Genomic DNA, 57,671 nt, shown 5'->3' with positions numbered 1-57,671 from the left:
AGCAGATTTGGTTGAGTATTCCGAGAGTTTCCTTGATGAACAATTGCGCCATTCACATTTCTCCGTGGAGGACATGCACGCTGCTCCTGGCCTGCTCGCCGAAATCCGGTTGTTGTTCGAGTTGCTCGAGCAACTGGCAACTGATGAGCAGGACTTGAACGATAGCAATACCAGTGAGGCATTGAATAATCTGATGCTGCAGTTGCAGAGCTATGCGCCACTGCGCACCTTGTTGGCTATGCAGGCGCATAACGTTGCGGACCAGCAAAGGCAGATCAGTCTGCTGGAGCAGCAGTTGCAGCAAGCCGTTAGCCATCACGCTAATGAGCTGGCGCAACAACATGCAATGCATGCGCAGCAATTCCAGGAGCAAGAGGAGCAGTTGCAACGGCAGGCCACTCAGCAAGAGGAGGCTATGCAGCGCCAGGCCGCTCAGCATGCGGAGCAAGCACAGCTGTCCGCACAGCAGAAAAAGCATCTGGAGCATCAGGTTGCAAGCCTGCAACAAGATCTGTTGAGTACTCACGCCAGCATGGCAGAAATACGCAGCTCGACATCCTGGCACCTGACCCGGCCGTTGCGCGCAGCCGGCAGCTTCGCCAAGCGCCTGGTCGGCTGGTCTCGGCGCTCGCTCAGGTCCATCGCTCGCGCGCTCTACTTTCGCTTGCCGCAAAGGTTCCGCGCACCTCTGCTTAATTGGGTGTTTAGCCGCTTGGGGTTTCTGTTCCGGAATTCGATTCACTATGAGAACTGGCAACGGCAGCAGCAGGTGAGTCGCGCCGAGGGTATCCAGGGGTTATATGGGCTGCTTTATGAGGCCGGTGCGGAGTCGCCATCCGCTGGTCGTTATGCGCTGGAGCAGTCCTCCGCTAGCCAATACTGCTACTTGCCACCGCGGCGTACGATCAGCATCGAGCAGGCATTATCCGGATTTGCTCGCCATCCCTTGATTTCAATTATCACGCCGGTATACGGCGTTGCCCCACGTTATCTGGAAAAACTTATCCAGTCCGTAGAGCAGCAGTGGTACTCCAATTGGGAGCTAATTCTGGTTGAAGATGCCGGGCCCAATGAAGAGACCCGACGCTTTATGCGAGGGCTTGATGACCCGCGGATCAAGGTCAGATTCCTTGAGCAGAACGGCGGTATATCCCATGCCAGCAATATTGCCCTAAGCATGGCCCAGGGCGAGTATGTCGCCTTTCTTGACCATGACGACGAGCTGACACTCGACGCATTGTACGAAGTTGTAAAGGTCATTAATGAGCATGATCCCGACCTCATTTATAGCGATGAGGACAAGATTGATGCGACGGGGAACTTCAGTGACCCCTTTTTCAAGCCGGGATGGTCGCCCGATGCGCTGATGAGCATCATGTATACCTGTCACCTGTGTTGCATTCGGTCACGTCTGGTCGAGGCGGTTGGCGGGTTGCGCCTTGGTTATGAGGGGGCTCAGGATTATGACCTTATCTTGCGAATTACCGAGCAGACACCACGCGTCGTGCATATTCCCAAGGTGCTTTATCACTGGCGCATACTGCCCTCATCAATCGCCTCAAGCATAGATGCCAAACCCTACGCCAGTGATGCAGTTCGCCGCGTCAAGGAAGACGCACTGCAGCGCCGAATGCTTTCTGGTTGCGTTGAGTCCGTGGTCCAAATGCCTGGACAGTTTCGCATCAACTACCGGCCCGTAGGCACCCCGCTGGTGTCGATCATTATTCCAACCCGTGACAACTACTCGATCGTGCGGCAATGCATAGAGTCCATTCTGGAGAAGACTCGCTACGGAAACTACGAAATCATTCTTATGGATAACCAGAGCGTCGACGAGGACGCTCTGGCGTATTACCACAGCCTGGACCTGCTTCCGCAGATACAACTGCAGCACTATCCTCACCCATTCAACTATTCAGCCATTAACAACTTGGCGAGTCGTTATGCGACGGGCGAGTTTCTGCTCTTCCTCAATGATGATACGCAGGTCCTAGAGGGCGATTGGCTGGAGCGATTGCTCGGTTTTGCACAGCTTGAGCATGTCGGCGCAGTGGGGGCCAAGCTGCTTTTCCCCGGTTCCGAGCGGATTCAGCATTGCGGCGTATTGAACCTTGCCGATGGCCCTGGCCATGCCTTCTACAACGCGCGCAATGATATGCCGTTGTACTTCGGGCGCAATATTCTCGATTGGAACTGGCTGGCGGTAACCGGTGCCTGCCTGATGGTGGCTCGCCATAAGTTCGAGTCTATCGGTGGTTTTGATGAAGCGCTGCCCATTGCCTATAACGATGTCGACCTGTGCCTGGGGCTGCATCGGGCTGGTTGGCACAATGTGGTGTGTTCTGCTGTAACGCTAGTGCATCACGAGTCAGTTTCCCGTGGGATTGACCACGAGGATGCCGGCAAGCTCAAGCGGCTTGGCCGCGAACGTCGCAAGCTGTTTCATAAGCATCCTGGCTATTTCATGCGTGACCCCTATTACAACAATAATCTTCACCAGAACAGCGTCGACTTTCTGGTGTTGAACTACTGACAAGAGAATCAGGTGCTATGGAACGCTATCAGCTATTGCTGGAAGAGTTTGACAGGATACTGCCCGCTGTCCGGGCTGTTTCATTTGATGTATTCGACACCCTGCTTGTCCGTGTTCTGCATGAGCCGGAAAATCTGTTTGATCTGATGGGGCATCAGTTGGCTGATCGAGGCTTTGCCGAGCAGCGTAAAATTGCCCAAGCGCATGGCTTTAAACAGATGGCTCGGGAGGGGCGCAAAGAGCTGACGCTGGCTGATATTTATGACAACTTGAGCCACGCGCAGCATGACTCCGCCGTATTAGCTGAGCTGGAGCAGAAGCTTGAGCATGCAGTGATACGGCTTAACCCCGAAGTCGTCGCGATGTTTGACGAAGCTCGGAATCAAGGCAAGGTCGTGGTGCTGACCTCGGATATGTACCTGCCGCAGACATTCTTCGAGCAATTGGCTGAGCGCCTCGAACTAAGCGTCGATCATCTTCTGGTCTCCAGCGCATGCGATTGCACCAAGCGAGATAAGGGCGAATTATTCGACCTGCTAAAGCAACGGCTCGGACTCGCTGGCGAGCAGATCCTGCATATCGGTGATAACCCGCTTGGCGATGTACAACGCGCCAAGGAAAAAGGACTGCACACCCTGCACTACCGTCCTCCAGCCTATGCTGCGCAGGTGCTCTTCGACGCCTTGCCGGCTGTTGCTACAAGCGCCTACCTCTGTGCCGGTCTTGCCCGTTATGCCTGCTACCAAGACTCCAAAAACCCCTGGTACCGCCTGGGGTGGCAGTATGGTGGCCCGTTGCTGCATGGGTTTCTTGACTGGATTCAGAATGAAGTTCGCGATGAAGGCATTGATCGTCTGCTCTTTATTTCCCGCGACGGCTTCCTCTTGCATCAGCTTCATCAGCAGCATTCGGTTGGAGCCGTGGAGGCTCGGTACATGCGCGGGTCGAGAGTTGCGTTCACTATGGCCGCGCTCTCCGAGCAGAATTTCCTTGAGTCGGTAACCTTTTTCCTTTCCGGTGCCGACAACATCACGCTGGAGGATCTTTTTACCCGTATCGGCGTTGAACTGCCTGACGCTAGCGTGCTGAATCCCCTGGGTTTAAGCGCGACTACACGCATTACTCCGTGCACCCGTAAGTCAGTCGGGCAGTTCCTGGTCGCCATGCGCCATAAAATTCTCCAAGTAGCCAGGGAGACGCGGCGCGGTCTATATCATCACCTGCTGGAGTTGGGGCTCACCGATGGCATGCGGGTGGCCTTTGTCGATGTTGGTTGGAGTGGTACCACGCAGAAAGCTTTTGAGCGTGCCTTGGAGGGGATGTTTGAACTCGATGTGCAGGGCTACTATCTGGGCCTTTCAGAACCGGCCGCGAGCCTCTCGCAGAAAACCGGTCTGCGCCTGAAAGCCATGAGCGAGACGCTCAGGCTGGACGACAGAAACCGTGCGCTGTTGTACGACAATCGAGCTGTAGCCGAGCTGTTTTTCTCTGCGCCCTATGGCACGACTATCGGGTACCGCCAGGATGCCGAGGGGCACTTATTCTTTGTCGAGGATTGTGAGCGCGGCATCGATTACGACATCGGCTTGCTCGTTGAGTCGATTAACCAGGGCATTAGCGACTATGTCGCGGACGCGGAGCAGCTGCTGCGAACATTGGCATTGCCAATCGAACGATATCTACCGATGCACAATCTCCTGCAGTTGCTGGGTCGACCTTCGGCTGAGCAAGCGGCTCTTATAGGTCGAATCTATAACTGGGATGCCTGGGCGAGTAGCGAAGGCTACCGCATCTACTTTGCCGCCCGGCCCGAAGAGTCGACAAGCCATTGCAAACCGGATTTATGGCCTGCGGGGTGGCAGGTTGTGCGTTCCTTGCCCCCGGAAGCATTGCTGCGCGTGGGCTGCTTGAGCGCCCCGCAAGATAATCAGCCGGTGCCGGTTGTCGAGGCTGCAGCAGTTCGGCGCGCTGTTGAGGTGTCCGCTCAATGAGCCAGTATGAAGATTGTCGTGAACGTTCTGCTGCTGCCCGGAAAGAGTCTCCGACGGTTGCGATTCTGCTGTCCACGCACAATGGTGCCCGCTATTTGGCACAGCAACTCGACTCAATCATCAATCAGTCATACCCACACTGGCAGCTTGCCGTGTCCGACGATGGTTCGTGCGACGGCACGCTGGATATTCTGCTTGAGTATCAACGCCGGCTTGGCCACGAGCGCCTGACGATCCAGCCAGGCCCCTGTCTGGGGTTTTATGCCAACTTCTTGTCTTTGGTACTGGACGGGACGATCACTGCAGACGCCTATGCATATTGTGACCAAGATGATCTCTGGCATCCCGACAGATTAGAACGGGGCCTGGAGTGGCTGGCAGGTGTGCCGGCTGGATTGCCGGCACTGTACTGCGGCCGCACGCGCTTGGTTGATGAGCGAGGCCAGTATTTGGGACAGTCACCCTTATTCGATCGCCCCCCGACCTTTATCAACTCCCTGGTACAGAGCCTGGCCGGTGGCAACACCATGCTGTTTAACCATGCCGCCCGCGGCCTGTTGATTGATGCAGGTCAGCTACCGATTGTTTCTCATGACTGGTGGACATACATGCTGGTCAGTGGGGCTGGCGGGCAGGTTTACTACGATAAGACGCCATCAATTGACTACCGCCAGCACGGGGGTAATTTGATCGGTGCCAATTCCAGCCTGAGCGATCGCCTTTACCGGCTGCGCCGGATGTTCGCAGGCCATTTCAAACAGTGGAACGACATCAACATTGAGTCGCTGCGGTGTTGCCAGCATTTGTTGACCGACCAGCACCGCGAAGTGCTGCTGACGTTCGCGATGGCGCGGAAAAAGTCTCTTCTGTTGCGATGCCGTGGAGTTTTGAGGTCTGGGGTATATCGCCAGACGTTGTTGGGTAATCTGGGCTTGGTAGCCGCTATCCTGCTCGGCAAAATTTAAAGAACTGGCACAAAGGATCACCTAAATGTCCCGCCTCCCTGAAGCGACAAACCTGGTCTGGCAGACTGCCGGCGTGACTCCGGAAGCCCGGGTGCAATTACTCCGGCAGCGCCCGGTCACCCTGTGGATGACCGGCCTGAGTGGCGCGGGTAAATCGACGCTGGCATTTGCCCTGGAAAAGCGCCTGATCGAGCTCGGGCATGCCTGCTTTGTGCTTGATGGTGACAATGTGCGCCACGGCCTGAACGCTGACTTGGGTTTTTCCCCTGAGGCTCGTGCAGAGAACATACGGCGCATCGCCGAGGTTGCCAAGTTGATGAATGCTGCCGGACTGATCGTCATCACCTCGTTTATCTCACCCTATTGCGAGGATCGACGCATGGCACGCACGCTGATCGGTGCTGACGGCTTTCGTGAGATCCATATCAGTACAACCCTCAAGAGCTGCGAGCAGCGCGACCCTAAGGGGCTTTATCAGAAGGCCAGGGCCGGGTTGATCAGCGAGTTCACTGGCATTTCGGCCCCCTATGAAGCCCCCGAGGAGCCCTGCTTGAGTCTTGATACCTCTGAATTGCAGGTGGAAGAGTGCCTGGAGCGCTTACTGGGGGTGCTTTGGCCTTTCATTGGCGAATCTGCGAGTCACCACAGTGCGAACTCGGCAGTTCTGGCGGATCAGGCGAGTAAAAGCTGAACAACAGGTCAGCGCATTCGGCTAATCAATTTGAAACTGTATCGGTATGGTTCAGCTGCAGATCGATTATATTTCAGTGATATATCCTGAATTTTTTGATTGCTCGTGCTGATTCGCTAATGGCAGGTACAGTTGCTGTTGGAATTTGCGTAACAGTTACAAAGCAACCTATCTATTAGCTCTGCAATTTAGTTCAGCTGTGACTATTGAGTGTTGTGCGGCTGGAGGAATATAGGCATCAAGTTACAGCAGCCCCCCAGAACCGCCACAAGCGGAAGGATGACCACCATGGAACGTACACTCAGTTCCGACCTGTTTTTCGATCACAGCCAAGCCAATAACGTAAGCGCCCTGCCGCTGCGTATGTTCAGCACCCTGATGTTATGGCAGCGCCGCGTTGTTAGCCGCCGCCAGCTTGCCCGCCTGGATGCCCGCCTGCTGGCCGATGCCGGTATCAGCGAAGCGCAGCGCCATGCCGAGCTGAGCAAGCCCTTCTGGCGTTGATTGTCGCCAGACACCGATTTCATGCTCCTCCCATTTTTTGGGACTTTTGAAAGCTCCATCGCCCTTGCGCGTTGGGGCTTTCTTTTTATGCCCAACCATCCTTGACGAACACCCTTCGGGCGGTCGCCGCGCGACGTCAGCATTGCTCCCGTCAATTGCTGATCTGTAACAGTCTGCAGGCGGGAGACCGGTACAGTTTGCCTAAGTAGTCGACTGCACCCTGACAATTTCCCAATGCTGTGTCTGCCGCTTGCTCCTGTAGCCGCGCACCATAGGTTGCCATTCCGGGTTTAAGACAAGGAAAGCACCATGGAGCGCCTACTCAAACGCCAACCCTCAGCACAGCGCCGGCCTGCTCACTCACTCTGGTTAAGGCTTTACGCCACCCTCTTGCACTGGCAGCGCAACATGCGCACGCGCCGCCAATTGGCGCGCCTGGATGCGCGGCAGTTGGCCGATGCAGGGATCAGCGAGGCGCAGCGCCAGCAGGAGTTGGCCAGGCCGTTCTGGCGTTAGGTGAATTAGCGCAACCAAGGGAGTTGGACAAGGTCTACACTGGAGTCCGACCGCCTGTCGGTGATTTTTTAGGAGCTCTAGCATGACTTTCGTACGCATTATCAGTCTTGGCGCGCTGCTGACCCTGGCCGGCGCCGCGTCGGCCAGCAGTTTTGTAGTAACCACCGACTCCCTGGTTTCGGGGCTGGCTGCTTCAGCGGAAGCCACTTCCGATATTTCCTCCTCGCTGCGCGATAGCAAGGTCGTGCTCGCTGCGCGTGACGATGCTGCCAGTTTCGTCGCCAGCCAGGGCAGCATTCGCGGCGTGCAATTGGAGGCGGCGCTGCAGCATATCCGCCAGCAAGCGCCACAGTTGCAAGCGGACGATCTGCAGTTGGCTCAGGCCATCCTCAGCCTCTGAGTCGGGTGCTTGTAGCCGTGACGTTAAAGCCCTCCGAGGGAGTTCTCTCTTTTTCCCTGTTGAGCCCGTGCGCCGTGCTGGCAAGTGGCCTTAATTTTTCAGGATGCTGGAACTGAGTCCATTCAGTTGCCGTCCAAACAACGTCCTACCTGCTGTTTTGCTTTTTCTAGGAGATTGCCATGCATCGTTCCCTGCTTAGTGCTGTAGCCGTTGTTGCCCTGTTCGCCGGCAGTGTCCAGGCGCAAACCCTGGTTGCCAGTAGCAACGTCGTTATCAACGCGGTAGCCCGCTCCTTCAACTTCACCTCGGATACCACCACCTCGATTCGCGATTCGAAAATCGTCCTGGCTGCCCGTGACGATGCTGCCAGCTTTGTCGCCAGCCAGGGTGCCATCCGTGGTGTGCAGCTGGAGGCCGCCCTCGGTGCCATCCGTAGCAGTGTGCCCGAAGCTCAGGGTGCCTCCGATCTGGTACTGGCCGAAGCCATCCTGGCGTTGTGAGTTTGCCGCGTGCCTGGCTGTTGATGCTGGCGTTATTGGTCAGCGTCGGCAGCCAGGCCGAACTACGCCTGGTACTTACCGCCAGCGACCTGAGTCCGGCCGAGCGCCGGGCCACTCAGGTGCTGCTCGACGAGGCCATGCAGGCCCTGCCGCCACGCTTCAAGCAGCAACTGGATCGACCGATAAAGCTGCGTTGGCGCGAACTGCCGCCTGAGGTTTATGGTCGTGCCGGGCGCTTTAGTGGTATCGAACTCAATGCTCTGCTGCTGCCGGCCCTCACCGATGGCAGCGCCGCCACTGCGCGCACCGCTCGCCCCCACGGCAGCGTGCGCCGCGAGCTGCTGGCCACGGTGCTGCATGAGCTGACCCACCTCTACGACCGCGCCCAACTCTGGTCGCCTGCGCAGAAAAGCCTGCTGCAGCATTGTCGTCAGCGCCTCAATAGCCACGGCCCGGTGGGCTTGCCCGAGAGTTGTCGCGGCCAGACCGCGCGGCGCTTTAGTCTTAGCGACGACCCTCAGCTGCTCGATCTGGCCGGCTGGCCGCAGCGGGTTGGCAGCCGTGGCCAGCGTGAAGCGAATAATGGCCAGCTGGCGCGCAGCCCCGACAGCTACGAACTGAGCAACCCGCGGGAGTTTGTCGCGGTGAATATGGAGTACTTCCTCCTCGACCCCGACTATGTCTGCCGCCGCCCTTCCCTGGCGCGCTATCTGGCGAGGCACTTCGCCTGGACGCCGCCCGATCAGGCGCAGTGCGATAAAGGCTATGCCTACCTGAATGCCGGCCGCGATTTTGCCCGTCAGCCCCTGGGCAAGCTGGAGCCGGCGCGGGTCTACGCCGTCGACTACCTGCTGGCCGAGGCCAACGATGCCTGGGCCAGCCGCTGGGGCCATAGCATGCTGCGTCTGGTGATCTGCGCGCCCGGCCGGCCCCTCGGCGAAGATTGCCGGTTGGACCTGGACCAGCATCTGGTGTTGTCCTACCGCGCCTTTGTCGGTGACGTGCAACTGTCCAGCTGGGATGGCCTGACCGGTGCCTACCCCTCGCGGTTGTTCGTGCTGCCGCTGGAGCAGGTGGTCGAGGAATACACCAAGATCGAGCTGCGCAGCCTGGCCTCGATACCGCTGCAGCTGACCCGTAAGCAGCTGGAAGGCCTGGTGACCCGCGCCGCCGAACAGCACTGGAGCTATGACGGCGACTACTACTTCATCTCCAACAACTGCGCGGTGGAAACCCTCAAGCTGCTGCGCAGCGGCAGTCAGCATCCGCGTTTGCAGGCGCTCGACAGCATTATGCCCAATGGTCTGCTCGATAGCCTGCTGGCCCGCGGCCTGGCCGACGGCAGCGTGCTGGATGACCCGCAAGAGGCCCTGCGCCTGGGCTATCGCTTCGACTCCTTCCGCGAGCGTTACCAGGCCATGTTCGCGGTGCTGCAGCAGCGTCTGCCGATTGAGCAGGTCCGGGTGGAGGACTGGCTGGAGCAACCCGCCACGGCGCGCCAGCCCTGGTTTGCCAAGGCCGACCTGCGCGCCAGCGCCGCGCTGCTGCTGCTCGAGCAGGCGGCCTTGCGCCGTCAGTTACTGCTGGCCCAGGAGGAACTCAAGCAGCGCTACCTCAGTGGTCGCGCCGGTCAGGAGGCGAGCCTGGACAAGGCGGGTGGCGCGCTGGAGCAGATCCTGGCCAATAGCGGCTTTCTCAGTCGCCCGGCGGAGCTGCTCGAGGGCGGCTATGGCCTGCCGCAAAGCAGCGAATGGCAGCGCCTGGAGGCCGAAAGCCGCAGCCGTCAACAGCACTTGCGCCGGCTTAGCGACGACCTCGATCAGGAGGTGCGCAGCCTACTGGAGCCCCAGCGCCTGGCCGAACTGGAAGCCAGCGAAAACAACCTTGCGCAGCTCGGCGCGCACCTGCGCGGGCTGCACAAGGCCAGTGGCGGCTTGATCCTGCCGTAAGAATGAAGAGGGGCTGCCGCGGGAATAGATCCGCTCGCGACCTGGGCAGCGACTCCAGGGCAATGCGCCAGGCCTTATTCGTAGTCTGGATAAGCCTTGGCGCAATCCGGGAAACATACAAAAGCCAAGGCTGCGCAACGGCCTGTCGCGAGCACCTGTTCAAGCAGCTTACGTCCCCGGACTGCGCTGCGCTTGTCCGGGCTACCCCCGTTATCGGGCCGCTGCTACAGGGTTCTTTTCGGCAGATGTGGCGGCAGGTCGGCTGCCGGCGTAGCGCTTATCTATCGAGCCAAATCAGCTGTTGTCATCCATCACCGCGGATATTCCAGCAAGCGGCCGAATGAGGAGCTCATCGCGAAGATGCTCAACCAATGCCCGGGTGGTGGGTGTGATACTGCGATAAGGGTTAGTCAGCATATACAGCACGCGTGCCTGCGGATGCTCTTCCGGACAAGCTCGGTGCAAATGCCCAGCACGTAGGTCGCTTATGCAGCTGTGCAAGGGGACGCAGGCCAGCCCGAGGCCTGCTCGTGCGCCGTTGAGCAGCGATTGCCAGTCTCGGGCACATAGCGCCGCTTTATGCAGCTCCCTCTTCTTGTTGGCGAGCATCCAGGGCAACAGCTGATCGACGGAGGCGAGGGTCAGAAGATTCAGGTCGTCGACATCGTCCAGTAGCTGAGGTTGTCCCAGTCTGTTGAGGGTCTCTGAACTGCCTACGATTACCATCTCAAGGCGGGCAAGCGCTCTTGCGACTAATTCAGTGCTGTCGCTCGGCACGCTGCATAGGCTCAGGGCGAGATCCAAGCCATTGGTCGCGAGGTCGACTTCACCATCAGCGGCAGTCAAGCAAAACTCGATAGTGGGGTAGCGGGTTTTGAATGAGCGAAGGCAGTGGTACAGCCATTCCGATAGCACCGTAGGGGCGCTTAGATGTACGGGGCCGCTCGGGACGCCATTGGCATTTCTTACTGCCCGCTCGACTGCTTCTGCGGCACCGAGCATGTCGAGGGCGTGACGGTATATGCGTGAGCCGATGGGGGTGAGATGCAAGGCTCGCGGCTTACGAATCAGCAGCTGCACATCCAGGCGTTTTTCAAGTTGAATGATCCGCCTGCTCAGGTTGGATTTCGCCATTCCGGTACGCTGGGCTGCTGCCGAAAAACTCCCCGCCTCGACCACGCGAACCAGCCAGTACAGGTCGGTCAAGTTAGCCGCTTGCAAGGTGGCTTGGCGCTGTGGCTTTTGGGACGACGCGTGGTCGTAAATGGGACGTTGCATCATGTTTATCTATAGGGCTTTGCGTTATCTTATCGGCCTCTTGTTACTCAGCCTTTTGTTGTGGCGGATAACGCTTTTGCTCGCAAGGAAGGTGTATCGACCTATCACTGGTCGTCTGCCGAACCCATGTCATGGATGGGCGTAGTCATGCAGAACAACTTTAATAGTGCACCGCACATTCTCGTCATCGACGACTCCCCCGAGGAGCTGCGGGGGCTGGTGGCCCTGTTGGGCCGACAAGCCTGGCGCTTGTCCATGGCCAGCGACGCCCGCCAAGGCTACCAGCGTGCATTGGCGCTCAAACCCGACCTGATCCTGCTCGATGTGCGCATGCCCGGTATGGATGGTTTTACCCTGTGTCGCCTGTTGCGCGAAGCGCCGGCGACTTGTCGCGTTCCGGTGATCTTTCTGACATCCGCCGGAGCTGTCGACGAACGACTCGAGGGGTTGTCGTTGGGTAGCGTCGATTATGTGCTGAAGGAGTGTAATCCCCACGAGATTCTGGCGCGCATCCGCATTCACTTGCAGTTGGCGTGGCGAGAAACCGTAGCCGCGCAAAGCCCAGAGGACAGCGAACCGGCTAGTGGCGACGAGGTGATGCTGCGCGCGGCCATGCGCTTGATTGCCCAGCATCTTGAGCAGATGCCGTCGTTAGCGGAGATTGCCCGCAACGTGGGTACCCATGAAAAGCGCCTGTCGAGCATCTTTCGTGAGCACCTGGGTTCTACGGTTTTTGCTTATATCCGTGAAGCCAGGCTGCGCCGGGGGCAGGAGCTGCTCGCCGAGAGTGCCATGGATATTCAGGACATTGCCGATCAGGTCGGATTTCGTAGCGCCTGCAACTTCACTACGGCGTTTCGTGAGCGTGTCGGTATGACGCCAAGCCACTACCGCCAGCAAGCCCAGAACAAGGGCTCGGTGCCTTGAGCTGCCGAAGAGCGGGGATGCAAGGGATACCGTCTACTCGCACGATGATTCACCTCGTCCACTCGTTGCACCCTCGCCCTTCTCCGTTTTCGCCAGCGCCGCTGACCTACAGACGCTGGCTGAGCGGCTGTTTACTCTTGCTCATGCTCCTCGGCAGCCCACTGGTCTGGGCTGTTGACGCTTGCCGGACGTCGCAGGTGGATCTGGCACCGCAGGCGCAGGTGTTCGAAGATGTGGATGCGCAGTTGGATGCCAGGCAGGTAATGGCGTTGCCTGCGTCACGATTTCATCCCGCGACGGCCGAGCGGCTTAGCCAGGAGTACAGCCATTCTGCCTACTGGCTACGTTTCGAGCTTAGCAATACCCATGCTGAAGCATGTCGACGCTGGCTCACAGTGGGAGAGCCTCGGCTACACGATATCCAGGTGCATGTCTTGCGCGCAGGGCGCTGGTCTCGGCAGGTCGCGGGAGCGGCTTATCCGTTGGAGCAATGGCCGGTTGCCGAACGTCAACCAACCTTTGAGTTGAGCCTCAAGCCTGATGAGCATATCCAGGTGTTGGTGCGCGTGACCACTCCGACCCATTTTTTGTTACGACCCGTGCTATGGGGGGGAACGGCGCTGTTGCAAGAGCGTCAGCGGGTATCGCTGATTGATGGCATCACCCTGGGCATCGTGCTGCTGGTGGTGCCGTTCAGTCTCATCGTCGGCTGGATAGTACGTTCGCGCTTGCTTGCCGTTCATGCGGTAACAGTGTTCGGGTACGTTCTGGTCACCATCGTTTCCAGCGGCTACCTGATCTTCTGGCCGCCGTTGTTGGCGTGGAGCTTACCGCTGCGGGCCGCGCTGGGCATCATGGCTTTCATGTTGAGTCTGGCTTATACCCGTGAGCTTCTGCAGGTGCGTCAACTGCCTGCTCTATGGGGCTGGTTGTACAACCTGCTTCTGCTCGCATTTGTGTGTGCAGCTGCCTGGGGGTTGCTGATCGATTCGGTCGTGGGGCGACCTTTGGCCGAATGGTGTGTCCGTATATCCGCCTACATACTGCTGCCTGCAACGCTGTTCGCCGCATGGCGGCGAGGCCTGGAGCTCAGTTGGATGGCATGGGCCGTACCAGGTCTGCTACTCGTGCAGTTCGTGGTGCGCTATGTGCTGCAATTGGACGCGCTGCCCATGCAAACGGGTGCGAGGGTACTCAGCTTGGCATCGACGTTACCGGGTGTGGCCATTCTTGTGTGCACGCTGATCACCGAGGTCGTGCGCAGTCGACGCCGTGAGCGGCATGCACTCACGGCCTTGGAGTGGCAGCAGAAGGCAGAGCAAGAGCGCCTGGAAAGTACGGTTGCGATCCGTACCGGGCAGTTGCGCGAATCATTACGGGCACGTAGTTCGCTCATGGCGCGCATTAGCCATGATCTACGCTCGCCGTTGGTCAGCATCATTGACTATGCGCGCCTGGCGCAGGCAGGTGTAGCGCAGGATTTTCCACGCAAAGTGGAGCGCAATGCACGACAACAGCTAGAGCTGATCGATGAGCTATTGGAGTTTTCCCGTAGTGAATTGCAGCAGCTTGAGCTGATCCACGCGCCCGGTTATCTCTACGGATTTCTACACGAGCTGGAGGAGGAGGCTGCGTTTCTGGCCTCACGCCAGAACAACCGCTTCAAGTGCTATTTTGCAGATGACTTACCCGCGCTCGTGCGTGCCGACTTTCGCCGGTTGCGCCAGGTGTTGCTGAATTTGCTGGGCAATGCGGCCAAGTTCACCCATGACGGGTTGATCGTTTTTGAAGTAAGCCATCAAGACACCCCTGCTGGGCAGGTACTGCTGAGTTTCAGCGTTCGCGACAGCGGCATCGGTATCGATGCACAGGCGCGTGATCGACTGCTCAAACCGTTCCAGCGGGGCCATGGGGTCGAAGGTTATGACGGTAGCGGGCTCGGTTTATCCATCGTTACCCAGTTGCTGCAGGGCATGGACAGCGAGCTGGAGCTGCAGCGGTTGGAGCCAGCAGGCAGTCGTTTCAGCTTTCAGTTAGCCCTTGATCGTGCCAGTGAGGATGAGCTGGAAAACAACTTTGTCGAAAGTCACGGTACGCACATCGACGGTGACGGGCGCCGCGTTTTGGTAGTCGACGATTTGCCGCAGAATCGCGACTGGTTGAGTGATTTGCTATCGGGCTATGGCTTCGATGTGCAGGTCGCGCAGAGTGGTTTCCAGGCTCTGGAATGTCTGCACCTTGAGTCGTTCGATCTGTTGATCTCCGACATGCGCATGCCGGGTATGGACGGCTGGGAGTTGCTTCTCGCAGTGCGTAGCAATTGGCCCGATCTTCCCGTGCTGTTGTACTCGGCGGTGCCCGCGTTGCGCCCTATGGGGATGCCGACCCACCTGCGCTTCGATGCAACCCTGCTCAAGCCCGCATCGAGTAACGATCTACTCAGCCGTGTCGATACATTGAGCCAGGCAGGGATCACGCGCCGGGAGCTTTCATGAGCCGCGCTCGGGCGGCGCTCTGCACCCTGGTGAGCTTGTTACCGGTCTGCGCCTTGGGTGAATCGGAAGTGCTGCAGCTCGGTGATGTCACGGTCAGTGCACGTCACCGTGATGAGCCGCTTCAACAGGTGCCGATCAGTATGATTGCAATGGATGGCGAGCAACTGAGCGAAGCGGGTCTGGATCGCCTTGACGCGCTGGCACAGCGTATTCCGGGGTTAATGGTGAGTGCGCCCAACCCACGCTATACAGCCTTCGGCATCCGCGGTCTTGGTTCGAGTTCGGCCAATGACGGGCTGGACGGCAGCGTGGCGGTGTATGTCGATGGGGTCTATCTGGGGCGCCAGGGCATGTCGTTAGTCGACCTCGGTGACATTGAGCGTGTTGAAGTGCTGCGCGGCCCACAAGGTACCTTGTATGGCAAAAACGCCACGGCGGGCGCGATTAATCTATCGAGCCGGGTACCCAGCTTCATCAATGAGGGGCGGGGCGAAATCAGTGTGGGGCAGGATGGGCTGCGTCAGTACCGCACAAGCATTTCCGGGCCACTGATTGACGACGTGTTGGCCGCACGCCTGAGCCTTTACGATGTTGCCCGCGATGGTGACATCGACAACCTCTACAACGGCAAGGTGCTCAACGAGCAGGATCGGCAAGGGCTGCGAGGGCAGCTGCTGTGGGAGCCGAATGAGCGTTTCAGTGCAAGGCTGATCGGGGAATATGCCGTGCAGGACGAGAGCGCGGTGCTCACGGCGAGTCACATCAGCCCGACGACCCTGCGGGGCGCGGCCTTCGTGGGTTATCAGCCGCTGCCTGTCGCGCCTTTTGCTCGACGTGTAGAGCATAACGACCCCAGCGGTCTTGAGACGCTACAGCGTGGTTTGACGCTGCTGCTGGAAAACCGCCTGGAGAATGGCGCGGTCCTGAGCAGCATCACCGGCTATCGCGACTGGGCGTACGACAGCTATCACGATGCCGATAGCACGGCACTCTCGGTGGCCCGTTCGGCGGTGCAGCTCGACCACCACCAGTTCAGCCAGGAACTACGTCTGGCGCAGACGATCGATGAGCAATTCGATTACCTGCTTGGGGTCTATTACCTGCGTCAGCGTCTGCAGCGTGAAATCGATGCGACCTTTGATCGCGACGCCGCTGGTTTCTTTCTTGGCGGCCGCCCGGAAATAACTGCGCTTGGCGTCACCCCCGACATGGTTGCACCATCGTTGTTGCAGGGTGCTCGCCAGCATTTTCGGGGCGGACAGAATGGCGATAGCCAAGCGGTCTTTGGCCAATTTACCTGGCACCCGAGCGACCGTCTGGCGATCACCCCTGGCCTGCGTTACACCCGCGAGCGCAAGAGCGGCACTATCACTCGGACGGTTAGCGGTTTGGCCCCGCAGGGAACGGATCTGGTGTCGCGGTTGGGTGGGGGGCTATTGCGTGAGGTCGCTCTGGGTGGCGACTACGAGCGGCACAATCGTGTGACAGAACATAACCTGTCGGGCCAGTTGGCATTCAGCTACCAATTGAGCAATGAGATGGTCGGGTATGCCACCTGGTCGAGAGGTTATAAGGCGGGTGGCATCAACCTCGAGGTCACCGGTGACAACATTGCCCCGGTATTCGGTGCCGAGCGGGCAACGGGGCTTGAGGTGGGTATCAAGAGCCGTTGGTGGCAGGAGCGTCTGCTCCTCGATGTGGCGCTGTACCAGACGGATGTCGATGACTACCAAGCGCTCAGCAACAGCGAGCCGGCCAATGAGTTTTCGCCACCGTTGCGCGATAGCCTCATCAATGTCGGTAAGGTTCGCTTGCGCGGGGTCGAAGTGGACGGGCGCGTGCAATTGAACGGACAGGTGCAGTGGCACCTAGGGCTCGCGTTAAGCGACGCACGCTACCGCTCGTTTGACAATGCCCCCTGTGCGCCTGGAAGCGAAAGGTGGTCATGTGATCTGGCAGGTAAGCGGCTATTCAATGCGCCGCAATGGAGTGTTGCGACCGGGTTCAAGTACCGCAAGCCACTGGCGCTCGGCCTGGAGCTGTTCGGGGCGGTTGATTACAGCTGGCGCAGTGGCTACTACGGTGTGCTGGAGCGAGGCGTCGGCAGTTACCAGCCGGCTTACGGTCTGACCGATCTGCGCCTGGGCCTAGGGCGCGCCGATCAGCGCTGGGCTGTCGAGCTGTGGGCGCGAAATCTGTTTGATCAAGATTACGCCAGCGCCGTGCATGCGACTCTCGGCTCCGGCAGCTATGGGGTATTGCCCGGGACGCCACGCAGCCTTGGCGTGACCTGGCGAGGGCAGTATTGAGCGGTTGTGAACAACTCCCGCGTCCCTACCCTTTGACCACCCCTCCCAGTAATTCTTCCTAGCTATATCGCGGCAATCTGCACGCTTTGGCAGCGCGCGGTATGGCGTTGCCATGGGCTGTAGATGCACCGTTTGTCACTGTTTTCAAGATTGAACGGTTTTATCCGCTCCGGCAAAACCCCCGTCCGGTCATGCAAAATCGGGTGGTTAGTGGCGTAAGTAGACTCTGCGGGCTCTTCATCTGTCGGGCTGAGGCACGGTGGGTGGTTTCCCTATTTTTATGGAGTTGTACGATGCCAGTTCCTTACAAGGATTGCGTTCGCGCGGGCAAGCATCTGCTGTATTGGGCCGTCGCTCTGGCGGGTTCCAGCGCTGCCCCGTTAGTGCTCGCGCAGAATATTCCCGATGCCGGGCAGTTGCTGAACGAGCACCAGCAGACGCTACCGTCCGAGCCTCGCTCTACCGAGCCACCGCCGGCCTTCGAGCTACCCTCAGACACCAGTCGTCCGGCAGATTCCGGGCTTCGTGTGCAGCTCAAGGAAATTCACTTCAGTGGTGATACCGAACTGGCGGAAGTAGAAAATCTTCAAGAGCTGGTCAAGCCTGTCCTGGGAAAGACGCTCGATCATGCGGGTCTGCAGCAGTTGGTTGACAGTCTCACCCGTTACCTTCGCGGACGTGGCTATATCCTGGCTCGCGCCTACCTTCCCCGTCAGGATCTGACCGAGGGCAAGTTGGAGATCGCCCTGGTTAAGGGGCGGCTGCAATCCGGCACCTCACGCATCGAACTGAACGGCAATACCCGCAGCAGCCATGAGCGCTTGCAGGGAATCGCCGATGCTGCACTCCCTGAAGGTAAGGTGCTGCACGCGGAGGATCTGGAGCGGGCCTTACTGCTGATCAATGACCAGCCCGGCGTCAGTGCCCAGTCTGCGCTCGAGCGTGGCACCGAGCCAGGCACCAGCCGTCTGTTGATAAGCGCCAAGCAAGGTGCCCTGGTCAATGGCGGGGTTTCGGCGGACAACTATGGCAACCGCAGTACCGGTATTGCCCGAGCCAATGCGCAAATAAGCCTCAACGACCCCCTGGGTATCGGTGACCAGCTGAGTATCGGTTTGAGCAAAAGCACTGGCAGCGACATTGTTGGGGGTTCTTACAGCGTGCCGTTGACAGCCTCCGGGCTGCGCCTGAATGCCGCAGGCTCTTATCTGCGCTATGAGGTGGATCAGGAGCAGTTCCGTCCGCTGGATCTGCACGGTACTGCCCGTAGCGGTGCGCTGGGGCTTAGCTATCCGTTGATTCGCTCGCGCCTGCAGAATCTCAACCTGTCCGCCACTTATGAATACAAAGCGCTCGAGGATCGTGGCCTGGGTGCCAACCTGCGTGATCGTGAGCTGGATAATTTTATCGTTGCCATGAGCGGTAACCGTTTTGACAGTTTCGCCGGTGGCGGTGTGACGGATGCCATGCTGGCATTGACCTTTGGTGAGCTTGACCTGTCCGGTAACCGCGACGATCAGTTTGCCGACAGTGTCGGTGCCCAAAGCGACGGTAGCTTCCATAAGCTCAACCTGCGGCTCTCGCGCTTGCAGAGCCTGGGGGCCGCTAGCCCGTGGACGGTGTTCGGCGGCGTTTCTGCACAGTGGGCCGGTGACAACCTCGACTCTTCGGAAAAATTCCTGCTGGGTGGTCCCTCCGGTGTACGTGCCTATCCGGTCGGCGAAGCCTCCGGGGATCATGGCTGGCTGGCCACCCTCGAGCTGCGCCGCAACCTCGATCTGAATCTGCCAGGCGTCACGCTGCAGGGCCTCGGGTTCTTCGACACCGGCCGTGTCTGGCTGAACGAGAACCCTTGGCCGGGCTCGATCAACAATGCGGGCGAGACCAACCGCTATGACCTGCATGCCGTCGGCCTGGGTGCCAACCTGTGGGCGGGCGATTTCAGTTTCCGCACCGCGGTGGCGCGCACGCTGGACAACAACCCAGGGCGGAGTCAGTCCGGGCTGGACGCGGATGGCCGTGCCAGCGACTGGCGCGCCTGGGTCCAAGCCTCATACGCATTCTGATCAAACCCGTTGCGGTCATCTACGAATTTTAGGAGCACCCCATGAAGCGCGCTTCGTTGAACCACCTTTACCGTCTCGTTTGGAGCGATGCCGATCAGGCGTTCGTTGCCGTAGCAGAACATTCCTCCTCGCGGGGCAAGCGCGCGGGTGTAGTCGGTTTCCTCGCCGCTCTTGGCCTGATCGGTAGCGGGGTGGCTCAGGCGGCCGATCTACCCACTGGCGGAGCCATCGTCGGTGGCAGTGGCGCTATCTCGCAGAACGGCAGCCATATGGTCATCGACCAGCACACAGGCAAGCTCGTCACCAACTGGAACAGCTTCGATGTTGGGGCTGATGCCAGCGTCACCTTCCACCAGCCGGGTGCCGAGAGCATTGCGCTCAACCGCGTCATCGGTGGCGGCAGCGCCAGCCAGATTCTGGGCAAGCTCGACGCCAATGGCCAGGTGTGGCTGCTCAACCCCAACGGGGTGGTGATCGGCAAAGGTGCCCAGGTCAATGTTGGCGGTCTGGTGGCGTCCTCCCTGCAGATCAGCGACCAGGACTTTCTCGCGGGTAAGACCACGCTGAGTGGCGGTGCCGGCGCTGGTGCGGTGTTCAACCAGGGCACGGTCAATGCGGCGGCGGGTGGCGTGGTCGCACTGATCGGCCCACAGGTCGGCAACAGCGGAACAATCCGTACCCCAGGCGGCAGCACAGTGCTGGCCGCAGGCGATAAAGTCAGTCTCGATTTCCAAGGCGACGGCCTGGTGAGCGTCAACATCGAGCGCGGTGTACTCGATGCGCTGGTTCAGAACGATGGTCATATCAGCGCCGACGGCGGCATGGTTGCGTTGAGCGCACGCTCCGCCGACGCCGCATTGAACAGCGTGATCAACAATACCGGCCTTATCGAGGCCAAAGGCCTGGTGGCGCGCGGTGGCCGTATCCTGCTTGACGGTGATAGCGAGGGCGGTCTGACCCAGGTCGCCGGCACGCTTGATGCCTCCTCCAAGCATGGCCAAGGCGGTGACATCGTGGTGACGGGTGAGCGTATCGCCCTTGCCGATGCAACGCTCGAGGCCAGCGGGACGAGCGGTGGCGGCACGATCAAGGTCGGTGGCGGCTGGCAAGGCCAGGATGCCAGCGTGACCAACGCCTCGCAGGTGACGGCCGAGCGCAACGTCAAGGTGAGCGCGGATGCGACCGTAGACGGTGACGGCGGTACTGTCGTGTTCTGGGCTGACGGGGATAACCGCTTTGCTGGCGATATTTCCGTCCGCGGCGGTGCCCAGGGCGGCAACGGTGGCAAGGCCGAAGTGTCCGGCAAGCAGACGCTGCAGTACGCCGGCACGACTGATGCCCGTGCAGCCAAAGGGCGGACGGGGGATCTGTTGCTCGATCCGACCAATATCACTGTTTCCGGTGGCAGCGGCGTGAGTGGGGACTGGTCCGCCGGCAGCGGCAACGTGACGGTGTACGAGCAGACGCTTGAGGCACAGATGGCGAACGTGCTGATGCAGGCGACCAATAACATTAACTTCGCGGATTTGAACCTTAATGGTGGTGACGGCGTACTCACCATGCAGGAGAACGTTAGCTTCCGCGCAGAGGTGCTCGGTGGCAGCAACGCAACCATTACCTTCGCCAACCCAAATAATACGCTTGCAGTTTCCGGCACGGGCAGTATCTACATGCAGGCTGGTGGCGGTGGCACCGGCTCTATCATTAACGTGTTCAATCTGTCCGCGTCGGGAGCGGGTGTGAACCCCGCAGTGGCCGATTTACCCGATCACACTGTCACCTCGATCGGTAGCGGTACACCTGGCGCGGGTAGCATCACCTTGCTCGGGGCCGACGGCTTGAGTATTGCCGGCTCGCTGACTACCGCAGGCGGTTACGTCAGGCTGTCGAGCGACTCTGATACCGGTGGCCGTGGCGCACTGACCCTCAATACGCCGATCAACACCAACGGTGGCAACCTCTACTTGTCGTTCGGCGTCGCCTCATTCCCTGAGAGCATCGCTACGCTAAATAGTGATATCACGCTCGGCACAGGTCGGCTGTTTTTCGGCGATGCAATGGGCAGCAAAGGGTTAGGGGGCTCCACCGGAGAGAAGCGTTTAGCTGGCTTGCTCAGCCTGAGCGGCGACGTCAACTTCAGTACGCCACTGACCATGCTTGGCGGGGCCTCGGTCTATACCGATGGGGCTATCAACTTCACCAGCACGGTTAACCTGGACACCGGCAACGACCTGCTGACGCTGCGGGCCAACAACGTCGACTTCACCCAGGCGACCCTGCAAAACCTGACGACTGCCAGCATCCGCCTGGAACCCTTTGATGCGACCACAGACATCCAGTTGAACAGCAGCAGCGGCAATGCCGGTGGCGGTATCTTTCTGGACGCGAACGCGCCAGCTACCGACATCAGCAAGCTGGTGGGAATCAGGAACCTCACCATCGGCCGCGCTGATGGTACCGGCACCACCTCGGTTGAAGCGTCCGGCTTCGGCTTTAGTGCCAACAACAACCTGACCCTGCTCAACGGCGACATCCAGGTTGATGGAGCGCTGAGCAACACTCATGCGGACGGGCACATCATTGCTCAAGCGGGCACTGGGGATGTGGTAATCGGCAGCGCCGGCACAGTCACCGCCCAAGGCACTGGCGATGCCGTCGTACTGGTAGCCGCGGGCAATTTCATCAACCAGGCTGGTGCCAGCGCACTGGTTGCCAACAACGGCCGTTGGCTGACCTATTCCAGCAGCCCGCTGGATGATACCCGCGGAGGGCTGGCTGCCGCCTTCAAGCAGTACGCTGCGCAATTCGGCGACACGGTGTTGGGTACCGGCAATGGCCATCTCTACAGTTTTGCGCCCACGGTCAATGTCGAGCTGCAGGGGGAGGTGCGCAAGACCTATGATGCAAACGCCATCGCGAGTGTGACGGACGCCAACTTTGCCATGAGTGGTGCAATCGATGGCGATACCATCGACGTGCTTTCGTTCGGCGACGCCTATTACGCGGACAAGAACGCGGGTGTGGGCAAGCTGGTAACCGTGGACGACGTCGAAGTGTCCGAAGCGACCAATGGGGCTGTCAAGGTATACGGCTATCAGGTCGATGCCTCTAGCGTCAGCGGTAATATTGGCCAGATCGACCGCAAGGTCTTGACCGCCACCGCCGATGCGGCCAGCAAAACCTACGACGGCACCACCACGGCCAGCCTGAGCAACCTTGCGCTGGTCGGCATTGTTGGCGGTGATGAAGGCAAGGTGGCCACCAGTGGCACTACCGGCAGCTTTATCGACAAGAACGCCGGCCAGAACAAAGCGGTAAGCGGCTCGGGCGTTGGCCTGACCGGTGACGAAGCGAACAACTACGCGTTCGACACCGCTGCGCAGATCGGCACTGCCGATATCGACCGCAAGCAGCTGACCGCCACCGCTGATGTAGCCAACAAAACCTACGACGGCACCACGACGGCCAGCCTGAGCAACCTCTTGCTGACCGGCATCGTCGATGGTGATCAAGGCAAGGTAAGCACCAGTGGTACCACCGGTGCCTTTATCGACAAGAACGCCGGCCAGAACAAAGCGGTAAGCGGTTCGGGCGTGGGCTTGACCGGTGACGAGGCGAACAACTACGCGTTCGATACCGCTGCACAGATTGGCACTGCCGATATCGACCGCAAGGTATTGACCGCCACTGCCGACGTAGCCGACAAAACCTACGACGGCACCACGACGGCCAGCCTGAGCAACCTCTTGCTGACCGGCATCGTCGATGGTGATGAAGGCAAGGTAAGCACCAGCGGTACCACCGGTGCCTTTATCGACAAGAACGCCGGCCAGAACAAAGCGGTAAGCGCTTCGGGCGTTGCCTTGACCGGTGACGAAGCGAATAACTACGCGTTCGATACCACTGCACAGATTGGCACTGCCGATATCGACCGCAAGCAGCTGACCGCCACCGCCGACGTAGCCAACAAAACCTACGACGGCACCACGACGGCCAGCCTGAGCAACCTCTTGCTGACCGGCATCGTCGATGGTGATGAAGGCAAGGTGACCACCAGCGGTACTACCGGTGCCTTTATCGACAAGAACGCAGGCCAGGACAAAGCGGTAAGTGCTTCGGGCGTTGCCTTGACCGGTGCCGAGGCGAACAACTATGCGTTCGATACCACTGCGCAGATCGGCACTGCCGATATCGACCGCAAGGTATTGACCGCCACCGCCGACGTAGCCGACAAAACCTACGACGGCACCACCACCGCCAGTCTGAGCAACCTCTTGCTGATCGGCATCGTCAATGGTGATCAAGGCAAGGTAGCCACCAGTGGTACTACCGGTGCCTTTATCGACAAGAATGCCGGCCAGGACAAAGCGGTAAGCGGCTCGGGCGTTGGCTTGACCGGTGACGAGGCGAACAACTACGCGTTCAACACCACTGCGCAGATCGGCACCGCCGATATCAGCCGCAAGCAGTTGACCGCCACCGCTGATGTAGCCAACAAAACCTACGACGGCACCACGACGGCCAGCCTGAGCAACCTCTTGCTGACCGGCATCGTCGACGGCGATCAAGGCAAGGTAAGCACCAGTGGTACTACCGGTGCCTTTATCGACAAGAACGCCGGCCAGAACAAATCGGTAAGCGCTTCGGGCGTTGCCTTGACCGGTGCCGAGGCGAACAACTACGCGTTCGACACCACTGCGCAGATCGGCACCGCCGATATCAGTCGCAAGCAGCTGACCGCCACCGCTGATGTAGCCAACAAAACCTATGACGGCACCACAACCGCTGATCTGAGCAACCTCTTGCTGGTCGGCATCGTCAATGGCGATCAAGGCAAGGTAACCACCAGTGGTAACACGGGTGCCTTTATCAACAAGAACGCCGGCCAGGACAAATCGGTAAGCGGCTCGGGCGTTAGCCTGACCGGTGCCGAGGCGAACAACTACGCGTTCGACACCACTGCGCAGATCGGCACTGCCGATATCGGCCGCAAGGTATTGACCGCCACCGCCGACGTAGCCAATAAAACCTACGACGGCACCACCACGGCCAGCCTGAGCAACCTGGCGCTGATCGGCATCGTGGGCGTTGATGCAGGCAAGGTAACCACCAGTGGTAACACGGGTGCCTTTATCAACAAGAACGCCGGCCAGGACAAATCGGTAAGCGGTTCGGGCGTTGGCCTGACCGGTGCCGAGGCAAGCAACTACGCGTTCGACACCACTGCGCAGATCGGCACTGCCGATATCGACCGCAAGGTATTGACCGCCACCGCCGACGTAGCCGACAAAACCTACGACGGCACCACGACGGCCAGCCTGAGCAACCTCTTGCTGACCGGCATCGTCGATGGTGATGAAGGCAAGGTAAGCACCAGTGGTACCACCGGTGCCTTTATCAACAAGAACGCCGGACAAGACAAATCGGTAAGCGGCTCGGGCGTTAGCTTGACCGGTGCCGAGGCGAACAACTACGCGTTTGACACCACCGCGCAGATCGGCATTGCCGATATCAACCGTAAGCTACTAAACGCGACGGTAGATATCGCTGATAAGATTTACGACGGTAGAAGTACTGCGACCATTCGAGATATTGCTCTTGATGGTGTGATCGCTGGCGACGCGGTCGGTGCTACGGGTGAAGCGCTCTTTGACACACCCGCTGCGGGTCAGGGAAAGACTGTGAGTGTGATTGACCTGCTGTTGCAGGGCGACGATGCGGCCAACTATCAATTGGCTGATCAACCGCTACTGGGCAGGGCAAACATTCAGCAGCCTTTTGACACGCCGGTCGGGCTGATCAACGCTGCGCAGGGGGCTAATGGCACCGAAGTCGCCTTCGAACGCCTGGATAATGAGGTGGTTGTAGAGGGGCTATTCACTGCGCAGCCGATCCCTTCTACAGCTTTGTTCAGCGATACGCCGAATCTGGCTAACGTCCCTGCCAACTTTGTCGGCGTAAATGATTTAGTCCTGCAGGACGCTGTACTCAGCGGCCATGGCAGGATGAGTCTGGCCCTGGCGGATGGTGTTTCCGAGCCTGCGGTGCGAAAAAGCCTGGCGCTTTATCGCACCCGTGCTGGCGAACCGCTTAGTGGAGAAGGGCAGTATTCCGCGACCGACTTGGGCAATAGCATTACGCTAGAACTGGCCAATGCGGGTAACCGGCAGGCACCTACGCTGCAGCGCTCTGGCACCAACTCGGTCGAGGGTTCAGTCGCGCTGGCCAATGGGAATCGTCTGAATTTCCAGGTGACCTTACTGAACGACGGCGTGCTGCTGGTGCAGGTGCCTCTTATGGCAAGCGACATCGCCAGTGACGAGTTAGCGGCATACGGGCTGGCCGTAGCCAAGAAGCTGCTGGGCACCAGCGTTCGTAGCATCGAAGCGGTGGTCATTGAGCATGCGTTGAGACAAGCAGGGGTTGCTAGCAAGTACATGGAGGTGGTCAGCCGCTGAGGTAACGCCCCCGGTATTGCTTACCGGGGGCGTTTTTCTGATTCATTGGGTCTCGGCTAAGCGGCCATCGCTTAGCCTCCCATAGGTAATAGTCGACCTGCTACCCAAGGGCCGCTTGCGCCCATCTTTGCTACTCCCCTTCCTTTCCCCTCTCGCAAACTCGGGCTGCATCTGCGGCAGTTTTCCGTGTTCTCTATCCGCACACCAACCACTGCTGTGGTGTCTTTAGCATGCTGCCAGGTAACGATTCTGGCGCTCGGAGCGCACCTGCTTGACCCTGCCGTAAGGATGAAGAGGGCCTGCCGTGGGAATAGATCCGCTCGCGACCAGGGCCGCTGCTACAGCGCTCTTTTCGGCAGATGTGGCGGCAGGTAGAGGCTCAGATAGGCATCGAACACGCGCATGCCTTCCTCGGCCATGCGTGGGGTGATCACCCCGTGCAGCTGCACCGAACGGGCATACACGCGGTCGCCCAGCTCCATGGCCAGGGCGAACACATCCACATCCTCCGGCAGTTGCGGCAGGGGGAAGTGGCGGTCGAACAACGACTGCATCAGCCGCCCCAGCTCGATGTCGTGCTGACGATCAGCCTGGGTCACTTCCGCCAGGCCGTGCTGGGCCAGAATCAGCTGGCGCGCCGCCGCATCGGCGGCGTAGATCGCCAGCATGCGCTGTTCCACTAACCGTGACAGATCACGCCAATCGTGCAGCTGATCATGCTCGATGGGCTCCTGCAGGCAGGCGCGAAAGGCCCCGTGAATATCCGCCGTCAGCGCTTCCAGCAAGGCCGGTACGCTGGCGAAGAAGTGATACACCGACGACGGTGGAATCCCCGCGCGCTCGGCCACGCTGTAGATCGACAGGCTGGCCACGCCCTGCTCAGCCAACAACTCACGGGCAGCGGCCAGGATTCCAGCGATGCGGCTCTGGCTACTGGCGCGGGGTTTGCGGGCGATAGGTGGGCGTGACATGGCGAGACTCGGAGCAGGGAACCAAGGGTGGTTGACGTTTCGCCGCCCACCCTACACCGAACCAGTAGCCCGGATGAAATCCGGGAACGGTTTTACTGACAATAAATGTTCCCGGATTGCATCCGGGCTACCAGAGCTATGTAGGGTGGACATGGCAGAGCCTTGTCCGCCGCTTGCAAGGTGGACAAGCCTACGGCATGTCCACCCTACCCCGGCGAGTTAAGGCTGATTAAGCACGCGCGCCGCGTACACCTTCGGCCAGCTGACTGCACAGGCTAAGCACGCCATCCACCGCCTGGTCGCTGCTGGTGGCGTTGGCGATCTGGTCGATCAGCGCCGAGCCCACCACTACACCATCGGCCAATCGCGCGATGGTCGCGGCATGCTCCGGAGTGCGGATGCCGAAGCCGATGCACAGCGGCAAATCGGTGTGCCGACGCAGGCGAGCAACAGCCTGCTCGACGTGGTCCAGCGTCGCCGAACCGGCACCGGTAACGCCCGCTACCGAGACGTAGTAAACGAAGCCGGAGCTGCCGTTAAGTACCTTCGGCAGGCGCTTGTCGTCGGTGGTCGGCGTGGTCAGGCGGATAAAGTCCAGACCCGCGACCTGAGCCGGATCGCAAAGGTCGACGTTATGTTCTGGCGGCAGGTCGACCACGATCAGGCCGTCGACGCCCGAGGCCACCGCTTCTGCAATAAAACGCTCGACGCCGTACTTGTGGATCGGGTTGAAGTAGCCCATCAGCACCAGCGGCGTAGCCTGTTCGCCTTCACGGAATTCGCGGACCATCTGCAGAGTCATGGCCAGGTTCTGACCGCCTTCCAGGGCGCGGATATTCGCCAGCTGGATCGCCGGGCCATCGGCCATCGGGTCGGTAAAGGGCATGCCCAGCTCAATCACATCGGCACCGGCAGCCGGCAGGCCTTTGAGGATCGCCAGGGAGGCGTCGTAGTTCGGGTCGCCGGCGGTGACGAAGGTCACCAGGGCGGCGCGGTTCTGTTCTTTCAGCTCGGCAAAGCGGGCTTGCAGGCGGCTCATCAGTGTTTCTCCTGCGAAGTGTTTTCCATATGGTGCATAACGGTCTGCATATCCTTGTCGCCACGGCCGGACAGGTTGATCACCATCAGGTGCTCCTTGGGCAGGTTCGGCGCGCGCTTGAAGGCTTCGGCCAGGGCGTGGGCGCTTTCCAGGGCTGGGATAATGCCCTCCTGGCGACAGCAGGTGTGGAACGCGGCCAGGGCTTCTTCGTCGGTTACCGAGGTGTATTCAACCCGGCCGACGTCGTGCAACCAGGCGTGTTCAGGGCCGATGCCGGGGTAATCCAGGCCGGCGGAAATCGAGTGGGCGTCGATGATCTGGCCGTCGTCGTTCTGCAGCAGAAAGGTGCGGTTGCCGTGCAGCACGCCGGGTACGCCGCCGTTGAGGCTGGCGGCGTGCTTGCCGGTTTCGATGCCGTAGCCGGCTGCTTCAACGCCGACGATCTGCACATCCTTGTCGTCAAGGAAGGGGTGGAACAGGCCGATGGCATTGGAGCCGCCACCGATGCAGGCCACCAGGCTGTCGGGCAGACGGCCTTCCTGGGCGAGGATCTGCTCGCGGGTTTCCTTGCCGATCACCGCCTGGAAGTCGCGCACCATTGCCGGGTACGGGTGCGGGCCGGCCACGGTGCCGATCATATAGAAGGTATTGTCGACGTTGGTCACCCAGTCGCGCAGCGCTTCGTTCATCGCATCTTTCAGGGTGCCAGTGCCGGCGACCACCGGAATCACGGTGGCACCCAGCAGCTTCATGCGAAATACGTTGGCCTGCTGGCGATCGATGTCGGTGGTGCCCATAAAGATCACGCATTCCATACCGAAACGCGCTGCGACGGTGGCCGTAGCCACACCGTGCATGCCCGCGCCAGTCTCGGCGATGATGCGCTTCTTGCCCATGCGCCGCGCCAGCAGAGCCTGGCCGATGCAGTTGTTGATCTTGTGCGCGCCGGTGTGATTGAGCTCTTCGCGCTTGAAGTAGATCTTCGCGCCGCCGCACATCTCGGTCAGGCGTTCGGCGAAGTACAGCGGGCTCGGGCGACCGACGAAATCACGCTGAAAGTAGGCCAGTTCTTTCTGGAACTCGGGATCGAGCTTGGCCTTTTCATATTCGGCGGCCAGGTCGTGGATCAGCGGCATCAAGGTTTCGGCGACATATTGGCCACCGAACGAGCCGAACAGGCCGTTGGCGTCTGGGCCAGTGCGCAAGGAAGTCATGGCGTTCTCCTCAGAAAATTCGGGCGCGCTTCACGGGTAGGATTCCCCGCTTCTACGGCAATGGGCACAGGATAAAGCTGTGGCGCGCGCGGCAAAAGCGATAAGATCGCCGCAACTAGTCAGGAAAACTCACAGATGAGCCAGGATCTTCCGCCGCTTAATGCTCTGCGCGCCTTCGAAGCGGCCGCCCGTTTGAACAGCATCAGCCAGGCCGCGAATGAACTGTATGTGACCCATGGTGCGGTCAGTCGGCAGGTTCGCGCCCTGGAGGAACACCTGGGTGTGGCGCTGTTCAGCAAAGAAGGTCGCGGCCTTAAACTCACAGATTCGGGTGTGCGCCTGCGCGACGTCAGCAGCGAGCTGTTTGCCCGCCTGCGCAGCACCTGCGCGGAGCTGCAGCAGGGCCAAGCCGATGCGCCGTTTGTCCTGGCCTGTCCGGGTAGCCTGCTGGCGCGCTGGTTTATTCCGCGCCTGGACCGGCTCAATCGTGAATTGCCGGAACTGCGCCTGCAGCTGTCCGCCAGCGAAGGCGAGCTGGACCCGCGTCGCCCCGGTGTGGATGCCACCCTATGGTTCGCCGAGCCACCCTGGCCGGCGGATATGCAGGTTTATCAGCTGGCCGTCGAGCGCATCGGCCCGGTGCTTAGCCCGCGCTATGCACGCTTCGCCGAATTGCACCGGGCTCCTGCCGCGGCGCTGCTGGGCGAGCCGCTGCTGCACACCAGCTCCCGTCCACAGGCCTGGCCCAGCTGGGCCGCCAGCAACGCCCTGGATGCCTCTGCGCTAAAACTCGGTCAGGGTTTCGAACATCTCTACTACCTGCTGGAAGCCGCCGCCGCCGGCCTGGGCGTGGCTATCGCACCGCAGCAACTGGTGGCGGACGATCTGGCCGCTGGTCGCCTGGTCGCGCCCTGGGGCTTTGTCGAAACCTCGGCACGCCTGGCGCTTTGGGTGCCAATGCGCAGCCGCGATAACCGTGCCGAACGCCTGGCGCAGTGGCTGCGCAAGGAACTGGAGCGTTAGCGGCCATCATCGGCAACCGGGCAGGCCAAGTGCGACTAATCTGAACTTTAGCGTTCGCGGGTGGGCCTCAACTACATGACCCACCTGTTCAGCCACCTGGGAGAGCTGCAATGTCCGATCATCACACCTACAAGAAAATCGAAATCGTCGGTTCCTCGAAAGTCAGCATTGAAGATGCCATCGAGAATGCCCTGGCCGAATGTGCCAAGTCGGTACGCCACCTCGAGTGGTTCGAGGTGGTGGAAACCCGCGGCCATATAGTCGACGGCAAGGTTGGCCACTACCAGGTCACCCTGAAGGTCGGTTTTCGCCTGAGCAGCAGCTGAGGGCCTGGGCGGCAATACACCGTCAGTTGCAGAGCCTACGACCTCGTAGGTTGGATAACACAAATCCCGTAGAGCCTTGACGCAATCCGGGTTTGCGACCCCGGATTGCGCTGTGCTTATCCAGGCTACGAGGCCGGATGAACTCCGGCGATCACCCCCGCCTCAGCCCACTGCCCCTTGGAATCCGCAGAACAAGCCCCACTATCTAACTCAGGTATTGGCGCATTGCTGCGCCCACGCAAACGGATAACCCACAGGTAAGCCCGATGAGCACACTCGCCCAAACTAAATTCTCCACCCTCGACCTGGCACCGATCCGCGATGACGGCAACGCTGCCCAGGCCCTGCACAACTCCCTGGCCTTGGCGCAGCATGTCGAGCGCCTGGGTTTCGAGCGCTTCTGGGTGGCCGAGCACCACAATATGGACGGCATTGCCAGCTCGGCCACCGCCGTGCTGCTCGGTTATCTGGCCGCTGGCACTTCCACGATTCGCCTGGGCTCCGGCGGGGTGATGCTGCCTAACCATGCGCCGCTGGTGATCGCCGAGCAGTTCGGCACTCTCGCCACGCTCTACCCCGGCCGCATCGAACTGGGCCTGGGTCGCGCGCCGGGGGCCGACCAGTTCACCGCCCAGGCCCTGCGCCGCGACCGTATTGGCAACGCCGATGACTTCCCGGTGGATGTCGAGGAGCTGCAGCGCTACCTCGGCCCGCGCACGCCGGATCAGCGGGTGATCGCCGTGCCCGGCACCGACACCAATGTGCCGATCTGGCTGCTCGGTTCCAGTCTGTTCAGCGCCCAGCTGGCCGGCGAGAAAGGCCTGCCCTATGCCTTCGCCTCGCACTTCGCGCCGCGCTATATGCATGAGGCGATTCGCGTCTACCGCAATCACTTCAAGCCCTCGGCCGTACTCGACAAGCCCTATGTGATGCTCGGCGTGCCGCTGATCGCCGCCGACACTGATGAGCAGGCCGAATACCTGGCCACCTCGGCCTACCAGCGCATCCTCGCCCTGATCCGCGGTCAGAGCCTGGTGCAGAAGCCGCCCGTAACGAGCATGCAGGGCCTGTGGCTGCCCCATGAGAAGGAGGCGGTGGGCAGCTTCCTCGGCATGGCGATGATCGGCGGCCCGGAGAAAATCCGCTCGCGCCTGGAGGTGCTGCTGGAGCAGACCGGTGCGGACGAGCTGATCTTTACTTGCGATCTTTACGACTTCGCCGACCGCTTGCACGCCTTTGAAATCCTTGCTCAGGTGCGCGCCGGCTAAATCACTGCGAACTTGTCGCGCCTATGGCTCTCTGAACTCTGTAGTCCTTAAAGCAATGGAGAGCTCAGATGAAAAAGACAGCATCGGCCCACTGGCAAGGTGGCATCAAAGATGGCAAAGGCACTATCTCTACCCAGAGCGGTGCCTTGTCGAACAGCCCTTACGGCTTCAATACGCGCTTCGAGGATCAGCCCGGCACCAATCCGGAAGAGCTGATCGGCGCGGCCCACGCCGGTTGTTTTTCCATGGCCCTGTCCAAGGAGCTGGGTGACGCCGGAATGACCGCCGAAAGTATCGAGACCACGGCCGAGGTCACCCTCGACAAGTTTGACGACGGGTTCGCCATCACCGCCGTGCACCTGACCCTACGGGCAAAGATTGCGGGTGCCGACCGAGCGGCCTTCGAGCAGGCGGTTGACGCGGCCAAGAACGGCTGCCCGGTATCCAAACTGTTGAATGCCGAAATCACCCTGGAAGCCGTGCTCGACGCTTGATCCGAGCGTATCCGTAAAGGTTCCCGCAGGCAGTCGCGCAACCGCCGCTGTCTGCTAGAACATCCCGCAACGCAGCACCTTGGCTCGCGCCAGCACATTGCGCTGCTCGTCGTAGAGCCAGGCCTGGGCACTCATCGCCAGCGTCCGGGCTTCGATCCGGTAGCGCTGGCCGGCGGCAAAGTTGTCGTAGCGCACGCGCAACTCACAGGTGCGCTCTATCGGCTCGGCCATCAGGTTGCCGCCGCTCTGCACTTCGAAGCGAAAACGCGCAATCAGCTCATGGCTGCCCGGACTTACCTGAAAGTAACGACCGTCGTTGAGGCGTTTGCCGTCGAGTTCTTCGGCCATCAACAGATCGCTGGCGGGGGTGTATAGATCAACCCAGGCCATCCCGGGGTTGCGTGCAGGCAACGGCGAGGCGCAAGCGCCGAGAAGCAACAGGCTGACAAGCAGGGCCAGGTAACGCATGGGAGCCTCCGGGATGTTGGCGTGATGCAATCAGCTTACGCCTGTTAGTGCAGGCAGTAGCAGCAATGCGCTAATTTGGCGGGCATGATCACTCGCCTTGCTCACCCCCTTATCGACTTCGCCTGCCGCCCTTGGGTTCCACTGGCTGCGGCGCTGCTGCTTGGCGGCTGCAGCACCCTGGATTACTACGGCCAGCTGGCGCGGGGGCACCTGCAACTGCTGCAGGCCCGCGAACCCATCGTCGAACTGCTCGCCGACCCGGCCACCGATACCGAGCTCAAGCACCGCCTGGCCATGGCCCTGCAGGCGCGCCGTTTTGCCAGCACCGCGCTGCACCTGCCGGACAACCGCAGCTATCGTCTGTACGCCGATATCCAGAGACCTTTTGTGGTGTGGAATGTGTTCGCCACCACCGAGTTTTCTCTGGACCCGCAGCTGCACTGCTTCCCGATTGCCGGCTGCGTGGCCTATCGCGGCTTCTATAGCCAGGGCCGGGCCCGTGGCGCTGCGGCGTTGCTCAAACAGCGCGACTTCGATACTTACCTGGGCGGCGTGGAGGCCTATTCCACCCTGGGCTGGTTCGACGACCCGATCCTCAACACCATGCTGCGCTGGAGCGACGAGCGCCTGGTGGCGGTGATCTTCCACGAGCTGGCGCACCAGCAGCTGTATGTCGCCAACGACACCGCCTTTAACGAATCCTTTGCCACCTTTGTCGAGCGTCAGGGCCTGCGCCAATGGCGTGCGGCCCGCGGCCTGGCCCCGGCGGACCCCCATGGCGAACGCCAGCGTGAACAGTTCACCGCTCTGGTGCTGGCCAGCCGCGAACGCCTGGTGCAGCTCTATGCCAGCGGGCAGGCGGAGAAACAGATGCGTGCCGGCAAACAGGCCGAATTCGCCCGCCTGCGCGCCGAATACCATGACCTGCGCGAGAGGGAATGGGACGGTGTCGGCCGTTACGATGGCTGGATGGCCGCGCCGCTGAACAATGCCAAACTGCTGCCGTTCGGCCTCTATGATCGTTGGGTGCCGGCTTTTGCCGACCTGTTCGCGCAGGCCGAAGGCGACTGGCCGCGCTTCTACCAGCGGGTCGCGGCCCTCGGTAAACTGCCCGAAAACGAGCGCCAGCAGACCCTGCAAACCTTGTCTGACGGGGCGAGAACTTGCCCGGCCGCGCAGCGGTCAAAGCCTCAGAACTGCCATTCCGGCAAAGGAGCGATGCAATGAACAAATGGACCCTGGCCATACTGCTTGCTGTGCTCAGCAGCACCGCCCTGGCGGCAGCCAAACCCTGCGAAGAGCTGAAGCAGGAAATCGAGGTGAAGATCCAGGCCGCCGGCGTTGCCAGCTACACCCTGGAGATCGTGCCCAACGACGAAGCCCAAGACCCCAATATGGTGGTCGGCAGCTGCGAAGGCGGCACCAAGAAGATCATCTATCAGCGCAACGACTAAGCCCGCACCTACGCCCTATGTAGGAGCGGTCTTGACCGCGAAGGTCGTTCAGTCACCGTCCCGGCCTAGCCCATAAAAGCCCGATGCAACTCGGCCAGGGTCGAAAAATGGTAGCGCGGAGCCTCGGCCTGCAGCTCCTCGACACTGCCGAAACCATAACCCACCGCCGCCGCATCCAGGCCATTGTGCCGCGCGCCGATCAGATCGTGCTTGCGGTCGCCGATCATCAATGCGCTGTCCGCCGCGAAGCCTTCCTGCTCGAGCAGATAAGCGATCAGCTCGACCTTATCAGTGCGCGTGCCGTCCAGCTCGCTGCCGTAGATAACCTTGAAGTGCCGACCGAAATCGAAATGCCGGGCAATCTCGGTGGCAAACACCGCCGGTTTGCTGGTGGCGATATACAGAGTGCGATTCTGCGTGAGCAGCAACTCCAGCAGCTCGCCAACCCCATCGAACAACCGATTCTCATACAGCCCGACTTCGCGAAAGCGCTCGCGATAGTGATGCACCGCCTGCCAGGCCGTGGCCTCGTCGAAGTCATAGGTATGCATAAAACACTGCAACAGCGGCGGCCCGATAAAGTGCTCCAGCGCCTGCAAATCCGGCTCATCGATACCGAGCTGCGCCAGCGCATGCTGCACCGAACGGGTGATGCCCTCACGCGGGTCGGTCAGGGTGCCGTCAAGGTCGAAGAGGATGTTTTGGTAATGCATGGGCAGCCGTTCCGGGTTGGTTTCAGGAGCATAACTCTGCTGGAATCTTCAGGTCAGCGCGCTGGCTCGATTGGCAATAGGCCGCCAAGACGCGTTTACTATGCTCAAAGCCCCCAGGAGTAAGCGTCATGGACGATATCAGCGCCAGCGACCTCAAGACCATCCTGCATTCCAAGCGCGCCAATATCTATTACCTGCAGCACTGCCGGGTGCTGGTCAATGGCGGGCGGGTCGAGTACGTGACCGATGCCGGCAAGCAGTCGCTGTACTGGAATATCCCCATCGCCAACACCACCACGATACTGCTCGGCACCGGTACCTCGGTGACCCAGGCGGCGATGCGTGAATTGGCCAAAGCCGGTGTGCTGGTTGGCTTCTGCGGCGGTGGCGGCACGCCGCTGTTTTCCGCCAACGAGGTGGATATCGAGGTCGCCTGGTTTTCGCCGCAAAGCGAATACCGGCCCACCGAATACCTGCAACATTGGGTGCGCTTCTGGTTTGACGACAGCCTGCGCCTGGCGGCGGCCAAAGCCTTTCAATGCGCACGTCTGCAGCGCATCCGCCAAAGCTGGCAGAGCCGTGCCCTGCGCGATGCCGGTTTCAGCATCGATGCCGCTGACCTTGCGCGCGCCCTCGATGCCTCGCTGATCGCCATCGAAGCGGCAGCGGACAACACCTTTCTGCTGACCGAAGAAGCGCGCCTAAGCAAGCGCCTGTTCGCCCTGGCCGCGCGGGCGGTCAGTTACGGCGACTTCACCCGCGCCAAGGGTGGCAGTGGCAGCGATCCGGCCAACCGCTTTCTCGACCACGGCAATTACCTGGCCTACGGCTTGGGTGCTACCGCCACCTGGGTGTTGGGCATTCCCCATGGTTTGGCGGTGCTGCACGGCAAGACCCGGCGTGGTGGCCTGGTATTCGATGTCGCCGACCTGATCAAAGACGCCACCATCCTGCCGCAGGCCTTTATCAGCGCCGTGCGCGGCGACGAAGAGCAGGAGTTCCGTCAGGCCTGCATTGAGAGCCTGACCCGCAGCGAAGCCCTGGATTTTATGATCGATACGCTCAAGGCCGTGGCCGAGAGCACTGGCCGATGAATATCCTGCTGATCAGCCAGTGTGACAAACGCGCCCTGGTGGAAAGCCGGCGCATTCTCGACCAGTTCGCCGAACGCCGCGGCGAGCGCACCTGGCAAACGCCGATCACTCAGGCCGGCCTGGATACCCTGCGCAAGCTGCTGAAGAAAACCGCCCGGCGCAACAGCGCCGTGGCCTGCCACTGGATTCGCGGGCGTGACCATAGCGAGCTGCTGTGGATAGTCGGCGACGCCAGCCGCTTCAATGTCCAGGGCGCGGTGCCGACCAACAGCACCCAGCGCGATGTGCTGCGCAAGAGTGACGAGAACGACTGGCACAGCGCCGAGGACATTCGCCTGCTCAGCACCCTGGCGGCGCTGTTGCACGACCTGGGCAAGGCCAGCCTGGCGTTCCAGAACCGGCTCAAACCCGGCGCACCCATGTCGCGTAACCTGTATCGCCACGAGTGGACGTCGCTGCGTCTGTTCCAGGCCTTCGTTGGCAATGATGACGACCCAACCTGGTTGGCGCGCTTGGCCAACCCGAGCGACAGCGATCACGCCAGCTGGCTAAACCGCCTGCAACGCGACGGCCTCGACCCCGGCTGCGACAAACCCTTCGCCCATCTACCGCCTCTGGCCGCGGCGCTGGCCTGGTTGGTGCTCACCCATCACCGCCTACCCCTGATGCCCGGCGAAGATGGCAGCCTGGGCGGCAAAATCCGCAGCTTCCAGCTCGGCATGCTCAAGAGCGTACCGGGCGACATAGACGCCACCTGGAACGAGCACTGCAGCACCCACGACAAAGCGCTGATCGAGCCCTACTGGCAATTCCCCCATGGCCTGCCAGTGACCACCGAGCGCTGGCGCAAACGCGCGAGTAAGCAGGCCGAGCGACTGCTTGCCCTGCTGCCCCGTCGCGGCCAGTGCGACTGGTTACGCAGCCCCTACCTGATGCACCTGTCACGCCTGAGCCTGATGCTCGCCGACCACTATTACTCCAGCCTCACCGGCGCGGGCCGGCTGCAGGGCGAAACCGACTATCCGCTGTGGGCCAATACCGAGCGCAAGAGCGGCAAGCCCAACCAGGGTCTCGATGAACACCTGCTCGGCGTTGAGGCTAACGCCGCGCTGATCTGCCACCGCCTGGCGGATTTCGAGCGCAGCCTGCCACGCCTGGCGCGGCATAAGGGCCTGAAGAAACGCAGCCGCGATGAGCGCTTCCGCTGGCAGGACAAGGCCTTCGACCTGGCCGCCGGTATGCGCGAGCAGGCCGCAAGACACGGTGCTTTTATCGTCAATATGGCCTCCACTGGCTGCGGCAAGACCCTGGCCAACGCGCGCATCATGTACGCCCTGAACGACCCCGAGCGCGGTATGCGCTGCGCCTTTGCCCTGGGCTTGCGCAGCCTGACCCTGCAGACCGGGCGGGCTTTTCGCGAGCGCCTGCGCCTAGGCGAGGACGACCTGGCGATACGGGTCGGCGGCGCGGCCAGCCGCGAGCTGTTCGAACACCATCAGCAGGAAGCCGAGCGCAGCGGCTCGGCGTCGAGCCAGGCGCTGTTCGACGACGATGCCCATGTGCGTTTCGACGGCAATGAAGACGCCCACCCGCTGCTCAACAAGGTAATCCACGAACCCCAGGTGCGCGCCTTGCTGGTCGCTCCGCTGCTGGTCTGCACCATCGACCACCTGACCCCAGCCACCGAGAGCCAGCGCGGCGGCCGGCAGATCGCGCCCATGCTGCGCCTGATGAGCAGCGACCTGGTGCTCGACGAGCCGGACGATTTCGACATCGCCGACCTGCCGGCACTGGCGCGTCTGGTGCACTGGGCCGGGCTGCTTGGCAGTCGCGTCTTGCTGTCCTCGGCCACCTTGCCGCCAGCGCTGCTCCAGGGCCTGTTCGAGGCCTATCGCGCGGGGCGAATCGAATACCAGCGGCACCGTGGCGAGCGTCCTGGCGAGCTGCCGGATATCGCCTGCGCCTGGGTCGACGAACAGCGGCAAACGCGGCTGGACTGTAGCGATAGCGCGGCGTTCAGTGCGGCCCATCACGACTTCGCCCAGCGTCGCCACGCCTGGCTCGGCGAACAGGCGGCGCGCCGCCACTGTCAATTGTTGCCGCTGCGTTTTGCCAGCCCGCGCCCGGAGGAGATTCGCCAAGCCTTCGCCGAGCAGGTGCTCGCCGCCGCCCAGCACCTGCATGGCCAACACGCCACGCTAGACCCGCACAGCGGCAAGCGGGTCAGTTTTGGCCTGGTGCGCATGGCCAATATCGAGCCGCTGTTCGACGTGGCCCTGGCGCTGTTTCGCCTGGGTGCGGCCGAGGGCATGCGGATTCACCTGTGCGTCTACCACTCGCAGTTTCCCTTGCTACTGCGCTCGGCCATCGAGAGCCGGCTGGATGCCAGCCTCAAGCGCGAGCAGCCGGAAGCCGTGTTTGCGCTGCCGGATATTCGCCAGCACCTGACCGACTTCGACGAGCCGGAGCAGCTGTTTATCGTGCTTGGCTCGCCGGTCACCGAAGTCGGCCGCGACCATGACTATGACTGGGCAGTGGTCGAGCCCTCGTCCATGCGCTCGCTGATCCAGCTCGCCGGGCGGGTTCGGCGGCACCGCCCCGAGCCCTGCGCCCAGGTCAATGTGCAGGTCTTCGACAGCAACCTGCGCCACGCCGAACACCGCGACCAACCGGCGTTCTGCAAACCGGGCTTCGAGAACGAACGCCCCTGGCAGTTGAACTCGCATCGGCTGGATGCGCTGCTGGAAGCCGGGCAATACCAGCGCATCGACGCCCGCCCGCGCATCCTCGAACGGCCGGCACCGCTTAACCACAACGGCAATCTGGTCGACCTGGAACACGCACGCCTGCAGGACTGGATGTTGCACAAAGCCGAGCCAGACCCGGCCACGCTGTCAGAGCGCGAGCGGCGGCGACAAAGCAGCCAGAATCGCGAACTCAACGCCCATGACGGCTGGCACCAACCGCAGTTGCACCTCACTGCCATCGCCCAGCAACAACAGCCGTTCCGCCTGGACACCCTGCCGCGTGTCGATCTGGTGTTGCTGCCAACTGAAGACGGCGAGGATTTCCAGCTAAACCGCATCGACCCCGGCCAGCGCCGCTACGAGCAGGTCTATGTGCCGGTGGAAAACAGCCAGCACCAGCGCATCGCCGACAGCGAGCTGGCCGGCCCACGCATCAGCCCCTGGGGCACAACCGACTACCTCACCGCGCTGGATGAACTGGCCCAGGAACTGGACATGCCCCTGGAGGCCTGCGCCAAACGCTTCGGCACCGTCAGCCTGCCGGCCAATGACCGCGGCTGGCGCTTTCACCCGGTGCTGGGGTTTGCCAAGCGTAAATAGCCAAGCAATGTCTCGGTGTTTCCAACCCTGCTGGCTGGTTGCCTTTCGGCAATTGCGGGCTCAAGCTAACTGCCTATCAAACCTTGTTGGGAGGTGTCGCATGAGCACCGAGAAAATCGTCGAACAAGCCCTCAAGCTGCCGGCTACGCAGCGCTTTGAAATTGCACAGCAGTTGCTGCATAGCCTGGACAAGCCCGACCCTGAAATTGAACGCATCTGGGGCGAGGAAGCCGCTCGCCGGCTGCAGGCTTACCACCGGGGTGAGCTGGAAACAGTTGCTCTCGACGAGGCCCTGGTGCGCTCTTGATGCAAGTTCGCTTCGCCCGCATTGCCCGCGGCGAACTGATGGCGGCGTGCACCTGGCTAGACGAACAACAGCCCGGCCTGGGTGACCGACTTATTGCTGAAGTGCGTCAGACCAGCGAACGCATACAGCGCATGCCCCTGATGTACCCCGTCGATCACGACGACATCCGCAAAGCGACATTGCCACGCTTCCCCTACACCCTGCGTTATACGGTGCTTGCAGAGGTGATCCTGATACTCGCCGTTTCTCACCACCATCGGCAGCCGGATTACTGGCTTGATCGCTAGCAGAACGACACCCTGCGGGTTCAAAACCTCGCGGCTAAAGCCCCTCCCACGAGCCCGCGAACCATCGCCCAAGCGGTATCCGTTCAAGCACGTAACCGGCCATCCCTTACAGGTCTTGCCAGGGGTCTTCCACCGTTTCCTTCATCACTGTGCCGAACGGATAGCTGCCTGTGGCTGCGCCCGGGGCATCGGCCGCCAGCAACTGTTCAACCTGACGCATCAGCTCTTTGGGGATCAGCATTAGAGTCGCATCCAGCCCCTCGGCGATCTTGTCCAGGGTGCCCAGGCTGGGGTTGCCGTCTTTTTCGATCTTGCCGTACTGCTGGCGATTCAACCCCACCCGCAACGGCATATCCGTGCCCTTCAGGCCAAGCTGCAGGCGTCGGTGTTTGATCTGGGTCAGCACTGTGTTGCGCATGGGCTATCTCACTCGCTCTATCCAGAGTGCAGCATATAAGGCTCTATTGGATAAAAAGAGCCTTATATACTGCAAATAAACCTACTCGAAGCTTATGTGCTTCATTAGTAAATGAAGCTTATACGCTTCATCTGTATTTATTTGAAGTACAAATGCTGCTTCTCAGAATGAATGCAGCATAAAAGATTCAGTCGGTCTGGGTCAGGCTGTCACTCAAACCTAGTGGCAAAACAATGCTACTTTTCGTGTTGCCTCCCAGCACAAGGACCCGCTGCCATGAACGACCCTTCCCCCCGCCGCCAAAGCGAAATCCGCAGCCTGATCGAAAGCTTTATCGCCGAACGCCTAGCCACCAAGCTCGACGGCCTGGCCGACGATGACCCCAAGCGCGCCACACTGCTTGCCCAATACGCCCCGGTCACCTGGCTGGAAGATGCCGCCCGCCGCGCTGGGCAGATTCAGGCGGTGACGCATACGCTCAAGGCCATCCATCCCGACGCCAAGGGCACCAACCTCTATTGCCTACCTGCCGAATTGCGCGCCCATCAGCTGGTGGGCAGCCATTGCCTGGGCGACGACTTTGCCGGCGATGTGGTGGGTAATGCCGCGGCGCTGGATGTCTACAAGTTGCTCAAGCTGGAGCACGATGGCCAGTCGTTATTGACGCTGTTGCTGGCTGAGGATGGCGATACCCTGGCGGCCTTGAGTCAGGACGCCGAGCAGGCACAAACCCTGGCTGGGGCCTTTACCGGCATCACCCGGCCGCGCGGCGAGCTGGCTTCGCACACCCGCGGGAAACAGCTCTACTGGCTGGTGGGTGAGGACCCGCGCAATGACGCGCACTTCCATCTGCTCGCGCCGCTGTATGCCAGCTCGCTGGCGCACCGGGTTTACCAGGGCATCCAGGCGGATCGTTTCGGCGAGCCGGCCAAGGAAGCGCGGCAGGCGCGGCGCGACAAGCAGTTTCATCCGGGGGTGATCCGCGAGTACCCGCAGCTTGCGGTGCAGAAGCTCGGCGGCACCAAGCCGCAGAATATTTCTCAGCTCAACAGCGAGCGGCGCGGGGAAAACTATTTGCTCGCCTCTCTGCCGCCGAGCTGGCAGCAGCGCGATGTGCGTCTGCCGATCCGCACCCTGGATGGCTCGATCTTCCCTGCATTTGGTCAGCGCCCAGCCGTAGCCGAACTGGTGCGGACGCTGCGCGACTTCTTGCTCAGCGGCCCGCCGCCGAACGTGCATACCCGCAACAGCCGCGATGAACTGCTGACCGAGTTGATCGACGAGTTGCTGCTCTACGCCGCCGAACTCTGGGCCTTCGAGCCGGGTTGGTCGGCCAAGCCTGAGTGCAACCTCAATCGCGCCGAGCAACTGTGGCTGGACTTTCGCCGCGCCGGCCAGGATCAAGCCTTCGCCAGCGAGTGGCGGCGCATGGCCTGGGTCGAGGAAATTCGCGAACGCTTCGCCAACTGGCTAAACGCCCGCCTGGTCAGCAAGCTTTCGGTCGGCGATGTGGAGAACAGCTACTGGGCCAAACACCTCGGCAGCGATGCTCTGTGGCTCGACCTCAACTGGCTGAACAAGGCCTGGCTGGAACAGTTCGAGCGCGAGCAGCGTGACCTGGGAGATGACGACCATGAGTAAACTCGCGCAATCCAACGGCCTGCTGATCCTGCCGCATGTGCGGGTGCAGAACGCCAACGCCATTTCCAGCCCGCTGACCTGGGGCTTCCCCGCCATTAGCGCCTTTGTCGGCCTGATGCAGGCCATCGAGCGCAAGCTGGCCGGCCGCTACCCGCTGCAGTTCGACAGCGTCGGGGTGATCTGCCACAGCCATGAGGCGCAAGTTACCGACGGCTATCAACGCGCCTTCCACCTGACCCGCAACCCGGTGAATGAGCGCGGCGAAACTGCCGCCATTGTCGAAGAAGGGCGCATCCATCTGGAGCTAACCCTGGTCTTCGCCGTCTGTGGTTACGCCGAAGGCGAGCAGCCCGACCCGGTACAGGGCGACTGGCAGCAGCGCCAGCAGATCGCCCGCGATGTCGCCGAGTTGCTGGGCGGTATGCGTATCGCGGGAGGTAGCGTGTTCCTCGACCCGCAGCGCAAGCCCGCGCTGGAGCGCCTGTCGCAAAATGGCCAGGAGCGCAGCGAGCAATTCCGCCGCTTGCGCCGCCGCTGGTTGCCGGGTTTCGCCCTGGTTAGCCGTGACGACTTGCTCGCCGCGCACTTGCAAACCCTGCGTGCCGAGGATACCAACGCCGATTTGCTCGACGCCTGGCTCGACCTCTCCCGGCTGAATATCCGCGCAGAAGAAACCCGCCCGGCCAGCGAAACCCAGGCAGCCAAAGTCGAGTGGCGCGCCCAGCGCGTGCTGCCCAACGGCTGGCTGGTGCCGATCCCGGTGGGCTATGGCGCGCTGGCACCCGTGCAGGCCGCCGGCAGCGTCGCCAATGCCCGGGACGCTGACACCCCCGTGCGCTTCGTCGAGAGTCTGTATTCCATCGGCCAATGGCTTAGCCCGCACCGCTTGCGCGATGTGGACGATCTGCTCTGGTGCGCCAGCGCCGAGCCCGAGGCCGGCCTATACCGCTGCCACAACCACTACGCCCGTAGCCTTTTTGCTGATGACAAGGAGTGACCATCATGACCACCACCACACCCCTGAAGACCGCATCCGTACTGGCCTTCGAACGCAAGCTCGACCCGTCCGACGCGCTGTTTCATGCCGGTGACTGGCAGGCGCGGGACAACTGGAAACCGCTCGCGGTGCGGGAAAAGTCCGTGCGCGGCACCATCTCCAACCGCCTGAAAGCCAAGGATCAGGATCCGGCCAAACTCGACGCCGCCATCGAGAACCCCAACCTGCAGACCGTCGACGTCGCCGCCCTGCCGCACGACGCCGATACCCTGCGCGTCAGCTTCACCCTGCGCGTACTCGGCGGTGCCGGCACGCCCTCGGCCTGCAACGATGCTGACTACCGGCAGAAGCTGCTGGACACCGTGCAAGGCTATGTCGGCGCTCACGGCTTCGGCGAACTGGCGCGGCGCTACGCGCATAACCTGGCCAATGGGCGCTTTCTCTGGCGCAACCGCATCGGTGCCGAACAGGTCGAAGTGCAGATCGCCCATCTGGTCGACGGCAAGCCCGCCAAGCACTGGACCTTCGATGCCCTGGGCCTGTCCCTGCGCCACTTCGACGCTAGCGGCACCGCAGAGGCTGCCCTGGCCGAGCTGGCCAGCCTGATAGCCGACGGCCTGGGCGGCGAGCGCCATGTGCTGCTCGGCGTCACCGCTTACGTGCGTATCGGCGCTGGCCAGGAAGTGTTTCCGTCCCAGGAACTGATCCTCGGCCGGGAGCGCGGCGACAAGAGCAAGACCCTCTATCAGGTCAACCACATCGCCGGCATCCACTCGCAAAAACTCGGCAACGCCCTGCGCACCGTCGATACCTGGTATCCCGATGCCGGCGAACTCGGCCCCATCGCCGTGGAACCCTACGGCTCGGTCACCACCGAAGGCCGCGCCTACCGCCAGCCCAAAGCCAAGGCGGATTTCTACAACCTGCTGGATAACTGGCTGCTCAAGGACAAGGTGCCGAGCGAAGGCGACCAGCACTTCGTCATGGCCACCCTGATTCGCGGCGGCGTATTCGGTGAGGCGGGCTAGCCATGAACCACTACATTGACCTGAAACTGCTGCCCGACCCGGAGTTCCCGGCAACGCAGTTGATGAACGCGCTGTTTGCCAAACTGCACCGCGGCCTGGTCGAACTGGGCTGCGACGATATCGGCGTCAGCTTTCCCGATAGCCCGCGCGCCGACCATGGCTTTGGCCAGCGCCTGCGTTTGCACGGCAGCGCAACGGGGTTGGACCGGCTGCTGGCGCGCAACTGGTTAAGTGGCATGCGCGACCATGTGCAACTGAGCGAGTTGACCGCGGTGCCGGCTGATGCCAAACACCGCGGCCTGCGCCGCGTGCAAGTCGACAGCAACCCCGAGCGCCTGCGCCGCCGCGCCATCAAACGCCACGGCCTGACCGAGGAACAAGCCCGCCAGCGTATCCCCGACCACGCCGGCAAAACCACGGACTTGCCCTTTATCGACCTGCACAGTCAGAGCAGCGGCCAACGCTTCCGCCTGTTTATCGCCCAAGGCCCGATCCAGGACAACGCCCAAACCGGCACCTTCAACGCCTACGGCCTAAGCCGCGAAGCGACCGTACCCTGGTTTTGACCCTTTTTTCGCGGGCCAAACCAAGCTCTTTAAAAACAAGGAGTTAGCGAACAGTAGAAAAACAGGGTAAATAGCTGGAAAAGGCCGCAACGCTTTGCAGGGCAAGGCGCTGCGGCTTTATTGCTCTACTTCACTGCCGCGTAGGCAGCTCAGAAAAGCTCGCTGCCGGCTGCGGCCATGGCCTCGGTCTTCACTGCCGCGTAGGCAGCTCAGAAATGACCGCCAACGCCCCAGGCCATCCGCTAGTGCTTCACTGCCGCGTAGGCAGCTCAGAAAGTATATGTTCCCTGATGAGTCTAGAACGGGGGCTTCACTGCCGCGTAGGCAGCTCAGAAAAGCGCCTGCAGGCCGAGTTTCTGGCCCGATTCCTTCACTGCCGCGTAGGCAGCTCAGAAATCAAATCCAAACGGCGACCGCTGGCAGCGGTACTTCACTGCCGCGTAGGCAGCTCAGAAATTTGCACCCTTACCCTAGGCTTACAGCTGCAGCTTCACTGCCGCGTAGGCAGCTCAGAAAGGAATGACCCGCGACCGCAACGGCGACCCCTTCTTCACTGCCGCGTAGGCAGCTCAGAAATGATCGACTGGGCGGCGCGTCACCATGTAAGCCTTCACTGCCGCGTAGGCAGCTCAGAAATGATGAAAATATTTTCAATGCCGCGCGACCCGCTTCACTGCCGCGTAGGCAGCTCAGAAAAAGGCGCTCGGCGATAGTTCTGCCTTCGTATGCTTCACTGCCGCGTAGGCAGCTCAGAAAAATACGTTCTGATGCCCGGCGTCCCAGGCAGCCTTCACTGCCGCGTAGGCAGCTCAGAAATGTTCGGCTATGACGTGATCAGCGCCCAGGCCCTTCACTGCCGCGTAGGCAGCTCAGAAAAGCACCCGCCGCGCCTGTAGTCGTAATGCCGCCTTCACTGCCGCGTAGGCAGCTCAGAAACTGACTTCCTGCTGATGTGGCGGCGGCGCGATCTTCACTGCCGCGTAGGCAGCTCAGAAAAGTAGGCGAGCTGGGCCGCCTTTCCAGACCAACTTCACTGCCGCGTAGGCAGCTCAGAAAAGGGAGACCTTCTCTTCCTGGGCCTGCTTGAACTTCACTGCCGCGTAGGCAGCTCAGAAATGATAGTGACGTAGGCGAATCGCCTGTTTAACCTTCACTGCCGCGTAGGCAGCTCAGAAACATAGGGTTACCGACTTGCGCCAGGCTTCAAACTTCACTGCCGCGTAGGCAGCTCAGAAATGGCAAGGGTTCGCCTCAGCTCGCTCGAAAAGCTTCACTGCCGCGTAGGCAGCTCAGAAATGTCTAAAACGAAAACGCCAGATAGGTGGCCCCTTCACTGCCGCGTAGGCAGCTCAGAAAACGGCCGCCCCGACGTGCTTAGACAGGATCGACTTCACTGCCGCGTAGGCAGCTCAGAAAATTGCAGATAGCGCTGAAAACTGGCCGTCCGGCTTCACTGCCGCGTAGGCAGCTCAGAAAAAAGAGGCCGATCTGCGCCGGTTGGTCGGGCGCTTCACTGCCGCGTAGGCAGCTCAGAAAATGTGGCCTTTGGTCTCGATGCACTCCGCAATCTTCACTGCCGAATAGGCAGCTCAGAAAAGCTCGCCGACTTCGCCTTCCACCTGGGAGGACTTCACTGCCGAATAGGCAGCTCAGAAACGTTTGGGGCAAGCAAGCCGAGGCGCTAGCACCCTTCACTGCCGAATAGGCAGCTCAGAAAATGAACAAGACCGAAAAGCGGTTTGCCGAGCACTTCACTGCCGAATAGGCAGCTCAGAAAAGAAGGCAGCGTTGTTGCCGTGCGGATCGCTGCTTCACTGCCGAATAGGCAGCTCAGAAATGGATGGCCTGATCGAAGCGTGGAACAAGCCGCTTCACTGCCGAATAGGCAGCTCAGAAAGATCAGCCGGCAAATACGTTGCTGCTTCCAGTCTTCACTGCCGAATAGGCAGCTCAGAAAATGATCACAGAAGCCATCCGCACCGAGCCGTGCTTCACTGCCGCATAGGCAGCTCAGAAATCGCTCAACTCCGGCGCACCGGCGTGCAGCACCTTCACTGCCGCATAGGCAGCTCAGAAAATGTAACGGCCGCGACTAAGCCACGGAGACAGCTTCACTGCCGCGTAGGTAGCTCAGAAAATGTCGCCCACATAGGCCTCGGTGGCGTCGTGCTTCACTGCCGGATAGGTAGCTCAGAAAGCGCACGTTCCGGCGTAAGGGGCGGCGATGATCTTCACTGCCGTATAGGCAGCTCAGAAATTGGAGTAGACCGCCGGCATCTGGTGCACCACCTTCACTGCCGCATAGGCAGCTCAAAAACAGATAACCGTCACCGCTCCCGATTGCCGTGAATCGCCGCGTATAACTCCCCGCTGGGCCGCTCAGCCCAAACTGCGATACATCACATAACAATCCACCAGCCCGTGTCGGGCGTGGCGATAGGCCTTGGGCAGGGTGCCGACGATCTCGAAGCCGTGCTTTTGCCACAGCGCCACGGCCACTTGGTTGGTCGAAACCACGCTGTTGAATTGCATGGCGCTAAAACCCAGTTCGCGTGCTGCCTTCAGTGAGTGGGCGCATAGCGCTCCGGCTACGCCCTGGCCGCGTGCGGACGGTGCGGTCATATAGCCGCAGTTGCACACATGGTCGCCGGGGCCGGCGGCGTTGGGTTTGATGTAGTAGGTGCCGAGAATCTGCCCGTCGCGTTCGGCGACAAAGGTGGCGCGCGGCAGTTTGACCCAGAGGTTCCAGGCGCTATCGCGATCCATCTGCGGGTCGAACGCGTAGGTTTCCTGGGCCTGCACCACCTCGTGAATGATCGGCCAGACCTGGTCGAAGTCAGCGTCGCTGATCAGGCGAATGTTCACCGGCTGGCATAGCCTTCCATCAAATGCTGATCCTTCAGGCGCACGTAGTTGTCGGCGCTGTAGCGGAAATAGCTGCGTTCCTTCTCGGTCAGTGCGCGGGCCTTTTTGGCTGGGCTGCCGACGTACAGGTAGCCGCTTTCCAGATGGCTGCCCGGTGCGACCAGGCTGCCGGCACCGAGCATGACTTCCTCGTCGATCACCACGCCGTCCATGATGATGCTGCCCATGCCGATCAGGACGCGGTTGCCGATTTCACAGCCGTGCAGGGTGACGTTATGGCCGATGGTCACATCGTCGCCGATATTCAGCGGGTAGCCGCGGGGGTTGAAGGGGCCGGCGTGGGTGATATGCAGCACGCTGCCATCCTGAATGCTGGTACGTTCGCCGATGCGGATGCTGTGCATGTCGCCGCGGATCACCACCAGGGGCCAGATTGAGCTGTCCGCACCGATTTCCACATCGCCCAGAACCACGGCCGAAACGTCGACAAACGCCCGCGAGCCGAGCAATGGAGTGAACTGCTGGTAAGTACGTATCGCCACGATAGAAACCTCTTAGAACCTGTTTGCGATTTCGCGAGCTAGAGTCCTGCAAGGCAAAAACTGGCGAGGAAGCGGAGTGTACTGTTGTACATGAGCATTCCGAGCCGGTTTTTAACGCAGCAGGGCCGACGCGCAGCAGATCGCAAACAGGTTCTTAAGCTGCGCCTAGCCTTGATTGTAATTAAGATGGCACCCATGTTCAGAACATCGCCGCTGTTTTTACCACGGCCATTGTTCACTCAAGCCTGCCACCGGGAGCGCTTCGCGGCCACCGGGGCATGGCTGCCAACTCATTCCGTTACAGGTGAATCTTAGTGACTGCCAACAATCCCCTGCTGCAAGCCTTCGACCTGCCAGCCTATTCCGCCATTCGCCCCGAGCATGTGGAGCCGGCGGTGGACGCGCTTCTCGCCGAGAATCGCGCGGCGATTGCCGAGCTGCTCAAGCAACAGTCTGGCACACCAAGCTGGAAAGGGCTGGTTCTGCTCCTCGATGAGTTGAATGCGCGCCTGGGCCAGGCCTGGAGCCCGGTCAGCCACCTCAATGCGGTGTGCAACAACGCCGAGCTGCGCACGGCCTATGAGGCCTGCCTGCCCAAGCTGTCGGAATACGCCACTGAATTGGGGCAGAACCGCGCGCTGTTCCAGGCCTACGAGGCTCTGGCAAGCAGCCCGGAAGCCGAAGGCTTCGAGGTGGCGCAGACGACCATCCTGGAACACGCCCTGCGCGATTTTCGCCTGTCCGGTATCGACTTGCCGGAAGCCGAGCAACAGCGTTACGGCGCGGTGCAGATGAAACTCTCGGAGCTGGCCAGCAAGTTCTCCAACCAGCTGCTCGATGCCACCCAGGCCTGGACCAAGCAGGTAACCGACGAAGCGGCCCTGGCCGGGCTGACCGATTCGGCCAAGGCGCAGATGAAGCAGGCGGCCGAGGCCAAGGGCCTGGACGGCTGGCTGATCAGCCTGGAGTTCCCCAGCTACTTCGCGGTGATGACCTACGCCGACGACCGCGCCCTGCGTGAAGAGGTCTACGCCGCCTATTGCACCCGCGCCTCCGACCAGGGGCCGAATGCCGGGCAGAACGACAACGGCCCGCTGATGCTGGAAATCCTCGCCCTGCGTCAGGAGCTGGCCAAGCTGCTGGGCTTCGCCAACTACGCCGAGCTGAGCTTGGCTAGCAAGATGGCCGAGACCACCGACCAAGTACTGCACTTTTTGCGCGACCTCGGGGTACGCGGCAAGCCGTTTGCCGAGCAGGACCTGCGCGAGCTACAGGCCTTCGCCGCCGAACAGGGCTGCAGCGATCTGCAAAGCTGGGACGTGGGCTACTACAGCGAAAAACTGCGCGAGCAGCGCTACAGCATTTCCCAGGAAATCCTCCGCGCCTACTTCCCGGTGGACAAGGTACTCAGCGGCCTGTTCGCCATAGTCGAGCAGCTCTACGGGATTCAGATCGAGGAGTTGAGCGGCTTCGACAGCTGGCACCCGGACGTGCGCCTGTTTGAAATCAAGGAGAACGGCCAGCACGTTGGGCGCTTCTTCTTCGACCTCTACGCCCGCGCCAATAAGCGCGGCGGGGCCTGGATGGACGGCGCGCGCGACAAGCGCCGCGACGCCGATGGCAAGCTGATCAGCCCGGTGGCCAATCTGGTGTGCAATTTCACGCCGAGCGTCGGCGGCAAGCCGGCGCTGCTGACCCATGACGAAGTCACTACCCTGTTCCACGAATTCGGCCACGGCCTGCATCACCTGCTGACCCGCGTCGAACATGCCGGTGCGTCCGGCATCAATGGCGTGGCCTGGGATGCGGTCGAACTGCCGAGCCAGTTTATGGAGAACTGGTGCTGGGAGCCCGAGGGCCTGGCGCTGATCTCCGGCCACCATGAGACCGGCGAGCCGCTGCCCCAGGACCTGCTGGACAAGATGCTGGCGGCGAAGAACTTCCAGTCCGGGCTGATGATGGTGCGGCAGATCGAGTTCAGCCTGTTCGACTTCGAACTGCACGCCACCCACGGCGACGGCCGTAGCGTGCTGGAGGTGCTAGAAGGCATCCGCAACGAGGTCTCGGTGCTGCGTCCGCCGGCCTACAACCGCTTCCCCAACAGCTTCGCGCATATCTTCTCCGGCGGTTATGCGGCCGGTTACTACAGCTACAAATGGGCCGAAGTGCTTTCGGCCGATGCGTTCTCCAGGTTCGAGGAAGAGGGCGTGTTCAACCGCGACACCGGCAGCGCCTTCCGCGAGGCGATCCTCGCTCGCGGTGGTTCGCAGGAGCCGATGCAGCTGTTTGTCGACTTTCGCGGCCGCGAGCCGAGCATTGACCCGCTGCTGCGGCATCTGGGGCTAAGTCAGGAGGCCGCATAAGCGGATTAACCATGAGTATTTCCAAGAAGCGCTTTATCGCCGGGGCCGTATGCCCGGCGTGCAGCGAGATGGACAAGATCCAGATGTGGGACGAGGGTGGCGTGCCGCACCGCGAATGCGTGGCCTGCGGTTATGCCGATACCCTCGACGAGCGCGGCAACTCGGTGCCCCGTGAGCTGCCGACCCGGGTCAACATCAGCGCCCTGAAACCCAAGGCCGCCGACCCCAAGGTGCAGGCGGTGCAGTTCTTTCCCAATCCCAAGCTGAAAAAATGACCGGGAGTCATTTTTAACGTCGCGCAGCGACGGCCCGTAGGGTGACCGCCAGGGATGGCAGGCCATAAAAAGCCGACGGAGTAGATTTCGCGGAGGACCTTAGTCTCGTAGCCCGAATAAGGCCCGGTGGCCTGGCCAAGTCGGGAGCGCTGCCCCGGATTGCGCTGGCGCTTATTCGGGCTACAGGGCAGCAGGCCTCTTGGGAACAGTCTTGGTCGCGAATGATTGTGCCCATGCTGCAGCGTCTGCGCTTGAGGAGGCTGCCGGCAGGGCGACGGCTGGTACTTGGGGGTGGGGCAAAATAGCTGTATTTATATACAGTATTCTGTCGGAGTTACCCCATGTCCGTTTCTTTGCCGCCGCGTGGTCGCGGCACCGCCAGTAACCCGCACAACCGCTTCGCCCCGACCCGTTCGGAGTCCGAGGACGACGGCTGGTTCCAGGACGAGACGCCGCCCTCGCGCGCCACCGAGGTGCGCAGCGAACTGGCGAAGACGGTGATCAGCCGCAACAGCTCGCCGGATGTCGGTTTCGACCGTTCGGTGAACCCCTATCGGGGCTGCGAGCATGGCTGCATCTACTGTTTTGCTCGGCCCAGCCATGCCTACTGGGATATGTCGCCGGGTATCGACTTCGAGACCAAGTTGATCGCCAAGACCAACCTGGCCAGCCGCCTCGAGGAAGAACTGCAAAAGCCCGGCTATGTGCCGCAGCCGATAGCCCTGGGCATCAATACCGACGCCTATCAGCCGATCGAGCGCGAGCAGCGCCTGACCCGCCAGGCTCTGGAGGTGCTGCTGCGCTACAAGCATCCCGTGCACATCATCACCAAAGGCTCGCTGATCCTGCGCGACCTCGATCTGCTCGGCGAATTGGCCAGTCAGCGCCTGGTCAGCGTGGCCTTCAGCTTGACCACCCTGGACGATGAACTGAAACGCATCATGGAGCCGCGCGCCGCTTCGCCTGGGGCGCGCCTGCGCGCCATGCGCACCTTGCACGATGCCGGGGTGCCGGTCAGCGTGATCTGCGCGCCGATGATCCCGATGATCAACGACATGGAGCTGGAGCACCTGCTTGAGGCCGCTCACGATGCCGGTGCGCGTTCCGCCGGTTATGTGCTGCTGCGCCTGCCGCTGGAAATCGCGGAATTGTTCGAGGGGTGGTTGCAGGCGCACTTTCCCGAGCGCGCCGAGCATGTCATGAGCCTGATCCGCCAGTCGCGCGGCGGCAAGAACTACGACAGCCGCTTCGGCAGCCGCATGCGCGGTGAAGGCCCGTTCGCCGAGTTGTTGGCCCAGCGCTTTCGTCTGGCCAGCCGCAAGCTCGGCCTGGACCGCCGCGATACTCAGGGCCTGGACTGCTCGTTGTTCTGCCCGCCGGGGGCGCAACTAAGCCTGCTTTGATGGGGGTGTCAGCGGCTCTGAAATCTTCGAGGGGCGTCGCCAGGCCGCCTTCAAAGCGAGGCGCGGATAACCAGCGGGCAGTCCACCCGTTGAGTCCCGGTTATCTCAAGGGCCTCGATCAGGTGGCGCGCGGCGCGCTGGCCGATCTCGTAGTAGGGCAGTTGCACCGTGGTCAGCGGCGGCAGGAACAGTTCGGCGATGCCGATCATATTGTCGTAGCCGAGCACGGCGACGTCCGTGGGGATCTTCAGGCCGCGGGCCAGCAGCACCTGGTAGGCGCAGAAGGCGATACGGTCGTTGCCGCAGATAAGGATGTCGAATTGCGCACGGCCCTCGACGATATGCCGGTCGAGGATCGTCAGCGTCTCGCCATAGGCATCATGGGCCGAGAGGTCGTACTGCAGTAGGTCGCCGGGCACCAGGCCGAACTCGTCGAAGGCCCGTTGCATGCCCTTCTGGCGCAGTTCCCAGGCCAGGCTCTGGCTTGGCAGGTTGATGCACAGGGGGCGTCGATAACCCTGGCTGAGGGCGTGCTGTACGGCGCGGTATTGCCCTGCCTCGTCATCCGGCACGTAGCTGGTCAGGCTGCGGTCCTCGGCCAGGCAATTGGCGAGGATCAGCGGTTTGCTCTTCAGGCGCTCGGGAATGTTCACCCGGCGCAGCCCCATGGCGCTGAAGATCAGGCCGTCGGGACGGTGCGAGAGCATCAGGTCGATGCTCTGCTCGCTGGGCGAGTCGCTCAGCAGGTTGAGTACGAAGACGTTCCAGCCGGCCTCTTGCGCGGTCTGCTCGATGGACAGCAGCAGCTCCACGGCAAACGGCGTGGTCGCGGTATCCAGGGCGAACACGCCGATGGTTCGGCTTTGCAGGTTATCGCCGCGGATCTTGCGGGCCGACATGCTGGGCACGAACTGCAGTTCGTCGATGGCGCGGCGCACTCGCTGGTAGGTCTCGGGGCTGAGCTTTTCCGGACTGTTGAGCGCCCGCGAGACCGTCATCAGGGACACGCCGGCCAGCCGTGCAACGTCTTTCACTGAAGTCATGCAATACAACCAGGCAATGTGAGTCGTGAATCATGCCACAGCGCCGCCGCCTGTCAGCAGGCCATTGCAATGGCGATGTACCCGTCCGGTTTTGTAGGGTGGGTCGGGCCGCGCAGGTTAGTGGCGCGGAACCGGGATGGCGAAGCAACTGCGAGGTATGTGCGCCACGTAACCCACCAAGCGGTCTTCGGCCTGGCCCCTTCGTAGGGTGCGCCGTGCGCACCGGCGTCGGCGTAGGTTCCTGGTCCACACGGCGCACCCTACATTGCGGCCTCTGCAAGCAGTGTCAGCAGCCGATCAGAGCCAACCGCTGGACAGCTGCCAGGCCTGGCGCACCGCAACCTGCCCGCCGCCGCTGCCGAACAGTGCCAGCCCCAGGCTATCCGGTTGCGGATAGATGCGGCTGCTGAGGCTGAAGCTGCCATCCGCGGCGAACACCTCGATGGAGGAGCGGTCGAGAAACACCCGTAACCTCAGTGTCGCTTGTGTCGCTGCCAGTGCCACGCTGCGTTGGCCGCTGACCCCCGCGCCCGAGCGGCTGCGGTCGAGCACCAGGCGTTGCAGTTGTGCGTCGTAGTAGAGCAGGGTCTGTTCCTGGCCGTCGGCGCTGCAGCGCAAGGCAATGCCCAGGCGGCCCTCGCGGCACTCGGCCAGCTCCAGTTGCAGCTCGATTTCCAGCCTATCGCCGTTCAACGTGGACAGTGGCTGCGTGCCTGAGCCTTCCCAGCACAGCGCGCCGTCCGCCAACAGCGGGGCTTGGCGCAGCGCCGCCAGTTCGCGTGCGGGGTAGCTGTGCAGGCGACCCTTATGCAGTTGCAGTTCCCGCGGCACACCGAGCATGCCGCACCAGTGCTGGGCCTGGCTCGGCATCGGGCTGTCCCACATGTCCAGCCAGGCCCAGAGCAGACGCCGGCCGTCGGCGGCCAGCAGGGTTTGCGCGGCGTAGAAATCGTGGCCGTTATCCAGCTCGATAAAGGGCCCGCCAGTGAACTGCCAATCGCTGTCGAGCTGGCCGACCCGGTAGCCGGTCTGGAACTTGTTCAGCCGCTCGAAACCCTCGGGCTGCATGCCTTGGGGGGAATACAGCAGCACGTCCTGGCCGCCGAGGCGGAACAAGTCAGGGCATTCCCACATATAGCCGTCGCCCGCGTCGCCGCGGCTCACGTAGGCGAGGAACTCCCAGGCGCGCAGATCCGTGGAGCGGTACAACGGCAGCAGCGGCACATCGCCCAGGCGTGCGCCGGCGATCAGGTACCAATGCTCACCATCGCGCCAGACCTTGGGGTCGCGAAAATGCATGATCGCGGCATCCGGGGCGGCGTCGATGACCGCCCCGTGCTTGACGAAATGCACGCCGTCTTCGCTGGTGGCCAGGCACTGGACCTGGCGGATGCTGCGCTCGTCGCCCACCTCGGCGAGCCAGGTATGCCCGGTGTAGAGCAGCGCCAGGCTGTCACCACAGACCACGGCGCTGCCGGAGAAGCAGCCGTGCTGGTCGAATTCGTCGCCCGGCTCCAGGGCGATGGGCAGGTGCTGCCAATGCACCAGGTCGCGGCTCTTGGCATGGCCCCAGTACATCGGCCCCCAACTGGCATCGAAGGGATGGTGTTGATAGAACACATGGTATTCGCCGCGGAAGTACACCACGCCATTCGGGTCGTTCATCCAGCCGGTTGGGGGGGCGAGGTGGTAGCCGGGCCGATAGTCGGGGGTGGGGGGCGCGCTACCCTCGCTCAGCGGGCGCTGAGCGAGGTCGAGGGAAACAGGCATGCAAGTGCTCGTTGGGTTGATGGAGTGGGTCATGCTCAGCCTTGGCGAACGGCGCGCAGGGCTATGCTGGCGTCGGCTGCTATGGGGCGGTGCGGCAGGGCCTTGTCGTCGGCATCGAACAGATGCAGGTTGTCGATATCCGGACGCAGCTCGACGCGGTCGCCATGACGCCAGTCGGCATTCGCCGCGCAACGGCAGATCAGCGGCTCGTCCTGGCCGACATCGAGGTGCACATAGGTTTCGCAGCCCAGGTACTCGACCCCGACCACAAGCAAGCCGGCGTCACCTTGGGCTTTTTCCAGGCTCAGGTGCTCGGGACGGATACCCAGGGTCAGCGGGCTGCCGACCGCCAGCGCGCTGCTGTCGAAGGGTAAGGCCGTCAGCTGGCCAAGGGCCGGCGTGGCGATCGCGCTATGCACGCCCGGCGTGAGCAGCTGCGCCGGGAGGAAATTCATCTTCGGTGAGCCGAGGAAGCCGGCGACGAAACGGCTGACCGGGCGTTCGTAGAGTTCGCGCGGCGAGCCGACCTGTTCGATGCGCCCGGCATTGAGCACGACGATCTTGTTGGCCAGGGTCATGGCCTCGACCTGGTCGTGGGTCACGTAGATCATGGTGGTGCCCAGGCTGGCATGCAGCCGAGCGATCTCGTTGCGCATCTGCACGCGCAGGGCCGCGTCGAGGTTGGACAGCGGTTCGTCGAACAGCAGGATATCCGGCTCGCGGGCCATTGCCCGGCCCATGGCCACGCGCTGGCGCTGGCCGCCGGAGAGCTCCTTGGGTTTGCGCTGCAAGAGCTTGTCCAGCTGCAGCACGCGCGCGGTTTCCAGCACCCGTTCACGCAGGCTGCGCTTCTCGGTCTTGGCCAGTTTGAGGCCGAAGCCGATGTTGTCGTAGACGCTCATATGCGGGTACAGCGCATAGGACTGGAACACCATGCCGACCCCGCGCTCACGCGGTTCCAGGTCGTTGACCCGGCGGCCGTCGATCAGCAGGTCGCCGGCGCAGATCGACTCCAGTCCGGCGATCAGCCGCAGCAGGGTCGACTTGCCGCAGCCCGAGGGGCCGATCAGCGCAGTCACGCGCTTCTCCGGCACGTCGAGATTGATGTCCTTGAGCGCGGTGAAGTCGCCGTACTTGAAGGCGAGGTTGCGGGCGGAGAGTTTGGCGTCGCGTGCCGAGAGTTCGGCGGCGACCGGCACCACCGTATTGATGGCGATTGGAGCGCTGGTCATCGGGGCGTCAGTCATGGCTCATCTTCTTGCGCAGCAGGAAAAAGCGGGCGGTGATGCTGACCAGCAGCACGAACACCGTGATCAGGAAGGCGCCGGCCCAGGCCAGCTGGTTCCAGTATTCGAACGGGCTCAACGCGAACTGGAAGATGGTGACCGGCAGGTTCGGCACCGCCTGGGTCATGTCCATGTTCCAGTACTGGTTGTTGAAGGCGGTGAACAGCAGCGGCGCGGTCTCGCCGCTGATGCGCGCCAGCGCCAGCAGGATGCCGGTGAGGATGCCCGGCGCCGCGGCGCGGTAGAGGATCTGGGTGGTGACCTTCCACTGCGGGATGCCCAGCGACAGCGCGGCCTCGCGCATCTGGGTCGGCACCAGCTGCAGCATCTCGTCGGTCGTGCGCACGACCACCGGCAGCACGATGAAGGCCAGGGCGATCGCGCCGGCGAACCCGGAGAAACCACCGGTGGTTCGTACCACCAGGGTGTAGACGAACAGGCCCAGCACGATCGACGGCGCCGACAGCAGGATGTCGTTGACGAAGCGGATCACTTCGCCCAGCAGGCGGTGGTTGACGTATTCGGCCAGGTAGGTGCCGGCGGCGACGCCAATCGGCGCGCCCAGCAGCACGGCCAGACCGCTGATCAGCAGGCTGCCGACGATCGCGTTGAGCAGTCCGCCGGTGGCCTGGCCCGGAGGCGGGGTCATCTCGGTGAACATCTGCAGGCTCATCGCGTCCACGCCCTTGGTGAACGTGGTCCACAGGATCCAGACCAGCCAGAACAGGCCGAAGATCGCGGCGGCGCCCGAGAGCACCAGGGACACGCCGTTGACGATGCGGCGCTTGAGGAAAAGTTGGTCGGCGACGCGGGTCATCAGTAACCCTCCCGCTTCTTGAGCTGCATCAGCATGAGTTTGGCGATCGAAAGCACGATGAAGGTCACCACGAACAGCAGGAAGCCCAGCGCCAGCAGCGCCGACTGGTACATCGGCGTGGTCGCCTCGGCGAACTCGTTGGCGATGCTGGCGGCGATCGAGTTGCCGGGATCGAGTAGCGAGGCGCTGATGCGGTGGGCATTGCCGAGCACGAAGGTGACGGCCATGGTTTCGCCGAGCGCGCGGCCCATGCCCAGGAAGATGCCGCCGATCACGGCCGAGCGGGTGTAGGGCAGCACGATGTCCCAGACCACCTCGGTGGTGGTCGAGCCCAGCGCGTAGGCTGATTCCTTCAGGCGGCTCGGGACGGTCAGGAAGACCTCGCGCATCACCGACGAGATGAAGGGGATGACCATGATCGCCAGCACGATGCCGGCGGTGAGCATGCCGATGCCCAGCGGCGGGCCGCGGAACAGGACGCCGAGGATCGGCCAGGGACCGATGTTCTCGTCTATCCAGGGGTAGACGTAGTTGCCCAGGATCGGCGCGAGCACGAACAGGCCCCACATGCCGTAGATGATCGAGGGAATGCCGGCCAGCAGTTCGATGGCGGCGCCGAGTGGCTGCCGGATCCAGGCCGGCGCCACTTCGGTAAGGAAGAGTGCGATGCCGAAACTGACCGGCACGGCGATGATCATGGCGATGGCAGTGGTGACCAGGGTGCCGTAGATGGCCACCGCGGCACCGTACTTCTCCTGCACCGGGTCCCATTCGGTCGAGGTCAGGAAGCCCCAGCCGAATTCGCCGAAGGCCTCGCGGCCGCCCCAGTACATCGAGAACGCGGCCAGCGCCAGGGTGATGAGCACGAACCAGCCGGCGATGGCGACGATGTTGCGGAATACCCAGTCACCGATCCCGTCGACGAAGCGGGACGCGGGTTCGGCGTTGGCGGCGTGGCTGGACATGCGGTGCGCACTCGGGTGGGTGGGCCGGAAACAACCGCGCGCGCCGGAGGGCGCGCGCGGCGGGTGGACGTACCGCTTACTTCAGGTTCTTGGCCCAGTAGGCCT

General features: G+C 61.6%; 45 protein-coding genes and 1 CRISPR repeat array (1 of these 46 running past the window's edge). Of the genes, 31 read left to right on the top strand and 14 right to left on the bottom strand.

Annotated elements, in window-relative coordinates; all coding sequences use genetic code 11:
* The 9 genes from VMP31_RS10235 to VMP31_RS10195 form a co-directional block, all read left to right on the top strand.
* On the top strand, positions 1-2,533 hold the 3' portion of the coding sequence (locus VMP31_RS10235; RefSeq protein ID WP_325506707.1) for a glycosyltransferase. 626 nt of this gene lie to the left of the window's left edge; 2,533 of the gene's 3,159 nt are visible here — the last part of the coding sequence; its start codon lies beyond the left edge, outside the window; the stop codon is at positions 2,531-2,533.
* Between the two features lie 17 nt (positions 2,534-2,550).
* Positions 2,551-4,524 carry an HAD family hydrolase gene (locus tag VMP31_RS10230; protein ID WP_325506706.1) on the top strand — a complete coding sequence of 658 codons (1,974 nt, stop codon included), beginning with the start codon at positions 2,551-2,553 and terminating at the stop codon, positions 4,522-4,524.
* Positions 4,521-5,489, top strand: coding sequence for a glycosyltransferase family 2 protein (locus tag VMP31_RS10225; protein ID WP_325506704.1), 969 nt, complete (start codon positions 4,521-4,523; stop codon positions 5,487-5,489). Before VMP31_RS10230 ends, VMP31_RS10225 begins: the two co-directional genes overlap by 4 nt.
* A 25-nt stretch (positions 5,490-5,514) precedes the next feature.
* Complete coding sequence (gene cysC / locus VMP31_RS10220; protein WP_325506702.1) at positions 5,515-6,180, top strand: adenylyl-sulfate kinase; 666 nt, start codon at positions 5,515-5,517, stop codon at positions 6,178-6,180.
* A 288-nt stretch (positions 6,181-6,468) separates the two neighbouring features.
* Positions 6,469-6,684: a DUF1127 domain-containing protein gene (locus VMP31_RS10215; protein WP_325506700.1), complete on the top strand. Its 216-nt coding sequence runs from the start codon at positions 6,469-6,471 to the stop codon at positions 6,682-6,684.
* 309 nt (positions 6,685-6,993) lie between these two features.
* Complete coding sequence (locus VMP31_RS10210; RefSeq protein WP_325506698.1) at positions 6,994-7,200, top strand: DUF1127 domain-containing protein; 207 nt, start codon at positions 6,994-6,996, stop codon at positions 7,198-7,200.
* Positions 7,201-7,282: 82 nt separating this feature from the next.
* Positions 7,283-7,600, top strand: a complete 318-nt coding sequence (locus VMP31_RS10205) for a DUF2388 domain-containing protein (RefSeq protein ID WP_325506696.1) — start codon at positions 7,283-7,285, stop codon at positions 7,598-7,600.
* 179 nt (positions 7,601-7,779) lie between these two features.
* Positions 7,780-8,100 carry a DUF2388 domain-containing protein gene (locus VMP31_RS10200; protein ID WP_325506694.1) on the top strand — a complete coding sequence of 107 codons (321 nt, stop codon included), beginning with the start codon at positions 7,780-7,782 and terminating at the stop codon, positions 8,098-8,100.
* Positions 8,101-8,123: 23 nt separating this feature from the next.
* The gene (locus VMP31_RS10195) at positions 8,124-10,049 is read left to right on the top strand and encodes a DUF4105 domain-containing protein (protein WP_325506928.1); all 1,926 of its coding nucleotides are present in this window, start codon (positions 8,124-8,126) and stop codon (positions 10,047-10,049) included.
* Between the two features lie 294 nt (positions 10,050-10,343).
* Here the strand turns inward: VMP31_RS10195 and VMP31_RS10190 are convergent, their stop codons facing one another.
* Positions 10,344-11,330, bottom strand: a complete 987-nt coding sequence (locus tag VMP31_RS10190) for a LysR family transcriptional regulator (RefSeq protein WP_325506692.1) — start codon at positions 11,328-11,330, stop codon at positions 10,344-10,346.
* A gap of 144 nt (positions 11,331-11,474) precedes the next feature.
* Here VMP31_RS10190 and VMP31_RS10185 point away from each other — a divergent pair, with 144 nt between their 5' ends.
* The 5 genes from VMP31_RS10185 to VMP31_RS10165 all read left to right on the top strand — a co-directional run bounded on the left by VMP31_RS10185 (position 11,475) and on the right by VMP31_RS10165 (position 25,582).
* The gene (locus VMP31_RS10185; protein ID WP_325506690.1) at positions 11,475-12,254 is read left to right on the top strand and encodes a response regulator; all 780 of its coding nucleotides are present in this window, start codon (positions 11,475-11,477) and stop codon (positions 12,252-12,254) included.
* Positions 12,255-12,451: 197 nt separating this feature from the next.
* The gene (locus VMP31_RS10180; protein ID WP_325506688.1) at positions 12,452-14,749 is read left to right on the top strand and encodes a hybrid sensor histidine kinase/response regulator; all 2,298 of its coding nucleotides are present in this window, start codon (positions 12,452-12,454) and stop codon (positions 14,747-14,749) included.
* Complete coding sequence (locus tag VMP31_RS10175) at positions 14,746-17,058, top strand: TonB-dependent receptor (RefSeq protein ID WP_325506686.1); 2,313 nt, start codon at positions 14,746-14,748, stop codon at positions 17,056-17,058. Before VMP31_RS10180 ends, VMP31_RS10175 begins: the two co-directional genes overlap by 4 nt.
* Before the next feature lie 293 nt (positions 17,059-17,351).
* Complete coding sequence (locus VMP31_RS10170) at positions 17,352-19,124, top strand: ShlB/FhaC/HecB family hemolysin secretion/activation protein (protein ID WP_325506684.1); 1,773 nt, start codon at positions 17,352-17,354, stop codon at positions 19,122-19,124.
* A 41-nt stretch (positions 19,125-19,165) separates the two neighbouring features.
* Positions 19,166-25,582: a YDG domain-containing protein gene (locus VMP31_RS10165; protein ID WP_325506682.1), complete on the top strand. Its 6,417-nt coding sequence runs from the start codon at positions 19,166-19,168 to the stop codon at positions 25,580-25,582.
* Between the two features lie 338 nt (positions 25,583-25,920).
* On the opposite strand, the gene VMP31_RS10160 is transcribed toward VMP31_RS10165, so the two are convergent.
* From VMP31_RS10160 to trpB, 3 genes are all read right to left on the bottom strand, one after another.
* Positions 25,921-26,553 carry a TetR/AcrR family transcriptional regulator gene (locus VMP31_RS10160; RefSeq protein ID WP_325506680.1) on the bottom strand — a complete coding sequence of 211 codons (633 nt, stop codon included), beginning with the start codon at positions 26,551-26,553 and terminating at the stop codon, positions 25,921-25,923.
* A 229-nt stretch (positions 26,554-26,782) separates the two neighbouring features.
* Positions 26,783-27,592 carry a tryptophan synthase subunit alpha gene (gene trpA, locus VMP31_RS10155; protein WP_325506678.1) on the bottom strand — a complete coding sequence of 270 codons (810 nt, stop codon included), beginning with the start codon at positions 27,590-27,592 and terminating at the stop codon, positions 26,783-26,785.
* Positions 27,592-28,806 carry a tryptophan synthase subunit beta gene (gene trpB / locus VMP31_RS10150; RefSeq protein ID WP_325506677.1) on the bottom strand — a complete coding sequence of 405 codons (1,215 nt, stop codon included), beginning with the start codon at positions 28,804-28,806 and terminating at the stop codon, positions 27,592-27,594. The genes trpA and trpB overlap by 1 nt, the downstream gene beginning before the upstream one ends.
* Before the next feature lie 135 nt (positions 28,807-28,941).
* On the opposite strand from trpB, the gene VMP31_RS10145 reads away from it, so the two are divergent.
* The 4 genes from VMP31_RS10145 to VMP31_RS10130 all read left to right on the top strand — a co-directional run bounded on the left by VMP31_RS10145 (position 28,942) and on the right by VMP31_RS10130 (position 31,917).
* On the top strand, positions 28,942-29,829 hold the full coding sequence (locus VMP31_RS10145) for a LysR family transcriptional regulator (RefSeq protein WP_325506676.1): 888 nt from the start codon (positions 28,942-28,944) through the stop codon (positions 29,827-29,829).
* A gap of 110 nt (positions 29,830-29,939) precedes the next feature.
* A complete protein-coding gene (locus VMP31_RS10140; protein ID WP_325506675.1) occupies positions 29,940-30,155 on the top strand; it encodes a dodecin in 216 nt (71 codons plus the stop codon).
* A 266-nt stretch (positions 30,156-30,421) separates the two neighbouring features.
* A complete protein-coding gene (locus VMP31_RS10135; RefSeq protein WP_325506674.1) occupies positions 30,422-31,423 on the top strand; it encodes an LLM class flavin-dependent oxidoreductase in 1,002 nt (333 codons plus the stop codon).
* Between the two features lie 68 nt (positions 31,424-31,491).
* A complete protein-coding gene (locus tag VMP31_RS10130) occupies positions 31,492-31,917 on the top strand; it encodes an OsmC family protein (RefSeq protein ID WP_325506673.1) in 426 nt (141 codons plus the stop codon).
* A gap of 54 nt (positions 31,918-31,971) precedes the next feature.
* On the opposite strand, the gene VMP31_RS10125 is transcribed toward VMP31_RS10130, so the two are convergent.
* Positions 31,972-32,385 (bottom strand): hypothetical protein, encoded by a 414-nt coding sequence (locus tag VMP31_RS10125; protein WP_325506672.1) that lies wholly within the window; start codon positions 32,383-32,385, stop codon positions 31,972-31,974.
* A gap of 84 nt (positions 32,386-32,469) precedes the next feature.
* Here VMP31_RS10125 and VMP31_RS10120 point away from each other — a divergent pair, with 84 nt between their 5' ends.
* Both VMP31_RS10120 and VMP31_RS10115 read left to right on the top strand, forming a co-directional pair.
* Positions 32,470-33,612 carry an aminopeptidase gene (locus VMP31_RS10120; RefSeq protein ID WP_325506671.1) on the top strand — a complete coding sequence of 381 codons (1,143 nt, stop codon included), beginning with the start codon at positions 32,470-32,472 and terminating at the stop codon, positions 33,610-33,612.
* On the top strand, positions 33,609-33,839 hold the full coding sequence (locus VMP31_RS10115) for a DUF1161 domain-containing protein (RefSeq protein ID WP_325506663.1): 231 nt from the start codon (positions 33,609-33,611) through the stop codon (positions 33,837-33,839). Before VMP31_RS10120 ends, VMP31_RS10115 begins: the two co-directional genes overlap by 4 nt.
* A 65-nt stretch (positions 33,840-33,904) precedes the next feature.
* Here VMP31_RS10115 and VMP31_RS10110 read toward each other — a convergent pair whose 3' ends face one another.
* Entirely contained in the window at positions 33,905-34,552 is a 648-nt protein-coding gene (locus VMP31_RS10110) for an HAD family hydrolase (RefSeq protein WP_325506661.1), read from the bottom strand.
* A 128-nt stretch (positions 34,553-34,680) separates the two neighbouring features.
* Here VMP31_RS10110 and cas1f point away from each other — a divergent pair, with 128 nt between their 5' ends.
* From cas1f to VMP31_RS10090, 4 genes are all read left to right on the top strand, one after another.
* Positions 34,681-35,646: a type I-F CRISPR-associated endonuclease Cas1f gene (gene cas1f / locus VMP31_RS10105; RefSeq protein ID WP_325506659.1), complete on the top strand. Its 966-nt coding sequence runs from the start codon at positions 34,681-34,683 to the stop codon at positions 35,644-35,646.
* Positions 35,643-38,993, top strand: coding sequence for a type I-F CRISPR-associated helicase Cas3f (cas3f, locus tag VMP31_RS10100; RefSeq protein ID WP_325506657.1), 3,351 nt, complete (start codon positions 35,643-35,645; stop codon positions 38,991-38,993). Before cas1f ends, cas3f begins: the two co-directional genes overlap by 4 nt.
* A 100-nt stretch (positions 38,994-39,093) precedes the next feature.
* On the top strand, positions 39,094-39,300 hold the full coding sequence (locus VMP31_RS10095; protein WP_325506655.1) for an addiction module protein: 207 nt from the start codon (positions 39,094-39,096) through the stop codon (positions 39,298-39,300).
* Positions 39,300-39,587, top strand: a complete 288-nt coding sequence (locus VMP31_RS10090; protein WP_325506653.1) for a type II toxin-antitoxin system RelE/ParE family toxin — start codon at positions 39,300-39,302, stop codon at positions 39,585-39,587. Before VMP31_RS10095 ends, VMP31_RS10090 begins: the two co-directional genes overlap by 1 nt.
* Before the next feature lie 106 nt (positions 39,588-39,693).
* Here the strand turns inward: VMP31_RS10090 and VMP31_RS10085 are convergent, their stop codons facing one another.
* Positions 39,694-40,005, bottom strand: coding sequence for a helix-turn-helix transcriptional regulator (locus tag VMP31_RS10085; protein ID WP_325506651.1), 312 nt, complete (start codon positions 40,003-40,005; stop codon positions 39,694-39,696).
* 276 nt (positions 40,006-40,281) lie between these two features.
* On the opposite strand from VMP31_RS10085, the gene csy1 reads away from it, so the two are divergent.
* From csy1 to cas6f, 4 genes are read left to right on the top strand one after another with little or no spacing between them, the layout of a single operon-like run.
* Positions 40,282-41,646 (top strand): type I-F CRISPR-associated protein Csy1, encoded by a 1,365-nt coding sequence (gene csy1 / locus VMP31_RS10080; RefSeq protein ID WP_325506649.1) that lies wholly within the window; start codon positions 40,282-40,284, stop codon positions 41,644-41,646.
* The gene (csy2, locus tag VMP31_RS10075; protein ID WP_325506647.1) at positions 41,639-42,643 is read left to right on the top strand and encodes a type I-F CRISPR-associated protein Csy2; all 1,005 of its coding nucleotides are present in this window, start codon (positions 41,639-41,641) and stop codon (positions 42,641-42,643) included. Before csy1 ends, csy2 begins: the two co-directional genes overlap by 8 nt.
* Before the next feature lie 5 nt (positions 42,644-42,648).
* Positions 42,649-43,671, top strand: coding sequence for a type I-F CRISPR-associated protein Csy3 (gene csy3, locus VMP31_RS10070; RefSeq protein ID WP_325506645.1), 1,023 nt, complete (start codon positions 42,649-42,651; stop codon positions 43,669-43,671).
* A 2-nt stretch (positions 43,672-43,673) separates the two neighbouring features.
* Positions 43,674-44,237, top strand: a complete 564-nt coding sequence (cas6f, locus tag VMP31_RS10065) for a type I-F CRISPR-associated endoribonuclease Cas6/Csy4 (protein WP_325506643.1) — start codon at positions 43,674-43,676, stop codon at positions 44,235-44,237.
* A 128-nt stretch (positions 44,238-44,365) separates the two neighbouring features.
* A CRISPR array of direct repeats spans positions 44,366-46,554; the repeat unit is 28 nt; unit sequence CTTCACTGCCGCGTAGGCAGCTCAGAAA.
* A 62-nt stretch (positions 46,555-46,616) separates the two neighbouring features.
* On the opposite strand, the gene VMP31_RS10060 is transcribed toward cas6f, so the two are convergent.
* Both VMP31_RS10060 and VMP31_RS10055 read right to left on the bottom strand, forming a co-directional pair.
* The gene (locus VMP31_RS10060; RefSeq protein WP_325506641.1) at positions 46,617-47,102 is read right to left on the bottom strand and encodes a GNAT family N-acetyltransferase; all 486 of its coding nucleotides are present in this window, start codon (positions 47,100-47,102) and stop codon (positions 46,617-46,619) included.
* Positions 47,099-47,644: a gamma carbonic anhydrase family protein gene (locus VMP31_RS10055; protein WP_325506640.1), complete on the bottom strand. Its 546-nt coding sequence runs from the start codon at positions 47,642-47,644 to the stop codon at positions 47,099-47,101. Before VMP31_RS10055 ends, VMP31_RS10060 begins: the two co-directional genes overlap by 4 nt.
* 314 nt (positions 47,645-47,958) lie before the next feature.
* Here VMP31_RS10055 and prlC point away from each other — a divergent pair, with 314 nt between their 5' ends.
* The 3 genes from prlC (at position 47,959) to VMP31_RS10040 (ending at position 51,685) form a co-directional block, all read left to right on the top strand.
* Complete coding sequence (gene prlC / locus VMP31_RS10050) at positions 47,959-50,007, top strand: oligopeptidase A (RefSeq protein WP_325506638.1); 2,049 nt, start codon at positions 47,959-47,961, stop codon at positions 50,005-50,007.
* A gap of 11 nt (positions 50,008-50,018) precedes the next feature.
* A complete protein-coding gene (locus tag VMP31_RS10045; RefSeq protein ID WP_414705445.1) occupies positions 50,019-50,282 on the top strand; it encodes a YheV family putative zinc ribbon protein in 264 nt (87 codons plus the stop codon).
* A gap of 341 nt (positions 50,283-50,623) precedes the next feature.
* The gene (locus tag VMP31_RS10040; RefSeq protein WP_325506637.1) at positions 50,624-51,685 is read left to right on the top strand and encodes a PA0069 family radical SAM protein; all 1,062 of its coding nucleotides are present in this window, start codon (positions 50,624-50,626) and stop codon (positions 51,683-51,685) included.
* Positions 51,686-51,735: 50 nt separating this feature from the next.
* Here VMP31_RS10040 and VMP31_RS10035 read toward each other — a convergent pair whose 3' ends face one another.
* The 5 genes from VMP31_RS10035 to pstC all read right to left on the bottom strand — a co-directional run bounded on the left by VMP31_RS10035 (position 51,736) and on the right by pstC (position 57,566).
* Positions 51,736-52,728: a LacI family DNA-binding transcriptional regulator gene (locus tag VMP31_RS10035; protein ID WP_325506636.1), complete on the bottom strand. Its 993-nt coding sequence runs from the start codon at positions 52,726-52,728 to the stop codon at positions 51,736-51,738.
* 297 nt (positions 52,729-53,025) lie between these two features.
* Complete coding sequence (locus VMP31_RS10030) at positions 53,026-54,531, bottom strand: glycoside hydrolase family 32 protein (protein WP_325506634.1); 1,506 nt, start codon at positions 54,529-54,531, stop codon at positions 53,026-53,028.
* Between the two features lie 2 nt (positions 54,532-54,533).
* Positions 54,534-55,745 (bottom strand): sn-glycerol-3-phosphate ABC transporter ATP-binding protein UgpC, encoded by a 1,212-nt coding sequence (locus VMP31_RS10025; protein WP_325506632.1) that lies wholly within the window; start codon positions 55,743-55,745, stop codon positions 54,534-54,536.
* Positions 55,738-56,601, bottom strand: coding sequence for a phosphate ABC transporter permease PstA (pstA, locus tag VMP31_RS10020; protein WP_325506630.1), 864 nt, complete (start codon positions 56,599-56,601; stop codon positions 55,738-55,740). Before pstA ends, VMP31_RS10025 begins: the two co-directional genes overlap by 8 nt.
* Positions 56,601-57,566: a phosphate ABC transporter permease subunit PstC gene (gene pstC, locus VMP31_RS10015; RefSeq protein WP_325506628.1), complete on the bottom strand. Its 966-nt coding sequence runs from the start codon at positions 57,564-57,566 to the stop codon at positions 56,601-56,603. Before pstC ends, pstA begins: the two co-directional genes overlap by 1 nt.
* Between the last annotated feature and the right edge of the window lie 105 nt (positions 57,567-57,671).

Origin of the sequence: Pseudomonas sp., assembly GCF_035512415.1 — a bacterium.
Taxonomy (GTDB): domain Bacteria; phylum Pseudomonadota; class Gammaproteobacteria; order Pseudomonadales; family Pseudomonadaceae; genus Aquipseudomonas.
This window is presented reverse-complemented; position numbering and strand designations above follow the sequence as displayed.

Bases quoted from the DNA above. Each gene is read 5' to 3' on its own strand.
- VMP31_RS10230 (WP_325506706.1), top strand. From the start codon at position 2,551: ATGGAACGCTATCAGCTATTGCTGGAAGAGTTTGACAGGATACTGCCC.
- VMP31_RS10225 (WP_325506704.1), top strand. From the start codon at position 4,521: ATGAGCCAGTATGAAGATTGTCGTGAACGTTCTGCTGCTGCCCGGAAA.
- cysC (WP_325506702.1), top strand. From the start codon at position 5,515: ATGTCCCGCCTCCCTGAAGCGACAAACCTGGTCTGGCAGACTGCCGGC.
- VMP31_RS10215 (WP_325506700.1), top strand. From the start codon at position 6,469: ATGGAACGTACACTCAGTTCCGACCTGTTTTTCGATCACAGCCAAGCC.
- VMP31_RS10210 (WP_325506698.1), top strand. From the start codon at position 6,994: ATGGAGCGCCTACTCAAACGCCAACCCTCAGCACAGCGCCGGCCTGCT.
- VMP31_RS10205 (WP_325506696.1), top strand. From the start codon at position 7,283: ATGACTTTCGTACGCATTATCAGTCTTGGCGCGCTGCTGACCCTGGCC.
- VMP31_RS10200 (WP_325506694.1), top strand. From the start codon at position 7,780: ATGCATCGTTCCCTGCTTAGTGCTGTAGCCGTTGTTGCCCTGTTCGCC.
- VMP31_RS10195 (WP_325506928.1), top strand. From the start codon at position 8,124: ATGCTGGCGTTATTGGTCAGCGTCGGCAGCCAGGCCGAACTACGCCTG.
- VMP31_RS10190 (WP_325506692.1), bottom strand. From the start codon at position 11,330: ATGATGCAACGTCCCATTTACGACCACGCGTCGTCCCAAAAGCCACAG.
- VMP31_RS10185 (WP_325506690.1), top strand. From the start codon at position 11,475: ATGCAGAACAACTTTAATAGTGCACCGCACATTCTCGTCATCGACGAC.
- VMP31_RS10175 (WP_325506686.1), top strand. From the start codon at position 14,746: ATGAGCCGCGCTCGGGCGGCGCTCTGCACCCTGGTGAGCTTGTTACCG.
- VMP31_RS10170 (WP_325506684.1), top strand. From the start codon at position 17,352: ATGCCAGTTCCTTACAAGGATTGCGTTCGCGCGGGCAAGCATCTGCTG.
- VMP31_RS10165 (WP_325506682.1), top strand. From the start codon at position 19,166: ATGAAGCGCGCTTCGTTGAACCACCTTTACCGTCTCGTTTGGAGCGAT.
- VMP31_RS10160 (WP_325506680.1), bottom strand. From the start codon at position 26,553: ATGTCACGCCCACCTATCGCCCGCAAACCCCGCGCCAGTAGCCAGAGC.
- trpA (WP_325506678.1), bottom strand. From the start codon at position 27,592: ATGAGCCGCCTGCAAGCCCGCTTTGCCGAGCTGAAAGAACAGAACCGC.
- trpB (WP_325506677.1), bottom strand. From the start codon at position 28,806: ATGACTTCCTTGCGCACTGGCCCAGACGCCAACGGCCTGTTCGGCTCG.
- VMP31_RS10145 (WP_325506676.1), top strand. From the start codon at position 28,942: ATGAGCCAGGATCTTCCGCCGCTTAATGCTCTGCGCGCCTTCGAAGCG.
- VMP31_RS10140 (WP_325506675.1), top strand. From the start codon at position 29,940: ATGTCCGATCATCACACCTACAAGAAAATCGAAATCGTCGGTTCCTCG.
- VMP31_RS10135 (WP_325506674.1), top strand. From the start codon at position 30,422: ATGAGCACACTCGCCCAAACTAAATTCTCCACCCTCGACCTGGCACCG.
- VMP31_RS10130 (WP_325506673.1), top strand. From the start codon at position 31,492: ATGAAAAAGACAGCATCGGCCCACTGGCAAGGTGGCATCAAAGATGGC.
- VMP31_RS10125 (WP_325506672.1), bottom strand. From the start codon at position 32,385: ATGCGTTACCTGGCCCTGCTTGTCAGCCTGTTGCTTCTCGGCGCTTGC.
- VMP31_RS10120 (WP_325506671.1), top strand. From the start codon at position 32,470: ATGATCACTCGCCTTGCTCACCCCCTTATCGACTTCGCCTGCCGCCCT.
- VMP31_RS10115 (WP_325506663.1), top strand. From the start codon at position 33,609: ATGAACAAATGGACCCTGGCCATACTGCTTGCTGTGCTCAGCAGCACC.
- VMP31_RS10110 (WP_325506661.1), bottom strand. From the start codon at position 34,552: ATGCATTACCAAAACATCCTCTTCGACCTTGACGGCACCCTGACCGAC.
- cas1f (WP_325506659.1), top strand. From the start codon at position 34,681: ATGGACGATATCAGCGCCAGCGACCTCAAGACCATCCTGCATTCCAAG.
- cas3f (WP_325506657.1), top strand. From the start codon at position 35,643: ATGAATATCCTGCTGATCAGCCAGTGTGACAAACGCGCCCTGGTGGAA.
- VMP31_RS10095 (WP_325506655.1), top strand. From the start codon at position 39,094: ATGAGCACCGAGAAAATCGTCGAACAAGCCCTCAAGCTGCCGGCTACG.
- VMP31_RS10090 (WP_325506653.1), top strand. From the start codon at position 39,300: ATGCAAGTTCGCTTCGCCCGCATTGCCCGCGGCGAACTGATGGCGGCG.
- VMP31_RS10085 (WP_325506651.1), bottom strand. From the start codon at position 40,005: ATGCGCAACACAGTGCTGACCCAGATCAAACACCGACGCCTGCAGCTT.
- csy1 (WP_325506649.1), top strand. From the start codon at position 40,282: ATGAACGACCCTTCCCCCCGCCGCCAAAGCGAAATCCGCAGCCTGATC.
- csy2 (WP_325506647.1), top strand. From the start codon at position 41,639: ATGAGTAAACTCGCGCAATCCAACGGCCTGCTGATCCTGCCGCATGTG.
- csy3 (WP_325506645.1), top strand. From the start codon at position 42,649: ATGACCACCACCACACCCCTGAAGACCGCATCCGTACTGGCCTTCGAA.
- cas6f (WP_325506643.1), top strand. From the start codon at position 43,674: ATGAACCACTACATTGACCTGAAACTGCTGCCCGACCCGGAGTTCCCG.
- VMP31_RS10045 (WP_414705445.1), top strand. From the start codon at position 50,019: ATGAGTATTTCCAAGAAGCGCTTTATCGCCGGGGCCGTATGCCCGGCG.
- VMP31_RS10040 (WP_325506637.1), top strand. From the start codon at position 50,624: ATGTCCGTTTCTTTGCCGCCGCGTGGTCGCGGCACCGCCAGTAACCCG.
- VMP31_RS10035 (WP_325506636.1), bottom strand. From the start codon at position 52,728: ATGACTTCAGTGAAAGACGTTGCACGGCTGGCCGGCGTGTCCCTGATG.
- VMP31_RS10030 (WP_325506634.1), bottom strand. From the start codon at position 54,531: ATGACCCACTCCATCAACCCAACGAGCACTTGCATGCCTGTTTCCCTC.
- VMP31_RS10025 (WP_325506632.1), bottom strand. From the start codon at position 55,745: ATGACTGACGCCCCGATGACCAGCGCTCCAATCGCCATCAATACGGTG.
- pstA (WP_325506630.1), bottom strand. From the start codon at position 56,601: ATGACCCGCGTCGCCGACCAACTTTTCCTCAAGCGCCGCATCGTCAAC.
- pstC (WP_325506628.1), bottom strand. From the start codon at position 57,566: ATGTCCAGCCACGCCGCCAACGCCGAACCCGCGTCCCGCTTCGTCGAC.